The organism is Xanthobacter autotrophicus ATCC 700552, from assembly GCF_043194565.1.
GTDB lineage: Bacteria > Pseudomonadota > Alphaproteobacteria > Rhizobiales > Xanthobacteraceae > Xanthobacter > Xanthobacter autotrophicus_F.
The window spans coordinates 1-55,423 of sequence record NZ_JBAFVS010000019.1; the positions used below are offsets into that span (position 1 = coordinate 1).

Genomic DNA, 55,423 nt, shown 5'->3' on the forward strand with positions numbered 1-55,423 from the left:
AGGGCGCGATTTTCTAATGCAGGACAGGTAGTTAAGGCCTGTTTGGGTTCCTGATAGCACGAGGCGCCGGTTCCCGATGGCACGATAGTCCGGGTTCCCAATAGCACGGGGCTATCCACAGGCTGTCCACAGGGCGCGGCTGGCTCGAAGGCGAGCAGCAGCCGGCCGCTGACCTCCACCTCAACGAACAGCGTGTAGCCGGGAAGAGGCTGGCGCCGGATCAGATCCCTGAGCTCAAAGGCGAAGCGCTTGAACGGCGACAGGCTGCCCGACTTCTGGTGCAGGTGCCGGAAATCAAACCGCCACCCATCCTGTTGCCGCCCTCCGTGCTTGCGCACCAGCCGGTAGAGCCAGCGCTCCAGCCCGCCCGTCAGCCCGAAATAGGCCCGGTCGATGGTGAGCACGAGCGCATCGTCGAGCACGGCGCGGTAGAACCAGTCCGGCAGGATGAGGTCGACGCCATCGGGCCGGCCGTTGCGATCGGTGCGCTCCTGCCATTCATTGATCCAGGAGAAGCGGTGCCGGCGTCCCTCCGCCGGCTGGCGGATGGTGGTCGAGACCGTCGTGGACTGGAGGCGGTCGAGCGCGGCTTTCAAGCGCTGATAATCACGCAGGGAGGTGCCGCGCCCGACAAAGGTGAGGATCTCATAGGGCGTCGCCGCCATCAGGCGCGAGGTGCGAAGCCCTGCATCGCGCGCCTCGACGATCTGGCTGGCGGCCCAGATGAGAATGTCGGCGTCCCAGATGGTCGCCATGCCGTGGTCGGGCACGGCCTCGACCCGGATGGCGATGCTGCCGGTTCGGAAGTCGATCGGCGCGACGCGCGGTGTTTTGGAGAGGGAGAAGAAGGGATAGGCCATGAGATCCTGCGCATCTCGTGGCGCGAAGTCGCCTGGCAGGGCGCGGAACAGATCGAGCTGTCCGCGCTCCGAGAGGCTGTGATGCCGCGCCGCCATGGGGGGCGTTCAGCGCACGGCGCGGCCGGCGAACGAACCGGCGGCAAGTGCATGGCGCTTGGCCGGCAGGACGGTGCCGCGCGGATCGGAGGTCGAGGTGACCGCGCCGCGCTCGGTCCAGGCCTGCAGGTCGTCGATGGAATAGACGACGCGCCCGCCCAGCTTGCGATAGGCGGGACCGGTGCCATAGGTGCGGTGCTTCTCAAGTGTGCGGGCCGACAGGCTGAGAAACTCGGCGGCTTCCTTGGTGCGCAGGTAGCGCGGCGGGAGGGTGGCGAGATCGGGTCGCATGGAGCGGGCCTCCGTGGGCGTGGCGGGAGCCGCCGGAGTGCGGCGGCGGACGGTGACCACGGTGGCGGAGGAGAAATGTCGGGAGGGATGGGGAAGATTGGGGGGCTAAAATCCGCACCCCGTCACGGGCGGCGACGGTGGCGGAACAGTCGCAGATAGCCGCCGGCGATCAGGCCGGTGCCGCCTTCCACCAGGCCGATGACGCGGTCGCGCAACGGCGATGTTTTCCAGGGATCGGCCGCGACCCGCTCTGTGCCGAAGATGGCCTCGGCGATGTCACGGTAGCTCGCGCCCCGGTTTCGTCCGTCACAGGCTTGAAGCATCAGCCGCAGGCGTCCGCGCTGCTGGCGGGTCATGCGGGTGTCGGGTGGCACGCGCCTCCCACGGTGCGCATGCCAGAGGCGTTTCAGCGCCTCGATGCGGCCGGGGAGGTCGTCGTCAAAGGGGATCAGGGCGGCGATCGGCGCGGCGGGGTCCACGCCGGAAAGCAGAAGATGCGGCGGCGCCGCATGATCAGGTGTTTCGGCAGGTGCAGCGTGACGTGCCGTGCCGGTGCTCAGCAGATGGTCGGGAAGCTCGGTGAGGACGGTGACGGCCGGGTTGATCCGCGGGGACCAGTGGACCGGCTGCCGTGTCGCGGGGAGCGAGGGCTTCGCTGCGACATCGTAACCCCCAGACATGCTCTGCCTCGGCTGGGAGAGGTGCAGCCGCTCTCTCGGCGTCCACAAGGTCCCGATAGGCCTGCTGGTAGGATGCATCCCGCCTGAGGCACTCCCAGGCCAATCCCTCCACAGAGAGATCATCGAAATAGTCGTAGGTCCGACTGTCTCGCCAGCGCGATGTATCGGGCTTCATGAGCGACTCCCAGACGGTGCATGCCGTTGGGATCAGCAATTAAGGATTGCATCGCGAGGCAGAACTCACCTCACAGGCAACAGGTGATGCGGCGCGCGCATCACCTGGACAGGCGGCGCTAGTTGACGCGATGCGGGAGCAGATCGCGATAGCCTGTCTGGGCGAGCCAGCGGGCGCGCTCCAGATGGCTGTCATGCACCGCGCGGGCGCGGGCAGGATCCTGCGCCGGATCGATGCCGAACAGGACGATCACCACTTCCTGCCAGTCAGCTCCCTCGGCGGTCGCGTCGAGGAGGCGCATGTAGAGCTTGATATGGGTGCGGTCATAGGCGGTCAGTTCCTGACCGGACGGCGCCTTATCATCAAACGCCTTGGCCACGTCCATCCCCCGCAGGCTGCCGCTTCTTCTGTCACAAACCAAGCCGTCGGCGACGGCGTGGGGCTGCAATTTAGGATCATTCTATCATGCGCACTCACAAAGCCGAACGCTGCGTCGCCGATCCGCAGACCTGATCCACCATCTCTTCGGCGCTGACAATGCTAGGCGTCACGCGACCGCCGCACGAGCTTGGATCGCGAGTATGTAGAGAATACTCCGTGGTGAAATACTCATCAAGCGACTGCTCTCTCGGCCATGGAGATCCGAGAGGTGTTCGCGCGCAATCTGAAGGCATTGCGGCTGGCCAAGGGGCTGTCGCAGGAGGAGCTTGCGCACCTCGCGGACATTGATCGCACCTATATCAGCTCGCTCGAGCGGTGCGTTTACAACGCCAGCATCGATGTGGTGGAGCGGCTCGCCTCGGTTCTCGGCGTCGAGGCCTCCGACCTGCTTCTGCGTCGGCCGACAGGCCCGACCGAGATCGATCCTGAGGACGACAAGTAGGGCTCTATTGGCGTCATCGCGTTTTCTCGCTTTTCGATGGAGAGCACCCCCGGCCTTGTCGGCCGGGGGCGCAGCCCGCACGTCAGTCGCTGCGGCGCCCGTTGGGGCGGGACCAGATGAGGGAGAAGTTCTCGCCGTCCTCGTCGTCGAAGAGGTTGGCGTAGATGGCAGCGTTGAAGCTCGGATCGTCGAGCTTGAGGCCCAGATAGTCGCGGCCCTCGGTGGAGCGCTTGGACCAGGCGGCCCCGATCTCGGCGCGGCCGACCAGCACCCGGTGGCTGGGGGCGTTCTCGCCGGTGGCGCGGCTGTCGGGGATGATGCGCACGCCCCGGGCCTGCACGCCGAGGGTGACGATGTCGCCGGTGAATTCGTTGGTGCCGGTCTTCTTGAAGGTGCCGATGGTGGCCATGTTCCGTCTCCGTCCTGTCTTCTGAGCCCGCACCATTGCGGCCTCGATGGCGATCGGGAGGCCGGAGGCGAGCGACGCCACATCGCCTCGGGGTCCCCGTCGCGCTGGCGCGATGGGGTGAGGATTGCGACCGCAGCACAGCGGAGGACGGCGCAGGCGCGACTTTGTTGCTGCGCGAGGAATGACGGCGATCCGGGGTCCCCGCGCAGCGCGCGGGGTGGGCGCCGACAGGGGAAGAAAGTCGGGTCCAGCCGTTGTGGCATAGGCGCTCGAGGCGCAGCCGTCCTTCGGCCAGATCTTGCCATTGAAGAGGCCGCCTGGAGCGGGCACGGGCGGATGGATGACGGAGAGGTACGGCCCCGCACCGGATACGCAGACCCGACCGAACCACACCGCCAGACGATGCCCTGAGCCGGGCCAATCTGCCGATTCCCCGTCCCGCCAACGTCGCGAATGCTCTGCCCCAAGGGGGCTTTCGGCTGCGACGCGGCCGCCGTCCTCCACGCGCACCAATCTTGCCGCATTAGAGGGCGAAGCCGGCGCGCCGGATCTCCGCTCCCTCCCGGCCCAGCCGGTTGACGCGGACGATATGCGTTCGCTGTCTGGTGCGCCGAACGGCTATCGCGGCGTCAGGGAGGGGAGCTGTGCCCGTCAGAAGGGCGGAACGCCTTCCTTCCGGTGATCCGCACGAAGGCGACAATGCCAACCACGCCGGCTCCGATGATAGAAAACACCATCTGCCACGGCTGGGAGGGCACGGTGTGCTTCAGGATGCCATGGGTGGCGTGGAAGCCTGCCGCCACGGCCGGGACGACGAACATGGCAGCGATGAGCAGACGCGCCCAGATCGGGCGGACGATCGCGAACAGGAACTGGCCGAGGGCATAAGTCAGGCCAGCGGCGGCAAGGCCGACAACAACGCCGAGCCATCCGGCGCCGGTGTCATAGGCCCATGTGCCCGCCGTGATGCCCGCAAACAGCGGCAACGCGAATACCGCCAGCGTGAAGAGCAGCCAGCAGAGGAATGCGATCGTCGCCATGCTGAGAAGAATGCCGATGAAGATCATGGGGGCGGCTCCATAAAATCAGACCGATGCGCCTCCACCACCACGATGCACCGGCGGGATTGGCGTTGGCGTCAGAGCACGAGCGCACGCCGCCTCCGCCGATTATGGCCGCCTGTTCGCCTCTCAAGAGGCGAAGGGGTCGATTTCGCGGACGATGGCGGCTTCGTCGCCGTCATATTCGGTAGCCGGGGTGACGGAGAGCGTGCCGTCGCCGGCGCGGAAGATGACGACGGTGGCCATCAGGGTGGTGGCGAGGCTGAAGGCGAAGGCGTGAGCGATCTGGGCGGACATCGACCTGGCTCCTGCGCGAGCGGAGGTCCATCCCCCGCTGACAGGCGCCCGAAAGGGCCGGCCGCTGGCCGCAATCACCGCGTGAGGCTCAGCCGGAGCGGCGGCACGCGCAGCGTAGTCCGACCCTTCATGGGTTGATGGCGTCAGGCCATCGGCTGGACCCAAGGATCAGCGTCGTGAAGCGGGGATGGTCGTCCGATCAGGAGACCTTGATGGCGGGTTGCTGCACAGGTCGCTTCCGCCGGGCTGCGAGGTGCAACACGTGCTGCCTGTGGGAAGCCGTCAGCGTTGCATGTTCCACGGATTGATGACCGCCACACCGGCGGCGTCGAACGCGCTGGTATCGCGCGTGGCCACAGTGAAGCCCCGGGCGGCTGCGATTGCGGCGATATAGCCGTCGGGCGTCGGAAAGCCCTTGCCAGCCGTGCGCGCCTTCACGGCGAGGTCGGCATAGTGTCGTGCGGCAGCGATATCGAACGGCAAGACGCGGTCGGCGAACAGCTCCATCACCCCGTCCATGGCATCCGTGAGCCGGTCCTTCCGCTTGCCAGCGGGTAGTGCACCGATGCCGTACAACAGTTCGGCGATGGTGACGCTGGAGAGATAGAGCGTCTCGGCCGCCTGCTCGTCGAGCCACGCCCGCACGGTGTCGTCGGGCGTGGGCTTCATCGCCTCCGAGATGACATTGGTGTCGAGAAGGATCATTCGAAGCTCATGGGCTCGGCAGGTGTCCTGTCACGCGCGGGGCTGAGGGCGTCGATGTCTTCATTGGTCAGGCCGAGACGGCGGCTGCGCTCCGCGAGCGCCGTGCCGAGCCGAAGGCGCGTGTCAGGGCGAACAGCGGTCTCAAGGATGTCGCGCATCTCGGCTTCGGTGCTGCGGCCATGCTGTGCCGCGCGCACCTTCAAGGCGCGGTGCGTTGCCTCGGAGAGATTCCGGATCGTCACTGCGGGCATGATGGCGCCTCCAGTAAGGCCGATTGCGTTGATAGCAAAATAGGGAATTTGCCATCATATTCAAGATGGCGGGTCTGGCGGCGCTTATGCGCCACCAGACCCGAACCGATAGACCGGAATGCCCATCTTGCGGGCCTTGTCGGCCAGATTGTCCTGAATGCCGGTGCCGGGGAAGATCACGACGCCGATCGGCACCACGTTCAGCATCTGGTCGTTGCGCTTGAACGGCGCCGCCTTGGCGTGCTTCGTCCAGTCGGGCTTGAAGGCCACCTGCGGCACCTTGCGGCTGTCGGCCCAGAGAGACGCGATCTTCTCGGCGCCCTTTGGCGAGCCGCCATGCAGCAGCACCATGTCCGGGTGCTTGGCGTGGATCTGATCGAGCTTGACCCAGATCTGCCTATGATCGGCGGTGTCGCCGCCCGAGAAGGCGATTTTCGGCCCGGCGGGCACGAGCACCTCGTTATCCGCGCGCCGCCTGGCGGCGAGGAAATCCCGGCTATCGATCAGTGACGAGGTGAGATGGCGATGGTTGACCCGTGATCCGGCGCGTGGCGTCCAGGGCGAGCCGGTGGCGATGCGGTAGCGGTCGGCAGCGGCCTCACGGAAGGATTCCATGCCGTCGCGCCGGCCGATCAGGTTCATGCCGATGTCGATCAGACGCTCCAGATCGAGAGACTTCACCTCCGAGCCGTCCTGTTCGCGCTGAAGCTGCTTCTGGGCCTGCTCATTGTCGTCGAGCTTCTGTTCGATCCGGTCCACGGCGCGGTGGAACATGTTGACGGTCGACCAGAGGAGATCGGGAAGCTCGGCATCGAGGCTGGTGTCGGTGATCGTTGCGACCAGGGCGTCGAAGATGTCGGCAACGGCGCCTTCGATGAGGCGGTCCGCCGGTGGCGGGCGCTGGTCGCGCTCGTCCTCGGAAGGACGATGGCCGTGGAGCTGCAATTCCTGGATCAGGTGGTCGGTCGGGGATGAGACGTGGTGCGGCTCGTGGTCGTCATGCGCGCTCATGGGATGCTCCGTCGGTGTGGACCGCTTGCCGTTGCGGCCTTCATGGCGACGAAGCCGTCGGGCGGGACGGACCTGCACCCGGAGCGCGGGCATGGTCCCCGAAAGTGGGAACCGGTTTCGGGACAAGACCATGCCGGAAAGCGCACAGGGCCGAAGCGCAGCGGAGGATGGCGACAAGCCGGCGATTTTGCCTCGCGATGGAAAGCGGCCTGAAGGCCGCGCCGGAAAATCGTCGGCGGCAGCCATTGCCGATCCGGCCCGGCTGGCGGCCGATCGCCCTCTCGAAGGCGCAAGGCGCGGTCCATTTCCGAGGGCTGACGCACCCAAGCGGGCATGGCCCCAAGCACACGGCCGTTCAGCCCGTTCCGGCTATGGGGCCAGGCTCAGGAAGCGCGCGACGTCCTCCGGGGCGAGTTGCACCCGAACACACGCCTGGAGGGCATCCATACCGAGCCGCTGGAGATCCTCGTTGAAGTCCCCGAGCGCTGGCGACAATGGAATAGCCTCGATACCCTCGGCGTTCGCCCGTTCGATCAGCGTGTCCCGCGCGGCGTCGCCTGCCGGATCCTTGTCGCTGACGATGTAGAGCCGCCTCAGGGCAGGCGGGAACAGGATGGCGGCCAGATGTGCTGCCGAGAGCGCCGGTGCTATCGCCATGTCGGGCAGGACCTGCCGGAGGGAAAGCATGGTCTCGATGCCTTCGCCCGCTGCCATCACGCTGTCGGGCACACCGATGCGAACGGTAGACCCAAGCAGATCACCCATCGCCTTGCGCGGCGTGTCGACTGGAGCCTTGTCCGTACCGTCGGGGGCGAGCCAGGTGCGGTGTACGCCGGTGATCCTGCCGGAGAGATCGGTGACGGCGGCGATCATCGCGGGCCAGGTCTCTGCCGGGCCGTCGTCAGGCTTGTAGTAGCAGCGCGGATGGAAGCGCAGGTTTCCGGTTCCGTGCAAAAGCGTAATGCCGCGTCGGCGCAAATACGTCTCTGCAAGGGTCCCAGCGAGGGGCTGCGACATGGCGAACAGACGCCTTGCCGCTTCGGTCGATCCTGACGGGGCCGGCGCGATACCGCGACGTTGTGCTACGGGCTCCGGTTCGGGATGCGGCAGGTTGAGAAAGGCGCGCGCTTCCTCGGCTACGTCAGCGAAGTCGGTGAGGCCCAAGGAGCCACGTATCATGTCGAGAAGATCGCCATGTTCGCCGGTGGCGGCATCGGTCCATTTGCCCGCCGGGCTCTTCGCGGATGCGTGGAGCCGGACGAAGAGCGAGCGGCCCGGTGTGTTGCGGACATCGCCGACCAGCCAGTAGCGGCCCTCCCGGCGCCCATTGGAAAGATAGTGGCGGCAGACGGCTTCGGCCCGATCGGCGAGCCGGCGCGACAGATCGTGAGCAATCCCGGACATGGCGAGCTTTTCAAAAACAAAGGCCCGCCGACAGAGCCGGCGGGCCGAGGTTCAGGATCGTGTTGAGGGTTACTCCGCCGCCACGGCAGGGGGGATGTCCGTGGTGTCTTCAGTATCCTCAAGACTCTCGTCTTCGCCCATGGCGGTTGTGCCGTCCTGCGCCGCCGTTTCATCGCCAACTGCGGGTTCAGAGCCGCGCAGCGGTTCCGGCAGCCAGCCGGTGTCGGCCAGCAGCGTTTCGGCCTCGCGGGCCATGTCGCCCTTCTTCAGGTGCGCGATGCGCTCTGCCGCACGTGGCCCCTTGGCCTCGCTCACCGCCTGTAGAATGCGGGCCTTGGTCACGCGCCCGAGGAAATTATCCAAGGTCGGCTTCCACCCGACGGCTGCCATGTCGAGGTCGACGGCACGAGCGAGTTGATCGGCATGGTTGAGCGCGCGGGGGCGCCGGTTCCAGGCCTCGTGAACGGCGTTTACCGACAGGCTCACCACATGGGCGAACAGGCCGGAGCGGCTGTCGCTGTCCCAGTCCCGCAGAGCCTCCCAGAGATCGGCCGAGTCCTTCGGCAGCACCTTGGCCCAGCCCTCATGCCGGGCGTGGATCGCCGCGGCCGAGGCACTGTCATTCAGCCCCGGCGCCTGCGCGCTGAACGCCACGCTCTTCAGGTCGAGTTCGAGGCAGCTATCCGAGCCATAGCGATAGAAGCTCTTCAGCGTCAGGGCATGCAGGGCCGCGAGGAAGGCGACATCGGGCCGATCGCCCAGCGCCTGGCGCAGGCCGAGCGTGCGGTGCGAGGTCAGCTCGGTCATCAGCCGGTCCGAGAGCGCAGATAGCCCTTCATCCTCCTCGGGCTCGGGCATCGGCGCATCTGCCATGACGGCCTCGCCGGTACGCATGGCCGCAACCGCGCCAACGTGCGGGCCGGCGTTTTCGACGGTGGCTTCGGGCTCCACCGGCAGTTCGTCCTCGGGCCGCACATAGCCGCGCTCAATACGCGGCGTGCCATCATGGGTGATGCTGACAAAGGCGCCGGCGCGCGCCACATCCAGCGGATCGAAGGTGATCGGACGCGCCTCGAAGGCTTCGATCGCCGTCTCGATCTCGCCGAGCCGCGCGTCGACCTCCTCCGGCAGATCATCAGCCTCGGCGTATTCCGCGGACAGGCGATCATATTCCGCCTGCAGGGCATCGCGGCTCGCTTCCTCTTGGGCGGTGAGCGGGATGGTCTCGCCGCGCAGCTGGCGCAGGCCGTAGGTGTGGCCATAGGCGAAGTCAGGGGCCATCTCGACCCACTTCCACCCCTCAGTGGTGACAGCGTCGGCCTCAGCCTTGAGCTTCTCGGCCACCAGCCGGTCGACAAGCGCGACATCCTGCAGCCAGCCGCCATCATCGCCCTGGAATAGGTCGCGCAGGATGGTGCCGCCGGCCTCGACATAGGCCTCGAGGCCAATGAACTGGGCGCGCTTGTCACAGGCGCGGACAGCACCTTCGGTCAGCATGCGGCGGATGGCATAGGGCTGCTTGTCATAGGAGGTCTTCAGCCGCTCGAAGACCTGTTCCTGGCGCGCATGGTCGCCGGAGACGGTAAAGGCCATGAGCTGGTCGAGCGTCATGCCGTCCTCGGCATAGACCTCCAGCAGCACCGGCGAGACCGAGGCGAGCTTGAGGCGCTGCTTGACCACGCCGACGGAGACGAAGAAGGCGGCCGCAATCTCTTCCTCGGACTGACCCTTCTCGCGCAGCGCCAGGAAGGCGCGGAACTGGTCGAGCGGGTGCAGCGGCGCTCGCTGGACGTTCTCGGCGAGCGAATCCTCCTCGGCGATGCCGCCCTCCCGGATGACGCAGGGCACCGGCGCGGTCCTGGCGAGCCGCTTCTGCTTCACCAGCAATTCCAGCGCCCGATAGCGCCGTCCGCCGGCCGGGATCTCGAACATGCCAGTCTCGACGCCGGTGTCGTCAACCACAGGCCGGACGCTCAGGCCCTGCAGCAGGCCACGGCGGGCGATGTCCTCGGCCAGTTCCTCGATCGAGACCCCGGCCTTGATGCGCCGGACGTTCGACTGGCTGAGCAGGAGCTTGTTGAAGGGGATGTCACGCGAGGGCGAGAGCGTGATCTTCTGAACATTGGTCGCCATGGAAGGCACCTCCGCGACGGGCGGCCAAGAGCCTCTCTCTCGGCCTCCAACCCGTCACGAAGCGCAGCGCCGCCCTCTCACTCTGGAGGGCGACGCCGCAGAACCCCAGATCTGCAAAAGCGCAAAGCAGGAGACACGGATCTCCGCATCTCCGGCTTTCCGGAAGTCAGGCGGCCCGATCGAGCAGCTTCTTGGCCCGCCCCTCGAGGTCGAGCCGCGCATCCTGGTGCGGCTTGTCGCGTGCGAGCGCGGTGATGCCCTGCACGAAGTCGAAGATGCTCTCGGGCTTGCGCCCTTCCTCGGCCAGCACCGTGTCGATGATCTTGGCTGTCTCCACCTTGGAGAAGCCCCGGTTGCGCAGGAAGTCGCTGCGGTCCTCGTCAGTGCGCGCGACGATCTTCTCCCGTGCGGCCTTGATGCCGTTGACGAAGGGCATGGGCGAGGAATTGGCGAAGCGGGTCAGGGCCGGGGCCGCCTCATGCGCAAAGCGCGAGGCCGCGTATTTGGAGTGGCGGATGGTGATTTCCCGGAAGTCCTCGACGCCCCAGAGATTGCGGTTCTGGCACACGGCACGCAGATAGAAGCTGGCGATGCCGAGCGTCTTGGCGCCCACCTCCGAATTCCAGCAGTAGAAGCCCCGGAAATAGAGGTCCGGCGAGCCGTCGGGCAAACGCCCGGCTTCGATGGGGTTGAGATCGTCCACCAGGAACAGGAAGACGTCGCGGTCGGAGGCGTAGAGCGTCGTCGTATCCTTGGTGATGTCGACACGCGGATTGTAGATGCCCGTGGACCAGTCGAGCACGCCCGGCACCTTCCAGCGCGTATCGCCGGTGCCGTTGCCGGCAATCCGCTGCACCGCCTCGACCAGTTCGTGATCATAGATGCGGCCGTAGTCCGGGCCGGTCACCGCGCGCAACTCGACGCGGCCATTGGCGGTCTCAAACGTCTTGATCTGCTCGGCGCGGTGCGCGGTCAGGCCATATTGCAGATTGATGCCGGCCAGCGCGGCGGGAAGCTGGCGCAGATAGGCAGCCGGTGCCCCGATCTGGGCCGCGAGCTGGCCGAAGGACCAATGGTTCGGTTCGACGGGTGCATCCGCCCCGGGCAGCACCAGCGCCAGCCGTTCGGCATTGGAGCGGCTCGCCTCCACATGGATGCGGGACGTCTCCACGAGGCGCGACCGGCTGTGATCGGCCCGGCCCCGCACCATCGCGGCCAGCTCGCCGAGGGACAGGAACCGTTCGTCATCCGGTCGGGAAAACCACTCCGACGACACGCGGCCGACCCGTTCGCCGCGCGTGACATCCACCTTGTAGCCGCCACTGACGTTGCGACCGGCATCCAGAACCTGCATGTTCATGGGGATCAACCTCCATCACGGGCGCCGGAAGCCTCTCTCCCAGCCCTCAACCCGTCACGGAAATCCGGTCCGCACTCTCACTCTCCGGACGAAGTCATCCGCCGTCCAGAAGATGAGGACGGCGGACGATCCTTCCGAAGATAGTTAGATCTTGATGAACTGGTGGGCCGACAACGAGCCGAAGGGCAGCTGTGCCAGCGGTCCACCGATGTCGAGCGGGCCGAGATCAACGGGGAAAAATCCGATGGCCTCGATGATCGCGCGAACCTCGGTCTTTGCGGCAGCGTCATCGCCCGAATAAAACAGCACGCGCTTGCCACCCGACGCCTCGGGCTCACTCAAGACGTTGACGTCGAGGTGATTGAACGCCTTGACCACCCTCGCGCCCGGAACGTACTGGCGGAATATCTCGCTCGAGTGCTTTCCACCGAGATCGACCGCCTTGATGCCATAGGCTGCGAGGGGATTGCTGGGGTCTGTCGCATCGGGTGAATTCGGATCGATGAATTCCACCGGGTTGGTGCCGTCGATCACGATCCGTCCGTTCCAGGCCGGCAATGCGCCGAGCACCTTGCTGGCATCGACCCAACGGACCGCCGCCAGGACAATGTCGGCGCTGGCCGCCTCTTCCACGGTGCCTGCCTTGATGGAGGGCCCGAGTTCCTGCACCAGGGCGGCTAGAGACTGGGGTCCGCGGCTGTTCGAGATCGTGGCCGAGATTCCCTTGCTGGCAAGGGCCCGAGCGAAGTTAGAGCCGAGGGCGCCTGCGCCGACGATACCAATGGTCATGATGGTCTCCTGATGCGTGGGGGACTTGGGCGGATGGGAACCGTCAGTGCCCCCGGAAGGCTGGACGGTCTCTCACTGTTGCTTTCAGGCCTCAGCGGAACTTAAATGATTATGTGTCATCGCTTCTATGACATTTAAGGGCAAAACGATTACCAGACGAGCGGAATAGAGAACTTACCGAGCCGGGCGACCTCGGAAGCAATATCGGCTATTGTGGTTTTGCCGAGTTCATCTTCGAGCGCTTTCCGTGCCCGCGACAAGGTTGGGCGTATGGCCTCAAGTATGTTGCCGCCCACAGCGCAGCTTTCGCAGGGCGGTGTCCTGTGCATTGAAAATAGCTCGGTGTCCTCGACGGCTTCATAGACATCGAGCAACCGTATCTTCTCGGCCGGCTTCGCCAATAGCGCGCCGCCGCCGGCGCCGAGCTGCGAACGTGTCAGCCCGGCATCATTCAGGCGGGACAGCAATCCGCGGACGACCACCGCTCCGGTATTTGCCGAATAGGCGAGATCCTCGGAACGCAGCGGCTTGCCGTCGCTGACGGCGAGTGCCGTAAGGACATGCACGGCGACGGCAAAGCGCGTACTGGTCGGCATCACGAGCTTCCCTTATATGTCGATATGACTACGACACACTTATGGTCCTGTCAACGAGCCACCCGACTGGCTTTCGTTCGGGCACTGTTTCAGGCGCTCGATCATCCACCGGCCAGCGGGGCCGGGCGGCGCCGCGTTCCGGTAGACGGCGGACATGGGCAGCTTCAATCCGCCAGGCGGCACGTCTTCGATCGGGAGCTCCGCCAGCCGTCCATCGGTGATGTCCTTTGCCACGGCATGAAGCGGCATCCCGCCCCAGCCCAAGCCACTGAGAAGAAACGCGTGCTTGGCAAAGAGGTCGGCCAGCCGCCAGGTTGATGGCGACATGACACCGAACTCCCGACCCGCCGAGAGATCGGATCGGTCCGTCAGTACGAGCTGGACGTGCCGCGCCAGCTCGTCGCGCGGGATGAGACCGGCATGGGCCGCCAGCGGATGGTCGACGCTCGCGACCATGACGAAGTCGATGCTGGTGACGCGCTCGGCCACGAGCCCGGCGGGAAGCGTCGGTAGGGAAATGACGAGGCCGAAACTGGCACGCCCATCGATCACGGGTTGCACGACGCCGCCGAGCGCCTCGACATAAAGCCGCAACGGCGTGGCCGGAAACTGGTCGCGGAAGTCGCGGGCAACTTCGGCGATCACGCTGATGGGGAAGAAGACGTCAATGACCGCGGCGAGTTCCGCCTCCAACCCGCCGGAAATCCCCTTGGCGCGAGCCTTCATGCCGTCTACGCCCGCGACAATGCCTCGCGCATCGGCGAGCAGGATTGAGCCCTCGCGCGTGAGCCGCGGATAGCGTGCGCTACGGTCGAAAAGCGCAACGGCGAGTTGGGCTTCAAGGTTGGCGATGGATTCGCTGACGGCCGACTGCGTCCGCCGAAGGCGACGCGCGGCGGCGGAGAAGCTGCCTTCGTCGGCGGCGGCAAGAAAGGTCCGCAATTGGTCAAGCGATACACCGTCGAGCATGTCGGCTTCCTCGTATCTACGGGCCGGACGATAGCCATCCTGCCGAGCTTGTACCATCGGCAAAATAGATGGATTGGATCGGTTTATACCGGCTTCCCCGTCAGGTCAGAGCGTGGCACCCATTCCTCCATGTTCGATGCCATCAAGAAACTGTTTTCCCGCTCTGCTTTAGCCCCCGTCATCGGGCGGCCGGAGGATCATCCTATGACCACCATCCTGCATATCGACTCCAGCATCCTCGGTGGCTATTCGGCCACCCGTTCCTTGACCGCCGATATCGTGGCCAGGCAGCTCGCGCTGCATCCGGGTGCGCAGGTCATCCGGCGGGATCTCGTCGTCGATGCGGCGATGCATCTGTCCGGCGCGCACATGGCGGTCTTTCAAGGTGGCCAGGTCACGGATCCTCTGCTCGGCCAGGATCTTGCCACCGGCGGTGCCTATATCGACGACCTCTTCGCTGCCGACATCATCGTCATCGGGGCGCCGATGTATAATTTCTCGATCCCGACACAGCTGAAGGGTTGGATCGACCGGGTCGCCGTGGCGGGCCGCACGTTCAAGTATGGCGCGAATGGTCCCGAGGGACTGCTGACCGGCAAGAAGGTCTACCTGGCGTCCGCGCGCGGTGGTGTGTACAGCGGCGCGAGCCCGATGGCGGCTCTCGATCATCAGGAATCTTACCTGCTCGCCGCGCTCGGTTTCATCGGCTTGACCGATGTCACGGTCATCCGGGCCGAGGGTCTGGCCCTTGGCGAGGAAGCAAAGGCGGCGGCGCTGGCCGGCGCCAAGGCGCAGATCGCCGCGCTGGCGGCCTGATCGCGCACGCATCCGACATCCCGCTTCCAGACGCCAAGGCCGACGACCATGTCCCAGACCAATCTTCTTGCGGCCGTCGGCCGTCTGTTGATCGCACTCATCTTCATCGCCAGCGGGCTCGGCAAGATTGCCGCGCCCGGTGCGACGCAAGGCTACATCGCGGCGGTAGGCCTGCCGCTGCCGATGGTCTCCTACCTGATCGCCGTCCTTGTCGAGCTGGCTGGAGGCATCTTGATTTTGATCGGTTATCAGGTCCGGATCACAGGCCTTGTACTCGCCGCCTTCACCCTGGCGACCGCCGTGATCTTCCACACCAACTTCGCCGATCAGAATCAGATGATCCATTTCCTGAAGAACGTCGCCATTGCGGGCGGCCTCCTGCAGGTGGCGGCATTCGGCGCAGGTGCCCTCAGCCTCGACGGACGGCGTCTCCGCTCTCGCTGAATACGGAATGGCCGACGGCGAAGAGAGGTTATGGACATGGAAATCGGCATCGATAGCTTTGCGGCCACCATCCCCAATCCGGCGACCGGCCAGGCCCTGCCGGCGGCGGACCGGATGGAGGCCTTGCTGGCGGAGGTGGAAACCGCCGACCGCGTCGGCCTCGACGTGTTCGGCATCGGCGAACACCACCGCAAGGAGTTCCTCGATTCCGCGCCGGCGGTCATCCTGGCGGCGGCAGCGGCCCGCACCAAGCGCATCCGCCTGACCAGCGCGGTAACCGTGCTGAGCGCCGCGGATCCGGTGCGGGTCTTCCAGGACTTCGCCACCATCGATCTCATCGCCAAAGGCCGTGCGGAGATCGTCGTGGGGCGTGGCTCCTTTGGCGAGGCCTATCCGCTGTTCGGCTTCGCGGCGGAAGACTACGACGCCCTGTTCGCCGAAAAGCTCGATCTGCTCCTCAAGCTGCGCGAGGCGACCACCATCTCCTGGCGCGGCCGGTTTCGGCCGGCGCTCACCGGCCAGGGGGTCTTTCCCCGGCCGCATCAGGACAGGATCCCGATCTGGCTCGGCGTCGGTGGCACACCGCAATCCTTCGTCCGCGCGGGAGTGCTTGGCCTTCCGTTGATGGTCGCGATCATCGGCGGGAGCTTTGCTCGCTTCCGTCCGCTGGTGGACCTCTATCGCGAGGCGGGCCGGCGAGCAGGATACGCGCCGGAGACGCTGAAGGTCGGCATCCATGCCATGGGGTTCGTCGGCGACACCGATCGGAGCGCCGCGGACGCATTCTTTCCCGGCTGGGCCCATATGTTCACCGAGATCGGCCGTGAACGCGGCTGGTCGACGGCGACACGGGCGCAGTTTGATGCGATGTGCGGTCCGCAGGGCGCTTTTCTGATCGGAAACCCGCAGACAGTGCGCGACAAGGTCCTCGCGGCCAACGACGCACTTGGCGGGATCTCGCGCCTGACCTTCCAGATGAGTTCAGCCATGCTGGAGACCGAGGCCATGCAGCGCTCGATCACGTTGCTCGGAACCGAGGTTGCTCCGGCGGTGAAAGCCGCGCTGGGCCAAGTGCCTCAAAATGGGTGAGCTGATTGACGGCAATTGGCGACGCGGTGGCGTCGAGAGCGTACTGACCGATGGCCAATTACGCCGTCCTCCCTCGGTCTTTCGCGATTGGGTCACTCCCGATGGCGATGGGCCATTCAAGCCTGCTCCGGGCCGCTATCACCTCTACGTCTCGCTCGCCTGTCCCTGGGCGCACCGCACCCTCATCATGCGCAACCTGAAAGGGCTCGGCGATCTGGTCGGCGTTTCCGTCGTTCATTGGCATATGGGCGACGATGGCTGGACCTTCGATGAAGGCGCCGGGGTAATCCCCGACGGGATCAATGGTGCGAAGTTCCTGCACGAAATTTACACGCTGTCGGATCCGACCTGCACGTCACGCGTGACCGTGCCGGTGCTGTGGGACAAGGCGACCCGCAGGATCGTCTCGAACGAGTCCGCGGACATCCTGCGCATGTTCAATACCGCCTTTGACGGCTGCGGCGCGGCTGCCGGCGACTATTACCCAGCTGCTCATCGCGAAGAGATCGACGCCATCAATGCGCGTGTCTACGCGACCCTGAACAACGGTGTGTATCGCTCCGGCTTCGCGACGACGCAGGTCGCCTATGAAGCGGCTGTCGAAGAGGTCTTTCAGACGCTCGACTGGCTGGAGCCGCGCCTGGCGCACCAACGCTACCTTGTCGGCGATCGATTGACCGAGGCGGACATTCGGCTGTTCACGACCCTGGTGCGATTTGACGTGGTCTATCATGGCCACTTCAAGTGCAACCGCCGGGCGCTGACCGACTATCCGGCCCTCTGGGCCTATACGCGAGACCTGTATCAACATCCGGCCATCCGACCGACGGTCGATTTCCATCACATCAAGGCGCACTATTACGGTAGCCACCCTTGGCTCAATCCAAGCGCCATCATACCCATCGGCCCTGATCGCGATTTCGAACGGACCTCGGACCGTTCAAACCTTGCCGAAGGGCAATGACCGCATCTGACCCATGCGGCAAACGGGGTTCCCCGACCGAACTCGGGAGCGAAGGCTCGGCCGGGGTTTGAGGCATCAGGCGGTCATGCGCTCGGCGCAAGGGCCTGCCGGACCACGGCGCTATCGACATATTGCGTCATGGTGGCGATCTTGCCGTTCTTCACCTCATAGAGATGTGCGAAGGCGGCGCGCATCGACTTTCCGGTGGCATTGTAGGTGCCGGAATAGACGCCGAAGGCGGCGACGCGGTCGCCGTCTTCCAGGAAGGTGTGGACCTCGGCGCGATAGCCGGTCCATTCGGTGCCGAGGCGTCGGAAGACGCCCGCGATGATCGCGTCCGGCCCGACATAGGTTCCCGCATACGGGAACCCTTCTGCTTCCGTCCATGAAGCATCCGGCGCAAGAGCGGCCAGCAGGTTTCGGCCGTTCTCTTCCGACGTCCCCTTATAGGTTGCGCGGATCAGTTCGAGATTGGCGCCCATCTCAGCCCCACTTCATCTCGCCGGTGGCGACCTTCGAGCCGATATCGAGAGCGACGCCCATGCCGAGGCCCGGGAAGCGGGCGAGCATCGCGGCCTTGAGTGCAGCCGAGTCCTTGGCCTTGGCCAGTTCTTCCTCGAAGGCGAGGAGATAGGCCTTCGTATAGGCAACGCCTGAGAGATCGGTGGCGGCGCCCGGCACCATGTGACCGGGCACGACGATGGCCGGCGTGCGGGCCGCGATCCTGTCGAGATTAGCGATCCAGGCGGCGCGCTGTTCCTTGGTCGGGGTGTCGGCGGTCCAGACATACACGCCGGAGAACACCATCACCCCGCCAAACACCGCGTTCAGCGACGGCACGAAGAGAGAGCGGCGGTTGGCAAGCCCCTCAGCCGGCACGATCTCGACGGTCTCGCCGTCGACGGTGAGCGAGGGGCCGTCGAACACCTCGGGGATGATGATGTCGGCCAGCGTCTGCGGGCCGTTCTCCTTGAGCTGCGGCCCCCACACCGCGAGCTTCTTCTCCACGCTCGCCTTGATCGCAGCGACGGTCTCGGAGGCTGCGATCACTTTGGCGCCGGGGAAGGCTTCCTTGATCGGCTTGAGACTGAAGTAATAATCGGGATCGGACTGGCTGACATAGATGGTGGTCAGCGTCTTGCCGCTGGCCTTGATCGCCTCGGCCACCGCCCGCCCGTCGGCGTAGGTGAAGCCACCGTCGATCAGCAGTGCTTCGGAGGCGCCGGTGATGAGCACGGGGGCGCGATAGAAGCCCTTTTCCCCGGCGGGGAAGAGCTTCCAGGACAGCCCGCCGGCGGCATGGCCGAGACCTGCGGGAGCAAAGGCAGCGGCGGCGCCGGCCGCGAGGGTGGTTTTCATGAGGGATCTCCGGGTGAGCATGGATGTCTCCTGATGGGGCGATGGAATGGAAAAATGCGGGGCAGATGGGAGCCCTGCCGCTGGCGCAGGCTCAGGCCGCGTTCAGTTCGGCGACCAGCATGGTCCTACTGCCGAACAGGGCGCTGGCCCGCACGAGCCGGGGGCTGTCTCCCGCACCGACACTGAGGGCCGGGACGCCCTCGGCACCGAGCCGGCGCATCTCAGTGCGTGCGGAATCGAGGCGCGAGCGATACGCCGCCATCAACGCCTCGTCAGGCGTTTCGAGGCGATCGGCGATCTCCGGCATGTCCAGGGTCCGCAGCACCTGTGTGAGGACAGTGATGTCGGTTATGTCGCGGCCCTCCACATAGCGGGCGTGCTGGATGGCCTTCAGCGCTTCGAACGCCCGCTTGGGGGCGGTGATGGCAACCGCTATGACCGCCAGCGTCGCCGGGCCGGAATCGAACAGGCGTGTGCGGTCTGCCAGAACCTTGTGACGATAGGCGTCGCTGAAGGGCTGGCCGGTGAGGCGGGCGATGCGCTGGTCATTGCTCCAGGCGTAATCCGCGAAGCCCGCATCCATCGGGCGGGCGCCGGTCCCGGCGAAGAGGCCCGTTGGCGCCAGCTCAACATCCATATCCGGCTCGCGGATCAGATTTTCCAGCGTTGCGGATGCGCCGTAGCACCAGCCACAGAGCGGATCGAACAGATAGGTGATGCGGATTTTCTTGGTCATGGCCATCTCCTCCGCCAAGGAAATGGCACGGGCGGACTGACCATAAAAGACCGACAAAAATGACACTCTGTATGCTAATAACAAACAGTCATGCCATCCGACCGCGCGCGCACTCATGAACCTCAATCGCCTGGCCTATTTTACCGCTGTCGTTGACACCGGCTCGTTCACCCGCGCCGCCGAGCGGCTCGGCATCACCAAGGCGGTGGTGAGCCAGCAGGTCGCGCAGTTGGAAAGGGATCTGGGGACCAGCCTGCTGGTGCGAACGACACGGCAGGTCCGGCCCACCGAGGCCGGCCGGCTGTTTCATGCGCGCTGCGTGATGATCCTGCGCGACGCGGAAGACGCGTTCGATGAGATGGCGCAGGCCGCGGCGGCGCCGACGGGCACGCTGCGCATCACCGCCCCGAACGATTACGGCACGGCCCTTGTCGCCCCGCTCGCCTCCGCCTTCACGGCCCGCTTTCCGGCCTGCCGGGTGGAACTGACGCTGAGCGACGACACGGTTGATCTCGTTTCCGGCCGGATCGATCTGGCCATCCGTGTCGGCTGGCTGGTGGATTCCAGTCTTCAGGCGCGCAAGATCGGTTCCTTCGACCAGTTGCTGGTCGCGAGCCCCGTCTTCGCAGATCGCATCGCTACGCTGCGCGCGCCTGAAGATCTGGGTTCCTTGCCCTTCATCGCCAATCTCGCCCTGCGCGAACCCTTGCTTTGGTCCTTCACGCGTGGTGACCTCGACCGGCAGACCGCACGCCTGCAGGCGACCATTGCCATCGACACCACACCCGGCGTGCTCGCGGCGGTGAAGGCCGGCGGGGGGCTTTCCATCCTGCCGGATTTTCTCGTGGCGGAGGACCTGGCAGCCGGGCGACTGATCCATGTGCTGCATGCGTGGCAACTGCCGTCCGGCGGCATCCACACGGTCTATCCCACAGCCCGCTTCCGCCCGCCCAAGGTGACGGCCTTCGTGGACATGCTCGTGGCTGTACAGAAGACCAGGTCCATTCCCACAGCGCCCGCGGCGTAGTGGTGCCCCAAGCCGCGAAACAAGCCCATCCCAAGCGGTTGCGCTCAGCGTGACCTGCTTACCTTCCCGCGCGAATATCTTCCGGAGTCAGCGGCTGGACGGGTGTCGGGCACAGTGGATCGAATGCACACATGGCCGCCTTGTCGATCAGCCCAGTCTTTTGAAGCCCGGCGGTCGTCATATGGACGCAGCCCAGAAGCCTGCTCTTATCCCTTTTCTGTTCGCCATCGCCTTGACCTGGACTAACGCCAACATCGGCGTTGATCTGTCGTGGCGCGGCATACCCCTTCACCTTCCGTAGCTTACGCGCTGGAGAAGCACCATCCGACACCTCGAGCCGTATCGGGGGCATAGCTATGAGCCTCGATCGGCGCCGACGGGCTCGGCCGGATGCCCCGAACGTGACGGGCGGCCAGCCCGTTCGGGTTGATCCAGGATAGAGTCAATCTCGTCGGCAACCCTGTCGGCTGCGAGCCTGAGCGCTTCGTCTATATGGATATAGCGCTGCGTCACGCCCCGAGCTGCATGGCCCAGTAGCGCGGCAATGGTCAGTTCGGAAAAGCCCAGGTCGGCCGCGACGCTGGCAAATGTGTGCCTCAATGTATGCGGGGTTACGTCGTCCAGCTTCGCGCTGGCACACAGCCGATCGAGCACCCGAACGACGCCGATAAAGTGGCCCTCGCCCCAATCCGCCGGGAAGAAGTACGGTGATGCTGTGTTGGGCTGCCCCAATAAAAGGTCCATAGCTGCGCGGCCTATGACCCGTGTCTGGGCTCCGCTTTTGGTATCTGGAAAACGGACCGAGCCTTCATCCGTGTTGAGCCAAAGCCGCTTCACCCCAAGGCCCTCCATTCGCCGAAAACCCGTGAGGAGAAGGAAGCGGATGGCAGCCAGCCCCGTCGGATGCTCTCCAGCCTCTGCAGCGAAACGCATGGCCCTCCCAAAGCGGGCGATTTCGCTGCGGCTGAGGCGGCGTTCGCGTGCCTTTCCGGCCAGCCGGCGAACGCCGCGCGCGGGATTGGCGTCGATCTTTCCGAGGCGGACGGCGTGTTCAAAGATGGCATGCAGCGTCGACATGGTTCGGGCAGCCACCCCTTCCCCGCCCGTGGTCGCTCCACCTCGACTGCCCGCGCGAGGTTTGGATGTTTTGCCGGCGGCGATGTCAGCCTGCGCTCCTTCGATATCCCCGAGCTTTAGCGTGGCAATCAGTCGTCGGCCCAGCAATGGCTTGATGTGAACCTCGATCCGGCTCTTATCCATGGCCAGGGTCGATGCCTTGATGGGGCGACGGCTGCGGCCGAGTATGCGGCCGGCCTCGGCCTCGGCCAGATACCAGTCGCATACCTCGGCAACCGTGATGCCCTTCACTTTGCTGTCCGGGCTATCCAACGGGTCGAGACCCTTGGAGACGGCCACCAGCTTCTCGTGGGCGATCCGGCGTGCCTCCTCGACCGTCATCAGCCCGTAGCGTCCAATCACGGTGCGACGAGGCCGTCCTTCGGGCGAGCGATACTGGATCACGAAGCTCTTCAGCCCCGAGGGCATGACCTGGACGCCGAAGCCTCGAAGCTCCCGATCCCACGCAAAACTCTCCCGAACCTTGACCCCAACCTTGGAAGGTTTCGGAACTTCCAGCGCGTCGATAAAACGCTTCGTCAGCTTTTCCATAGTGAGTTCAAAGCCCTATCGAAAATCTGCTTAGATTTTACGAGGCTAGCCGGATTCCAATCAAATTCCAAGCTCTCAGAAGCGCAAAATAGCGTATGAAGCGCAGCCTTTAGCGTGCCAATCGTCAAAAATAGCTGTTAATTTATAGTAGCTTATCGCATTTTAGCAAACTCGCGGATATTGCAGCGAATGGCTCTCGGGCACCTTGCCAAGGTTGGGGTCGTGGGTTCGAATCCCATCGCCCGCTCCAAATTTACCAAATAAAATCTGATAGTTAGTAAGCGCCCTCCGGGGCGTTTGCTGCTTACAAAGTTCATACGGTGACTCCTTGTAAGCATTTTGTAGGCAAGGTTGAAACGGGCTGGCCGCAGGAGCCGCTACCGTCTCGGGAAGCAAGGGGTCGAGCCGGTAGTCCGGTAGATCAAGCAGGCGAGAGGCTTGCGGCAGTTGCTGCTGCGCGGCCTCGATCAGGCCCGGGCTGAATGGGCGATGATCTGCACCGCCCACAACCTCCTGAAGTTCGCAAAAGCGTCAAGATGAGGACCACGCGCCGCAATCTCGCGTCCAGCCTTCCGCTCACAACTGCCGCAAAACACGTTACTCGGACAGGCTCCTAGAGCATTTCCCCATTTCACTGAATCGTGGAAATGCTCTAGGTCATTGAGTTTACGTGTTTTCTTTACGCGAACCGGTATCCACTTCGCTCGAAAACGCTCTAGACGATGTAGGGCAGCGGCGCCGGCTTGTGGGTGGCGCGGAAGGCGGAGAGGCGCTGGGCCGCCTTGTCGCTCGAGGCCTTGAGGTGGGCGACGAGGGCGCTGCGCGCCGTCTTGCGCTGCCCCTTGCGCACCGCGCGCACGATGTCGAGGTGCTCGCCCATGAACGGGTCCACGAGGCCGTGGGGCTTCAGCTCCATCTGGATGTGCTTGCCCGAGACGAGGATGCACCGGGTGCGCTTGAGCGCCTCGATGATCTCCGGGTTGCGCCCATAGCCGATGCAGTCGACGTGCAGGTCGTTCTCCAGCACGTCGAGGTCGGCGCTCTCCACCTTGGGATAGCTTTCGATGGCTGCCTTCAGGCGGGCCTCGACGGCGTCGAGGCGGTCGTCGGGAATGAGGCCGATGGCGGTGTCGAGGGCCGCCGGCTCCAGCATGATGCGCAATTCGTAGAGGTCGCGAAACCGCGCCTCGTCGAGGGGCACCGTCCACCAGTGGGATTTCTCGCCCTTGGAGACGATGCCCACCTCCCGCGCATGGATCAGGAGATCGCGCGCGACGGTGCGGCCCACGTCCAGATGGCGGGCGATGGCCAGTTCGTTCACCCGGAAGCGGCCGAAGACCGAGGAGAGGATGATGTCGCGCTCGAAATCATAATAGAGCGACTGCCAGGCGAAGCTCTTCTTGGCTTCCACCGGCTCCTCGCCGGCCTTCAGCATCTCCGCCGTCACCGGCAGGCGGCGCGGGGCGGCGCCGCGTCCCACGATCAGGCCGCGGCCGTCGAAGCGGGAGACGACGCCTTCCTCTTCCAGCTCCGCCAGCGCCTGCTTCACCGGCGAGCGGCTGGAGCCGAACAGGGCCGCGAGCGGCCCCTCCAGCAGCACCATGCCTTCCGGCAGCGTGCCCGCCGCGATGGACCAGCGCAGCCGGCCGGCGATGACCGCATAGGCCGGCGTGCGATCGACCACGGGCGCGGCGGTCCGCGCCGCGCTCAGGTGACGGCGCCGATCTGCCATGGCACGAACTCGCTGTCGCCGAAGCCGTAATCCTCGCTCGCCGTATGCGCGCCCGAGGCCACCGCGAGAATCTTCTCGAAGATGCGCTCCCCCGCCGCGGCGATGGTGTCCTCGCCGGTGACGATGCCGCCGCAGTTGATGTCCATATCCTCGTGCATGTGCAGGTACATCTGGGTGTTGGTCGCGACCTTGATGCAGGGCGCCGGCTTGAACCCGGAAACCGAGCCCCGGCCGGTGGTGAAGACGACGACGTTGCAGCCCCCCGCCACCTGGCCGGTCACCGCCACCGGATCGTAGCCGGGCGTGTCCATGAACACAAAGCCCGTGCGATCGATGATCTCGGCATATTCATAGACCGCCTCCAGCGGCATGGAGCCGCCCTTGGCCACCGCGCCCAGCGACTTCTCGAGGATGGTGGTGAGCCCGCCTGCCTTGTTGCCGTGGGAGGGATTGTTGTTCAGCTCCGCGCCGTTGCGCTCGGTGTAGCTGCGCCACCAGTCGATGCGGTCCATCAGCTTCTGCGCCACCTCAGGGCTCACCGCGCGGCGGGTGAGCAGGTGCTCGGCGCCGTAGATCTCCGGCGTCTCGCTGAGCACCGCCGTGCCGCCGTGCCTCACCACCAGGTCGGCGGCATGGCCGAGCGCGGGATTGGCCGAGATGCCCGAATAGCCGTCCGAGCCGCCGCATTGCAGCGCCACCTTCAGGCCGGTCAGGGGCACCGTGGTGCGCTTGGCGGCATCGGCGATGGGCAGCATCTCGCGGACGATGGCGCTCGCGGTCTCGATGGTCTTGCGGGTGCCGCCGAGGCCCTGGATGGTCATGGTGCGCAGCAGATGGCCCTCCACCAGCCCCTCGCGGGAGACGATGGGCTCGATCTGGTTGGTCTCGCAGCCGAGGCCGATCATCAGGATGCCGGCGAAGTTGGGGTTCTTGGCATAGCCGCCGAGCACGCGGGTGAGATAGGCGTACCCTTCCGTTTTGGTGTTGATGGCGCAGCCGGTGCCGTGGGTGAGGGCGACCACGCCGTCCACGTTGGCAAAGCCCTCAAGCCCGCCGCCACGGTTGAAATGATCGGCGACGGCACGGGCAACCGTTGCCGAGCAGTTCACCGAGGTGACGATGCCGATGTAGTTGCGGGTGCCCACCTGGCCATCGGGCCGCACATACCCCTCGAAGGTGCGCCGCTCGGCCTCGGGCAGAAGCTCCGTGGCGCGCCCGTCCTCGGCGAAATGGTGGGCGACATCGCTCTCCTGCATGGCGAGATTGTGCAGATGGACATGGGCGCCGGGCGCGATGTCGGTGGTGGCGACGCCGATGGTCTGGCCGTATTTCAGCACCCGCGATCCCGCAGGGATGGGGGCGACGGCCATCTTGTGGCCGCTGGGAATCTCGGCCAGCGCGGTCACGCCCACTCCATCGAAGATGACGGCCGTTCCGGTCGGAATGCGAGCACGCGCCACCCCGACATTGTCCGACGCATGCAGGTGGATGAGGGGTGATGCGGCGGACGTCGTCAGCATGGCGTTTCCCTAAAAATGATCATTGCGTGCATCAATCAATCATGTTAGATATGGTCTAGTCAAACGAAAAATATAACAAATATCAGGGCTATGGGGACAAAAATGGCCAAACATCCATGATCAAAAAAACGATTCGTGTGCATCTGTGCCGCGCATCAAAGCATTAATGCTGCTCATGAACGCAGTTATATTGTCATTGGCGAAACGGGCCTGATGCCGTGGGCTATGAATTCGATTTTTCATTTCTGAATGAGTATTGGCCAGACCTCCTCAATGGCGTCTGGCTGACGCTAGGCATGACCGTGGCATCGGTGTTGCCTGGCTTCGTGGTCGGCACCCTGTGTGCCGTGGGGCGCCTCTACGGGCCGCCCTCCGTGCAGCGCGCCGTCACCTTCTATGTGGAGGCGATCCGCAATACGCCGCTCATCATCCAGGTATTCTGGCTGTTCTTCGGCCTTGCCGTGCTGGGGGCGAAGATCGGGCCATTTCCGGCGGCGGTGATCGCGCTGGTGGTGAATGTGGGGGCCTACACGGCCGAGATCATGCGGGCGGGCCTGCGCTCCATCCCCAAGGGCCAGATCGAGGCGGCTCATTGCCTGGCCCTCACGCCCACGCAAGCCTTATGGTCGGTGCAGTTGCCCCAGGCGGTGGAGCGGGTCTATCCCGCCCTCGTCAGCCAGTTCGTGCTGATGATGCTCGCCACCGCCATCATGTCGCAGATCTCGGCGGAAGAACTCACCGGCGTCGCCTACATGATCCAATCCTTCACCTTCCGCGGCTTCGAGGTCTACCTCGTCATCGCCGTCATCTACCTCGCCATGGCCTCGCTGCTGCGCCTCAGCCTGATGGGCGTGGCGCACGTCTCCTTCCCCCGCCTTCGCCGTCTCGGCACGCCGCTGTGAGGATGCCATGCTGGGCCTGACCATCGAGCAGATCGCCTATCTCTTCCGCGGCGCCGGCTGGACCATCGTCCTGTCGCTGCTCGGCTTCGTCGGCGGCACGGCGCTGGGCCTGCCGGTGGCGCTCGCCCGTGCCTCCAAGAGCCGGGTCCTGCGCATCGCCTCCGGCCTGCTGGTGCAGCTGGTGCAGGGCATTCCGCTGCCGGTCATCATGTTCGTGGTCTATTTCGGCATCTCCATCGCCGGCTTCGACGTGCCGGCGCTGGTGGCCGCCGGCGTCGCCATGACGCTTTATTCCGGCGCCTATCTCGGCGAGATCTGGAAGGGCTGCATCCTCGCCGTGCCGCGCACCCAGTGGGAGGCGGGCGAGTGCCTGGCGCTGACCAAGACCCAGCGCTTCGTCTTCGTCATCCTTCCGCAGGCGCTGCGCATCGCGGTGCCGCCCACGGTCGGATTCCTGGTGCAGATCGTGAAGAACACCTCCTATTCGGTGGTGATCAACTTCTTCGACCTCACCTATTCGGCAAAGGTGATCAACAATGCCACCTACAAGCCGTTCACCGTCTTCACCATCGCGGCGCTGATCTATTTCGCCATCTGCTTTCCCATGTCGCTGCTGGCGGGCCGGTTCGACCGCCGGCTGCACCGGAGCTGAGGACGCGCCATGGCCCTGCTCTCCCCCTCCGCCGAACCTGATGCCGCCATTCCCGCTGTCGACCTTTCCGCCGCCTTGCACGAGGGCCCTTGCATGACCAGTCCCGCCGCCCCCCTGGTGCGCTTCAAGAATGTCGAGAAGAGCTTCGGCGCGCTCCAGGTGCTCAAGGGCATCACCCTCGATGTGGCGCCGGGCCAGGTGGTGGCGCTCATCGGCCGCTCCGGCTCAGGCAAGAGCACGGCGCTGCGCTGCGTGAACGGCCTCGAAATGATCAACGGCGGCGAGCTGGAGGTGTGCGGCCGCAAGCTCCACGCCGGCAAGGTGGACCTGCTGGACCTGCGCAAGGACGTGGGCATCGTCTTCCAGAGCTACAATCTCTTCCCCCATCTGACGGTGGAGGAGAACATCACCCTCGCCCCGCGCAAGGTGCGGCGCATCGGCAAGGCCGAGGCTCGCGACATCGCAGCCGAGGTGCTGGAGGAGGTCGGCCTTTCCGAGAAGGCGCAGGCCTATCCCGAGCAGCTCTCCGGCGGCCAGCAGCAGCGCGTCGCCATCGCCCGCTCGCTGGCCATGCGGCCGAAGCTGATCCTGTTCGACGAGGTCACCTCGGCCCTCGATCCGGAACTCACCGGCGAAGTGCTCAAGGTGATCGAGCGCCTTGCCCGCGAGGGCATGACCATGATGCTGGTGACCCACGAAATGGCGTTCGCCCGCTCGGTGGCCAACACCGTGGTGTTCATGCACCAGGGCCGCGTCTGGGAAACCGGACCCGGCGCCATGCTCGCCAATCCCGTCACCGACGAATTGCGCCAGTTCGTCGGCAGCGGCCTGTAATACCCATCAAAAACACTGACCGGAGGAACCCCAGCATGCTCAGGACCCCCATCATCGGCGCCATGGCGCTGGCACTCGGCCTCGCCGCCGCCCTTGCGCCCGCCGCCGCAGAGACACCCGCCGGCATCAAGCAGCGCGGCAAGCTCATCGTCGCCATCGACGTGTCCCACCCGCCCTACGGCATGCTGGACGACAAGGCCAAGGAGACCGGCTCCGACGTGGAGACCGCGAAGCTGCTCGCCAAGGACCTCGGCGTCGCGCTGGAGGTGGTTCCGGTCTCGGGCGCCAACCGGGTGCCCTCGCTGCTCGCCAACAAGGTGGACGTGGTCATCGCGTCCTTCTCCATCACGCCCGAGCGCAAGAAGGTGGTGGATTATTCAGTCCCCTACGGCGTGATCCCGGTGGTGGTCTCCGCGCCCAAGGCCACCGCCATCAAGAGCCCGGCGGACCTTGCCGGCAAATCCATCGCGGTTGCCCGCGGCACCACCGCCGACATCGAGCTGAGCCGCACCATCAAGGAGGCCAAGGTGGCGGCCACCATCGTGCGCTACGAGGACGAGGCCACTGCCGTCACCGCGCTCGCCACCGGCCAGCAGGACCTCATCGCCGCCGCCCTCTCCACCGCCAACACCGTCGCCGAGCAGAACCCGGGCAAGACCCTCGAGGTGAAGCTGGAGATGGCCGCCTATCCCATGGCCGTCGGCCTGCGCAAGACCGATCCCGAGCTGAAGGCCTATGTGGATGCGTGGGTGAAGGCCAACCTCGCCAACGGCGAGCTCAACACCATCTACAAGAAGTATTTCGGCCAGTCGCTGCCGGAGCATATTCCCGCCGAGTGACCCTGAGCCTCAGCCTGCGCGGTGGGCCGCCCGGCCCACCGCGCAGGCGAAAGCGGAGGTCCGCGGCGAAGGGCGGGGGTTCGACGCAAAGTTCAACGCGCGTCGGCCTGCGCCCTTCGCCCCGGCCCTTCCCATCCTCCGCCGCGGCGCGCGTCACGGATGCCGCCGGCCGCGCGGGTGCTTTCAAGGAGTTGTCATGCCGTCCCCTGCGCCCCCCTACCGCGGGCTGTTCCCGGTTGCTCCCACCCCGTTCAAGGTCAACGGCGACCTGGACCTCGAAGGCCAGCGCCGCGTCTTCGACCTGATGATCGATCAGGGCGTGGACGGCATCTGCATCCTCGCCAATTATTCCGAGCAGTTCCTGCTCAGCGATGAGGAACGCCGCCTGCTGACCGAGCTGGCGCTCGACCACATCGCCGGACGCGTTCCGGTCATGGTCACCTGCTCGCATTTCTCCTCGCGCGTCGCCGCGGCGCGCGCCGCCCACGCCCGCGACTGCGGCGCTAAGCTCATCATGGTGATGCCGCCCTACCACGGCGCCGGCATCAAGCTCGACGAGGGTGCGATCTTCGATCACTTCGCCCAGATCGCCGAAGCCGCCGACATCCCGATCATGGTGCAGGACGCCCCGCTCAGCGGCATCACCCTGTCGGTCTCGTTCATGGTACGCCTCGCCCGCGAGCTGCCGCTGGTGCGCTACTTCAAGGTCGAGGTGCCGGGGACCGCGGCGAAGCTGCGCACGCTCATCGCCGCGGGCGGCGCCGACATCGAGGGGCCCTTCGACGGCGAGGAAGCCATCACCCTCATGGCCGACCTCGACGCCGGCGCCACCGGCGTCATGTCCAGCGCCATGGCCGCCGACCTCCTGGTGCCGATCCTTCAGCATCACGCCGCTGGCCGCCGCGCCGAGGCGGCCGAGGTCTACGTCCGCGTGCTGCCGCTCATCAACTACGAGAATCGCCAGTGCGGCCTGCGCGCGGCCAAGATCGTGATGATGGAAGGTGGCGTCATCGCCTCCGATGCCGTTCGGCACCCGCTGGAGCCGGTGCATCCGGCGACCCGCGCCGGCCTCATCGAGATCGCCCGCACCGTCAACCCGCTCGCCTTGAGCTGGGGGAAGTGACAACAGGAGTGCCAGACATGACCGACACTCGCACTCTCGCAGCGCCGGCTCCTGCCGGAATCTTCCCGGCGTCGCCCGCCAACCTCCTCATCGGCGCCACCGCCAAGGCCGGCACCAGCGGCGTCGTGCGCGGCATCGAGGCCGCGACCGGGGCCGAGCTGGAGCCGGCGTTCGGCGGCGCCACGGCGGCGGATCTCGATGCGGCCTGCGCCCTTGCCGCCGCCGCTGTCGACCCCTACCGAGCACTGCCGCTGGAGGCGCGCGCGGCCTTCCTCGAGAAGATTGCTGCGAACATCCTGGAGATCGGCGACAATCTGATCGTGCGCGCCATGGCGGAAACCGGCCTGCCGCGCCCACGCCTCGAAGGCGAGCGCGGCCGCACCGTGGGCCAGCTGTGCCTGTTCGCCGGCGTGGTCCGGGACGGGGGCTTCCTCGACCTGCGCATTGACCGCTCTCTGCCGGAACGCACGCCCCTGCCGCGGTCGGACCTGCGGCTGCGCAACGTGCCGGTGGGGCCGGTGGCGGTGTTCGGCGCCTCCAACTTCCCGCTCGCCTTCTCGGTGGCGGGCGGCGACACCACCTCGGCGCTCGCGGCGGGTTGCCCGGTGGTGGTGAAGGCCCATTCCGCCCATCCCGGCACCTCGCTGCTGGTGGGGGAGGCGGTGCGCAAGGCGGTGGCCGACTGCGGGATGCCGGAAGGTGTGTTCAGCCTGCTCTACGATTCCGGCCGCAGCATCGGTCAGGGGCTGGTGGCCGACCCGCGCATCGCCGCGGTGGGCTTCACCGGCTCGCGCGGCGGCGGCACCGCGCTGATGAAGATCGCGGCGGCGCGGGAGGTGCCGATCCCGGTCTATGCGGAGATGAGTTCCATCAATCCGGTGGTCCTTTTCCCGGCGGCGCTGGCCGCCCGGGGCGCGGATATCGCTCGCGCCTTTGTCGGTTCGCTGGTCCTGGGCGCCGGCCAGTTCTGCACCAATCCGGGCCTGGTGATCGCGGTGGAGGGCGAGGGCCTCGATGGCTTCATCGCGGCCGCGGCAACCGCGCTGGGCGTCCAGGACGCCGCCACCATGCTCACCCCCGGCATCCTCGCCGCTTATGACTCCGGCGTCGCGAAGCTCGCCGTCAACGCCGCGGTGGGCATCGTGGCGCGCGGCGCGGCCGGGGAGGGGCCGAAGGGGCAGGCCGCCTTGTTCACCACGACGGCCGACGCCTTCCTTGCCGATCGGGCGTTGCATGAGGAAGTGTTCGGCGCGGCCTCCCTGGTGGTGCGCTGCGCCGGGCCGGCCGACGTCGAGGCGGTGCTCGGCGCGCTGGAAGGCCAGCTCACCGCCGCCCTTTTCATGGACGCGGGCGACCACGATGCGGTGCGTCCGTTGCTGCCGCTGCTGGAGCGGAAGGTGGGACGCATCCTGGTCAACGGCTTCGGCACCGGGGTGGAGGTCTGCCATGCCATGGTCCATGGCGGGCCGTTCCCCTCGACGGCGGACGGGCGCTCCACCTCGGTGGGATCTCTCGCCATCGCCCGCTTTCTGCGTCCGGTCTGCTACCAGGACCTGCCCGATGCCCTGCTTCCGCCCGAACTGAAGGGCGAGGGCGCGCCGAACATGCCGGTCCGGCGCGATGGAAAGCTTGTGCGGGGGAGCGTCGAATGAATGCCCAGCTGTCGTTCGAGATCACTGGCCACACGCGGGTGCTCGGCATTCTCGCCGACCCCATCGCCCATGTGAAGGCGCCGGCCGGCATCAACGCCATCGCCCGCCGCCGCGGCCGCGATGCGGTGATGGTGCCGTTCCAAGTGGCGCCGGACCGGCTGTCGGCCTGGGTGGCGAGCTTGCGCGACCTGAAGAGCTTCGACGGCGCGGTGGTGACGGTGCCGCACAAGGTGGCCATCGTCGGGCTCTGCGATCGCGTGAGCGACCGCGCCCGGGCCATCGGAGCGGCCAACGTCATCCGCCGCGCCGCTGACGGCAGTCTGGAGGCGGACATGCTGGACGGTGCCGGCTTCGTCGCGGGGCTCAGGGGAGCGGGCATCGAGCCGCGGGACAAGGCGGCCTATCTCGTGGGCGCAGGCGGGGCAGCCAATGCCATCGCCTTCGCCCTCGCCGAGGCCGGCGTGGCGCGCCTGACCCTCGCCAACCGGACCCTGGACAAGGCGGAAGATCTGGCGGCGCGGGTCCGCGCCGCCTTTCCCGGCGTCCTGGTGAAGGTGGGCACCGCCGATCCGTCCGGTCACGACCTCGTCGTGAACGGGACGAGCCTCGGCATGCGCAGCGGCGATTCGTTCCCTCTCGATGCGGCGTGGCTGGCGCCGCAGATGGTGGTGGCCGAGGTGATCATGGAGCCGGCGGAAACCGCCCTTCTCGCCGCGGCGCGCGCCGTCGGCTGCCGCGTTCATCCGGGGCGGCCCATGCTGGACCATCAGCTGGAGCTGATGGCGGACTATTTCGGCCTTTGACGTAAAAGGAGGGGCGGGGGGCGACGGGGCGTGCAGCCTGCCGGCCCCTTTGCCCCGCCGATCGCCGCTGCGGCTCTACATCTCCACCCGCTGCCGTAGCAGGTTGTGATAGATGCGATGATCGCCAGCACCGCAGGATCGTGGTCCGGAAGACGGCTGCGGATGGCGATGACCGCGAGGTCGAGATCGTAGAGCAAAGCGCGGCGCTCATCTTCCTTGATCATCGACTGGGTCCAGAAGAACGCGCCCCAGCCGCTGCCGCGGGTGATCTCCTTGACGCTGTGCAGGCTGCTGGACGGATAGACCACGGTGGAGCCGGCGGGCAGCTTCACCTCGTGCACGCCGAAGGTGTCCTCGATCAGCAGCTCGCCGCCGTTATAGTCGGCGGGATCGGTCAGGAAGACGGTGTTGGACACGTCGCAGAGCATCCGCCGGCCGGCGCCGGGGATGGCGCGGATGGCGCCATCCACATGGGAGCCGAACTGTAGAGTCGAGGACGGGCGCGGTGGCATTGCCCCGTTTCCCGTCCCCGCTCATCAAACCGGACGTGCGGATTTCCCGGATCCGGCTTTCCGACTGGCTTCACCGCAAGGCCCACGGCGACGACCGACTGCGCTCGCGTCGAAGGCATCGCACGGCCAATTCCCCGTAAACATGTTCGCGGGAAAACTGATCCGTTCCGCGCCCCTGCACTTTGTGTCGTTGACGGAGGAAGTGCCGCGTCCGGTCATAGACATGCCGATCGACGGCCTTGTATGCCGACGCAAGGGCGCCGTAGGAGAAGTAGGCCGACCAATCGCGCAGAACGCGGTGACGCCGCCGCCTTGCCGACGGTCGGTGTCACAGCCTCGTGCGGGCTGATCGACTACGCCGATATTCGCCCCCGCCAATCCGTCTTCATCAACGGCGCCATGGGCGGCGTCGGCCAGGCTGCGGCGCAGATCGCCGGCGCGAAAGGAGCCTTGGTGATCGCCGGCCGCGTCGGGCCGGCCGACATCGACGCCGCCGAGGCGGCGGAATAGATTCGGCGGTTAGAGCATTTTCAAGCGAAGTGGATACCGGTTCGCATGAAGAAAATGCGTAAACTCAATGATCTAGAGCGGTTTCCATGAGCCGAAGCGAACGGAAAACGCTCTAGGGGCCACGGCGGCAGGCTTGCCGTACCGCTTCCTCCACTCGTAGAGCGAGTATTTGCTGATCCCCAGCCGCGCAGCCACCTCCGCAACCGGATAGCCCCGCTCAGTGATCTGAAGGACGGCGTCGCGCTTGAAGTCCTCGGTGAAGTTCGCTTTGCCCATCGGGGCCTACTTGCCTCAAAATTTAGGGAAGAAGGCGTCCAGGACTCTAGGGGCGGTTCAATCAGCGCCCGGAGGCGCGACGCAAAAATCCCATTCGACCACCTGTTGGCCGATCCGGGCATGGAGCTGATCGATCTCGCCCTCGCGGGTGCATGACGGGTCTCTTCCCTGTGGGTTCAGGCCACCTTCACCACCGCCATCATGCCGGTGGCCATGTGGTAGAGGTGGTGGCAGTGCAGGAACCATTCGCCCTTCGGGCCGGCGTCGAAGGCGATGGTGACGGGCATGTGCGGCGGCACCATCACCGTGTCGCGCACCGCGCCTGCGATCCGCCGCCCGCCGATGCCCACCACCTGGAAATGGTGGCCGTGCAGATGCATGGGATGGCTCATGGTGGTGGGGTTCATGAAGGTCATCTCCACCCGCTCGCCAGGACTGACGGCGAAGGGCTGGGACTCCCCATACGTCCGGCCGTTGATGGTCCAGCGATAGCCCGCCTCCTCGCCGAGCATGATGGGGAAGACCTTGTCCGCCTTGCGCGGCGCGAGCGGTTTTCCGGCGGACAGGCGCCCTTCGAACGTGAGGTCGAGAAGGCCCTGCGGACGGTCGGCGGTCTCGGTGATCCGCGCGACGGACGCTCCGGCGGTGGCCAGGATGAGGCCGGTGCGCCGGGCCGAGGCTTCCACCTGCGCCAGCACCGGGAAGGCACCGCCGCTCGCCGGAATATCCACGAGAAGGTCGATGCGCTGGCCCTGGGCCAACGGAAAAGCATCCGCCTCCAGCGGCACGCAGGGTGAGCCATCCACCGCGATGCAGCGCGGCTTGAGGCCGGGCACGCTGACGAAGAAAGCGGTGGCGGTGCCGCCGTTGATGATGCGCAGCCGCACCTTTCCGCCCTTCTCCACCTTCACCACCTCGGGATCGGCAAGGGTGCGGCGGTTGGCGAGGAAGGCGTCGTAGGCGACATCGTTGGCGTGCGCCATCATGCCGCCACCCATACCCGCCCCCATGCCGTGGGCCATTTGGCCGGCGTTCTGTCCACCCGGAGCGGCCCCCATCATTCCGCCGCCCATGGTTCCCATGCCGCCCATTCCACCCGTTCCGCCCATGCCGTGGCCGGAGTGGTCCATTCCCGGCATGGCCATGCCCTGCGTGGGCTGGCTCGCTCCGTGGCCGCCATGGGCGTTCGCGCCACCGAGGCCGGCGAGGATCTCCTCCGGGCTGCGGAAGGAGAAATCGTGCAGCATCACCACCACGTCCTGCGCATCGCCCGCATCCGCCTCACGGGTGACGAGGGGGGCGGCGAGCAATTGCTGCTCGCTCAGCGTATGGGAATGCATCCAGTGGGTGCCGGGCGTGAGCAGAAAGTCCACCTGCTCCGTCCCGCCGGGCGCGAGTTCGCCGCCGTCGGGGCGGGCGCGATCCTGGTCTGCCGGGGCGAAGATCTGGCCGTGCCAGTGCATCACCGCCGGCGCCTGCGCACCATTGAGCACCGCGCCGGTGAGGCGATCGCCCTCCTTGGCGAAGATGCCTTCGCCAGTCGGGCCCTTGACGGCGAAGACCTTGGCCGCCTTGCCGTTCACGTCGAGCGTCAGGCTCTCCACGGTGATGAGCGGGGCGGCAAAGGCGCGACTCCACCCGCCGGAGAGGGCGAGCGCGCCGGCGGTAGCGCCGCCCGCGAGGAAGGTGCGGCGGGACAGGGATGGAGCAAGCATCGATCGGGTCATGGTCGGCTTCCTGGGTGCGTCGCTGGGCAGACGAGGCGAGGCAGGGATCGAATGGAGTTCAGTATTTCGCCTGGGCCGTGGCGCCATCCGGCGCGGTGAGCTGGACGGCGCCCTTCACGCCCTTGGGCACGGCGACCGGGGCGGTCCCGGCAAGCCGGCTGCCGCCGGCGGGCGTCAGGGGGAAGCGCTGGGCCTTGCCGTCCACCACCAGGATGGCATTGGCCTTGAAGCCGTCCGCCGGAACCGGCTTGTCGGAGCCGTCGCTGAGATAGAGCGAGACGGCAGTCGTCCCATCGGCCACCAGTTCCGCGTGATAATGCCCGGCATCCACGCGCACGCCGCCTTGGGCGCCGGTGCCGGGCTCGTGCGCGAGGAGCGGCGCCGCCAGCAGCGGGAGGACGAGAAGGGCCGGCGCAAGGGGGCGGAAGATCATGGCAGGCTCCATTCAGAAAGCATCCGCGCGGGCGGCGGCAGTGGAGAGGGTCGCCTCCCGCGCCGCTGTCACCAGCCGCTCCAGCGGGCGGCGGCCATAGGCGAGGACGAGGACAGGGGTGAGGACGGCATCGAGCAGCGTGGCGCTGACGAGGCCGCCGAATATGGTGACGGCCACCGGGTGCAGGATCTCCTTGCCCGGCACCTCGGCCCCGCTCATGAGCGGCAGCAGGGCGATGCCGGCGGAGGCGGCCGTCATCAGCACGGGGGTGAGCCGCTCGAGGCTCCCGCGCGCCACGAGGGCCGGGCCGAACGGCAGGCCCTCGGCGATGGCGAGGTTGATGATGTGGCTGATCTTCAGGATGCCGTTGCGCGCGGCGATACCGGTGAGCGTGACGAAGCCGATCATGCTCGCCACCGAAAGCGGCTGCCCGGCCAGCCACAGGGCCACCACGGCGCCGATGAGGGCCAGCGGCACGCTGCCCATGATGACCAGCGCGAACAGCGCGGAGCGGTAGCGGCTGTAGAGGAGCGCGAAGACCAGGAGCAGCGACACCGCCGCGAGCGCGCCGATGGTGCGCATGGAGTCCTCCTGCGCCGCGAAGGTGCCTTCGAGGCTCGTGGACATGCCGGGCGGCAGGGCCAATGCGGCGATCACGCGGCGCATGTCGGCGATGATGGCCGCCGTATCACGCCCACCGGAGGTGTTGGCGAGCACGACGATGCGCCGGCGCCCGCCCTCGCGCAGGATCTGGTTCGGGCCGTCCGTCTCCTTCACGTCCGCCACGTCGGAAAGGGGCACCCAGCCGGATGGCGTCTCGATGAGGAGGCGGGCCAGCCCCTCGGCACTGCGCGTTGCATCGGGCAGGCGGACGACCAGGTCGAAGCGCCGGTTGCCGTCCACGAGGGTCGAGACCACGCGCCCGTTGGAGAGCCGCGCCAGCGCGTCCGTTACCTGGGCGGGCTGGAGGCCGTGGAGGGCGGCGCGGCCGTAATCCACGCGTACCGTCACCTCCGGCACCCGCACCTGCCGCTCCACCTGCAGGTCGACGAGGCCGGGAATGGCGGCGAGGCGCTGGCGCAGGTTTTCCGCCGTGGCGCGCAGGGTGTCGAGGTCGTCGCCGAACAGCTTCAGGGCGATTTCGGCCCGCACGCCGGAGAGCATGTGGTCCAGCCGGTGGGAGATGGGCTGGCCGATATTGAATGCCGCCGGCAGGACGGAGAGGCGGTCGCGGATGTCGGCGGTGATCTCGGCCCGGCTGCGGGCGGAGGAGGAAAGGTCCACCTCGATCTCGGAGGCGTGCACGCCTTCGGCATGCTCGTCCAGCTCCGCCCGCCCGGTGCGCCGGCCCACCGCCTTCACCTCCGGCACGTCCAGGATCAGCGTCTCGGCGACAAGACCCATGCGGTGGCTCTCGGCCAGCGAGAGGCCGGGTCGAAACGACATGGAGATGGTGAGCGAGCCCTCGTTGAACGGCGGCAGGAAGGCGCGCGGCAGGCCGGTGGCGGCGGCGAGCGCGGCGACGAACAGGAGGGCGGTTCCCGCCATCACCAGGCGCGGGTGGCGGAAGGAGGTGGAGAGCAACGCCGCGTAGCCGCCCTTCAGCATCCGCACCAGCGCGCCGTCCCTTTCCGCATGGCGGCTGAGGGCCGGCAGCAGGTAGAAGGCGAGCACCGGCGTGAGCGTGATGGAGGTGATGAGGCTCGCGAGGATGGAGACGATATAGGCCTGCCCCAGCGGCGCGAACAGCCGCCCCTCGATGCCGGGCAGGGCGAACAGGGGCACGAACACCAGCACGATGATGAGGGTGGCATAGACGATGCCGGAGCGGACCTCCCGGCTCGCCGCCACCACCACGTCGAACACGGGACGGGGCACGGCTGCGGCGGCATTCTCGCGCAGCCGCCGGAAGATGTTCTCCACGTCCACCACCGCATCGTCCACCAGCTCGCCGATGGCGATGGCGAGGCCGCCCAGGGTCATGGTGTTGATGGAGAGGCCGAAGGCGTGGAACACGATGGCGGTGGCGAGGATCGACACCGGGATGGCGGTGAGCGAGATGAGCGTGGTGCGCCAGTTGAGCAGGAACAGGAACAGCACCACGGCCACCACCGCCATGGCCTCCAGCAGCACCTTCTCCACATTGCCGATGGAGGCGGCGATGAAGTCCGCCTGCCGGAATATCGGCGGGGAGATGCGGATGCCGTCGGGCAGGCTGAGGTTGAGGTCGGCCACCGCCTCTTCCACAGCGCGGGTGAGGGCGAGGGTGTCTGCCTCCGGCTGCTTCTCCACGGAGAGGATCACGGCAGGCCGGCCCATATAGCCGGCGTCGCCGCGCTTCAGCCGCGCCGCGAAGTCCACCCGCGCGATCTGGTGGAGGAAGACGCTGCCGCCGGCGGGGCGCGGCAGGACGAGGCCCTTCAGGTCGTCGAGGCTGAGGGTGCGCGCGATGTTGCGGATCAGGAACTCCCGCCCGCTTTGGTCGGCGAAGCCGCCGCCGGAATTGGTGCCGAACTGGGAGAGCGCCTTTTCCAGCACATCGAGCGTGATGCCGTAGGCCCGCATGGCGGAAACGTCCGGCGCGACGCGGAACTGCCGCACCTCGCCGCCCATGGGGATCACCTGCGCGATGCCGGAGATGGCGAGCAGGCGCGGGCGGATGACGAAGTCCGCCGCCTCCCGCACCGCCATGGGCGTGGCGGTGTCGCTCGTCACCGCGAACATCAGGACCTGCCCCATGATGGAGCTGATGGGCCCCATCTGCGGGGCGACGTTCGCCGGCAGCCGGTCCCGCACCAGAGCGAGGCGCTCGGCGATCTGCTGGCGGTTGCGGAAAATGTCGGTGCCGAAGTCGAATTCCACATAGACGACCGAGAGCCCCACCCCCGAGACCGAGCGCAGGCGGACGAGGCCGGGCAGGCCGTTCATGGCCGTTTCCAGCGGGAAGGTGACGAGTTGTTCCACCTCCGCTGGGGCGAGGCCTTCCGCCTCTGTCATGATGGTGACGGTGGGCCGGTTGAGGTCCGGCAGCACGTCCACCGGCAGCCGCGTGACCGCATAGGCGCCATAGACCACCAGCACCAAAGCCAGCGCCAGCACCAGCAGGCGGTTGCGCAGCGATTGGGTGACGAGGACCGTGAACATCGCCGGCCTCAGCGGATCTGGTCGATGAGTTCGGCGCCCTCGGTCACGATACGGCGCCCGGGCGCGAGGCCCGCCAGCACCAGCACGCGGGACGCGTCGAGGGGCGCCGTTCTCACCTCGATCGGCATGAAGCGCTCGGCGCTGACGTGCTCATAGACGGTGGGCTGGCCGTTCGCCCCGCGCACCACCGCCGAGCGGGGGATGGCGATGCCCGTGCGCGGGGCGCCGGCCTCCGCGAAGACCGTGAGGAACTGGCCGGGGCGCAGCCCCTCCACACCCTCGGAGACGGAAAACTGGAGCGGAACGGCCTGGTTGCGGTCAGCCATCCCCGCGCCGAGGAAGGCGAGCGTGACGGAGCGGCCATCGGGCAGTCGCCCGGAAGCGCCGGACCGGCCGGCATCCGGCGAGAAGCTCAGCGCCTCCACCCACAGCCGGCCGGGATCGACGATGCGGAACACCACCGTGTTCGGGTCCGCCATCTGCCCCGCGACGGCATCGGCGGTGGCGATGACGCCGGACACCGGCGCGCGCAGGGCCTCCGGCTCGCGCTGCACCCGTTCCAGCCTGGCGCGGCGGGTCTGGAGCCCCTTCAGCTCGATCTCCGCTTCCTCCACCTCGCGGCGGGTGACGGCGTTGGGAATGGCGGAAAGTCGCTCGTAGCGGCGCTTCACGATGGCGATCTGCTGATCGAGTTCGTAGCCCTGCTGCTCCAGGTCCTTGAGGTCCGAGGCGCCGATGGGCGGATGCACATAGGCGAGGATATCGCCGGCCACGACCTTGGTGCCGAGCGGCATGAAGCCACCCTCCGGCGGCGCGAGGCGTCCGCCCACCGCGGTCTGGACGAGGCCGCTGGCATTGGCGTCCGGCACCACGCGGCCGGGCAGCTCCACCGTGCCGGCAAAGGTGCCCGCGGCGGTGACGAGGGTGCGCACACCGAGGATGCGCTGGGTCGGCTTGGGCACGATCACCGAACCGTCGGTGAGGCGCTGGGCGGCATCCCTGGCGGGGGGCTGCGTGTCCGCCGCCCATGCACCCTGGGGGGCGCCGGCCAGAGCGACGCCGAGCGACCCGAGGACGAGGAGCGCGCCCGCCCGCCGCCGGGAGATGACCAGTACACCGGCCAGGAAGCCGATGAGGAGGCCCGCCAGAACGCCCGCAAGGAGATCGGTTCGCAGCCCGCCGAGCTGCGCCAGCACGACCGGCGCCGTCGTTTGCGGGCCGGATGATGTCGGAGCGGCGGGTATGGTCAAGGTGGCGGCAAGAACGTCCACCGTGTCGCCGGCCGTAACGGTGAAGGCAAGGTCGTGCGCGCCCGGACTGGCGGCGAAGGGAACCGGCAGCACATAGGTGCCCGGTTCGGCGGGCTTCGCGGTCTGCGATCCTTCGGGCGTGTCCACCTCGATGGTGGCCCCTTTCACCGGCGCGTTGTCGGCGAAGCGGTCGAGGTGGATGGCGAGCGTGCCGTCGCGCAGCACCGCCACCAGCTCGAAATCAGCGGAGGCGGCCTCGGCGCGGGGAGCGAGCGTCGTCACCGAAGGCGGCGGGGGCGCGCCGTGGTCGTGGCCTTCGTGGGCCGCAGCGGGGCCGGACAGCGCCGCGCCGGCGAGCAGCCCGCACAGGCCGAAGACGGCTTTCCGCAAGAAATGGCGCCCCATGCCTCAACCCGTCCGATCGTGAATCCGGTACGGGAGAGCGATAGCGCACGGGCTGTCACGCCGCGTATCGCTTCTGTATCAGTTTGTTTCAGCCCGGACGCTTAGCTCGGCCCCTTGGGCAGGCGCACCGTGGCGACGAGGCCGCCGCCGGTGGCGTTGGCGAGGGTCAGCGCGCCGCCGTGGGCTTCGGCCACCGCGTGGGCGATGGTGAGGCCGAGACCCACGCCTCCGGTGGCGCGGCTGCGCGAGGCCTCAAGCCGCACGAAGGGCTCAAGCACGGTGGCGAGCTGGCCCTCCGGGATGCCGGGGCCGTGGTCCCGCACGGCCAGCACGGCATGCGTCTCCTCGTCCGCGATGGACACATGCGCGGAGCCGCCATAGGCAAGCGCGTTTTCCACCAGATTGCCCACCATCCGCTTCAGGCTGACGAGCCGCCCCGCGATGACGAGGCGCGGCGGCGCCGAAAGATCGGCCTGCAGGCCCCGGTCCCGCGCGTCGTCCACGATGGTCTCCACCAGCGCCACGAGATCGAGCGGCCGCACCGGCTCCTCGCTCGCCTCGCCGCGCAGGTAGGAGAGCGTGGCCTCGACCATCTGCTCCATCTCCGCGACATCCCCGGCGATGGCATCGCGCAGCGCCGGGTCGCTCACATCCTCGAGGCGGAAGCGCAGGCGCGTCATGGGCGTGCGCAGGTCGTGGGAGACCGCGGCGAGGGCCTGGGTGCGCCGCTCGACCAGCCCGGCGATGCGCGCCTGCATCCCGTTGAAGGCATGGGCCAGTTCCCGCACCTCCTTCGGCCCCGTCTCGGGCAGGTGAACGCGCGCCGCGTCCGGCGGCAGGGCCGCGACGGTGCGCGCCATGGCCCGCAAAGGCCGCGTGAGCCACGCGGCAATGGCGAGGGACAGGAGCAGCACCCCCGCCGCCATCAGCGTGGTGGACAACAGGGAGCCGTGCCCCCCGGCGGTCGGCGGCACCGAGGCGAACAGGCGCACATTCAGCCAGCTCCCATCGGGCAGGCGCACGGCCACGAGGCTGAGGTGCGGATCGGGCCCGGCGCCCACCAGAATGTCCGCTGTGGCAAGGTCCGGTGCGAGGGCGCGCACCTCGGCAGCGAGGCGCTGGGCGGACGCGTCGGCGCGGGACCCCGCCGCCGCCATGGCCGCGCGGCCCCAATGGGCATCGATGGCGCCGCCGGAAAGCGCATGGGCCACGTCCTCGCGCTGGTCCGGCGGCGTCGCGGCCAGCGACCGGCGCAGCGCCACGACCTGGTCGGCGAGGCGGACGGCGTGGGCGGCATGGCGCTCGCGCTCCATGGCATGCTCGTAGGTCCACAGGCTGAGCACATGGACCACGACGATCCCGAGCACGGCCACGACCGCGGTCCGCAGGGCGAGGCTGTCGAGGGCGCGGATCATGAGCGCGCCACCTCCGGGACGAAGAAATAGCCGGCCCCGCGCACGGTCTTCACCATCTCCGGCCCGCCGCTGGAATCAAGCTTTCTGCGCAGCCGGCTCACCTGGATATCGATGGCCCGGTCGAAGCCGGTGGCGATGCGGTTCTTTGCGGCATCCATCAGTTGGTCGCGCGTCAGCACGCGCTGGGGATGCTCCAGGAAGGTCAGCAGCAGGTCGTATTCGCCGGTGGAGAGATCGACGATGGCGCCTTCCGGATTGGTCAGCTCCCGCCGCCGGGTGTCGAGCACCCAGCCGGAAAACGTCAGGCAGGTGCCGCTGCTGGCAGCGGCGGGGTCGGACAGCCGCGTCCGCCGCAGCACGGCGTGGATGCGGGCGAGCAACTCGCGCGGGTTGAAGGGCTTCGCCAGATAATCGTCGGCGCCCAGCTCCAGCCCGACGATCCGGTCCACGTCGCTGCCGCGCGCGGTGAGCATGATGATGGGCACGTTCGAGGTGCGGCGGATGTCCCGGCACAGGTCCAACCCGTTCGCACCCGGCAGCATGATGTCGAGAATGATGAGATCCACCGCGCCGGTCCCCATCGCCTCCCGCATCTCGCGGGCGTCCTGCGCGGCCGTGACCTTGTGCCCGTGCTCGCGCAGGAACTTGCCGGCGAGGCGCCGGATCTCGGCGTCGTCATCGACGATCAGGATGTGGCCTTCGGGGGACACCGTGTCACGCACTCCTCTGCACCACTCCGCAATGCGGCGTCCGGCGCAGTTCCTTCTAACCTAGGCTCAGGGGCAGCGCGATATCAGCGGTGCTGAAGCGTCGAGGGGACATGATGCCCGGCCGTTTCATCTTCGGGTTCGGGCGGATAAGAATACCAACCGGGGAGACACTGCCATGAACACCGCAATCGGCTTCGGCCTGTTGTCCGCCGGCTTGTTCGGCGCGAGCACGCGGCTCGCCAAGCAGATCCTCGGGGCTGTCGATCCCTGGATGATGGCCGGCCTCCTCGACCTTGGAGCGGGTGTGGACCTCGCCGCCATCCATCTGTTCCGGGCGGCACTCCGGCTTCCGGCGGTGGAAGCGCCGCTGCGGCGGACGGACATGCCGTGGCTCGCTCTGGTGATCCTCTTTGAAGACATTCGCCGCCGTATCGAAGCATCGGGGACGCCGGCCGCGCCGGCGTCCCCGATGGGTCCTCTTTGCGCTATCCGATGATTACTTTCAGGGCCTTCGTCTGCGCGGCCTTCTCGAAGGTCTCGTAGGCTTCGAGGATGTCGGCGAGGGCGAAGCGATGGGTGATCAGCTTGCGCGGATCGAGCTTTTTCGCCTGCACCGTCTTCAGCAGCATCGGCGTCGTCACCGTGTCCACCAGCCGCGTGGTGAGGGTGATGTTGTGAGCCCACAAGCGTTCGAGATGGAGGTCGGCTTTCGTGCCGTGGACCCCCACATTTGCGATGGTGCCGCCGGGGGCGACGATGTCCTGGCACAGCACGAAGGTGGCAGGAATGCCGACCGCCTCGATCGCGGTGTCCACGCCGATGCCGCCGGTCAGGGCCATGACCTGTTCGACTGCGTTGTCGCGGCCGCTGTTGACCGTCTGCGTCGCGCCGAAGGTCAGGGCGACCTCCAGGCGGTTGTCATCCAGGTCGATCATGATGATCTCGGCGGGGGAGTAGAATTGCGCGGTCAGGAGCGCCGCGAGGCCCACCGGCCCGGCCCCGACGATGGCCACCGTGCTGCCGGGCTGCACCTTGCCGTTCAGCACGCCGCACTCGAAGCCGGTAGGCAGGATGTCGCTGAGCATGACGAGGGCTTCCTCGTCCATGCCGTCGGGGATGCGATGCAGGGAGGTGTCGGCAAAGGGGATGCGGACATATTCGGCCTGGGTCCCGTGGATGGTGTTGCCGAGCATCCAGCCGGCGACGGAGCAGTGCGAATACATGCCGCGCTTGCAGTAGTCGCACCGCCCGCAGGACGAAATGCAGGAGATGAGGACATGGTCCCCCTTCCTGAAGGCCGAGACCGCCGGGCCAACCTCCTCGATGACGCCGACGCCCTCGTGGCCGAGCACGGTGCCGGGCTTCACGGTGGGCACGTCGCCCTTCAGGATGTGCAGATCGCTGCCGCAGATGGTTGTCCGCAGGATCTTCACCACGGCGTCGGTGGGCTGCTCGATCCGTGGATCCGGGACCTCTTCCAGCGCCTTCTTGCCAGGGCCGCGATAGACCAGACCCTTCATGAGGGACCTCCCTTTTCAGTGTCGTTGAATTGGCGGCGCGCCGGACTCCGGCCGCGTTCCGCGCCGCCTCCCCGGCAAGAGTGATGCCACGGCTGAAGGCCGCGTATTCGCGTGCTCTTCCCGCGCGGCGGGGCTGCCAGGCTGTCCGCAATTGCTACTCCTGCGGACGGATTTCGGTCGCCCGGAGCGCTTCGGCCGGGGCGGCCGCGCCTCCGCCGCCAAGGGCCGGCAAGGGTCCGCCAAGGGTAGGCAAGGGGCCGCCAGGGGCCGCGCGGTGGCACGCCCGGTGCAAGAGCGCCGAGCAAGAGCGCCGGCGCAATGACGACGCGGAGCGGCAGGGAGCATCATGAAACGCGGCAACGCAGTATCCATCGTCGGCTGGGGCCATTCGCCCTTCGGCCGGCTGGCCCACATGGACATGGAGGCGCTCATCGCCGGTGTCTGCCACGAAGCGCTGGCTCATTCCGGCTTTCCGGCGGAGCGGATGGACGGCGTCTGGCTCGGCAACCTCAACGGCGGCTTCGTGCCGGAGATCTTCTGCTCGTCCCTGCCCATGAACGGCGAGCCGGGCCTGCGCTGGAAGCCGGCGACGCGGGTCGAGAACGCATGCGCTTCCGGCGCCGGCGCCATCTTCGCCGCCTGTGACGCCATCCAGTCCGGCCGCGCGCGCCTCGCCCTCGTGGTGGGCGCGGAGAAGATGACCGCGGTCTCCGGCGAGGAGGTGACGCGCATCCTCGGCTCGGCCTCCTATGTCAGGGAGGAGGCGAACTGCGGCAAGACCTTCCCGTCCATCTTTGGGGAGATCGCCGGCGCCTATTTCGAGCGCTATGGCGACCATGCCCAGGCCCTGGCGAAGATCGCGGTGAAGAACCACGCCAACGGTGTTGCCAACCCCTTCGCGCAGATGCGCAAGGCACTCGATTTCGAATTCTGCAATACGGTCTCGGAGAAGAACCCGGTCATTGCCGGGCCGCTGCGCAAGACCGACTGCTCGCTCGTTTCGGACGGTGCCGCCGCCGTGGTGCTGGCCGCGGACGACCTCATCGGCGAGGCCCAGAGGGCGGTGCGCATCCGTGGGCGGGCGCAGGTGAACGACTTCCTGCCCCTGTCGCGCCGCGACCCCGTGCGCTTCGAGGGGCCGCGCCGCGCCTTCGAGGCGGCCTTCGCCGAGGCCGGGATCACGGTCGGCGACCTCTCCTTCGCCGAGGTGCACGACTGCTTCACCATCGCGGAGCTTTTGGCCTACGAGGCCATGGGGCTTGCTCCGGAAGGGCAGGGGGCGCGGGTGCTGGAGGACGGCACGGTGGCGCGGGACGGCCGCCTCCCGGTGAATGTCTCCGGCGGCCTGAAGGCGAAGGGTCACCCCATCGGCGCCACGGGGGTGTCCATGCACGTCCTGTCCGCCATGCAGCTCACCGGCACCGCCGGCGACATGCAGGTGCCCGGCGCCGGCCTCGGCGCGGTCTTCAACATGGGCGGCTCGGCGGTGGCCAACTATGTGAGCGTCCTCGAACCGGTGAAGTGAGGCGAGGGCGCGCGGCAGCCAGGTTGCCGCGCGCCCTCACGACGAGGCGGCGGCGCGCCGGCCCCCGCCCAGCCTCAGGGAATTGACGTGCCAGGCGTCGGTCTCGAAGCTGCTGCGACCCTGCGCCGGCATGCGGGCGCTGAGCCAGCAGCGCGTCGGCAACAGGGGGGCGGTTGCCGCGGTCCGCAGGGCGGCCGCGTCGCCGGGAAGGTCGGCGAGGCGTTGGCGGATGTCGTCCATGGCCGCCTCCGGCAGGTCGCGGACGATGAACACCAGCCGCCCGCGCATGTCGAAGCGCGTTCCATCCTTCGGCCAGCGCGGCAGGCGCACCAGGGGATAGGCGACGTGCTCCACGCACTGAACCACCACCGGCGTGCCGAGGCCGGCCACGTTCATCAGCCCCTTCACCCGCAGGAGGTGCGATCCGTACTTGGCGAGTATCTCTCCCATGGCCACGGCGAAGCCGCGCCATGATACCTGATGGTTGAAGAAGCAGGTGAAGCTCACCGGCAGCGCCTGCGCCCCATGGGCGGAGGGCGGCGCCGCGCCGGCGCGGGCGGCGGCGTCCGTCTCGTCCACCCAGCGCTCCACCTCCGCCGGCAGGCTGCCCGGCGCATAAAGTCCGGCGCCCAGGATGCGCCGGGGCTCGATCTCGCCATGGGTCACGGCGAGGCGCGGAGCCGACGGATTGAGCACGTCGAGCCGGGCGTCGAGCCGCTCGCGGGCGCTGCGGTCGGCGAGGTCCGCCTTGGTGAGGAGGATGCGATCGGCCATGCCCACCTGGCGGCGCGCCTCCTCGTGCCGGTCCAGTTGCGCGGCGCCAAGGCCGGTGTCCACCAGCGTGACCACCCCGTCGCAGCGGAAGCGGGCGGCGACGTAGCGTTGCTCCATCAGGGTCCAGACCACCGGTATGGGATCGGCGAGGCCGGTGGTCTCGATCACCACGCGGCGCACGTCCGGGATCTGCCGCCGCGCGAGCTTGTCATGGAGCGTTTCGAGCGCCGCCAAGAGATCGCCGCGCACGGTGCAGCACACGCATCCGGACTCGAGCAGCACCATGGTCTCGCCGATCCGCTCCACCAGATGGTGGTCGATGCCCACGGCGCCGAATTCGTTGATGAGCAGCGCGGTACCGGCCATGTCCGGATGGGTGACGAGGCGATTGAGCAGCGTCGTCTTGCCGGCGCCGAGGAAGCCGGTGAGCACGGTGACGGGAATGCGCGGGTCGATGGGATCGTATTCGGCCATGGGCGGTCTCGAAGGAGGAGCGGCAGCGCGGGGTGTCGCAGGAGCGCAGCAACGCCCGTGCCACTGGGGCAAAGCCTGCCCATGGCGTCCGGACCGGGCCGAAAGCGTTCGATTTCCGGCCGCCGTCGCATTCGAAAATCGAACGCCGCAGCGTGCCTTCCGCAAGGTCGTGGAGGGGAGGAAAGGCGGGGAGTCTCGATATCTGAAGGGCGTGCGGCATGGCATGATCAATGCTAGGCTCACTCCCAGGCATGATGACCTTGCAGCGGCGAGGCGCAGGCCGTTTTCGCTCTACGCCGTTTTCGCTTCACGCTGTTTTCGCTTCAAATGGAGTAGGCCGGAGCGGGTCCGCACCGCGGCTGCCACAAGATCCAAGACCTGAAGACCCAGGACCAGAAGACCCAAGATAAAAGTCCGCCCACGAAAACGCAGACAGCAGATCTGCCCTGGTGGCGGCACACCGACCGGCTCATCGAGCCCGCCGGGGGGGAGGATACAAAATGCCTTTCGGAAGGCCCGGACAAAAGTTCTCGGTGCCCGAGAACGACGAAAAAGTGATGACGTCGTGGGAGCAATTCCTCGGCGGTGACGAATTCGGCACCGACGCACTGCGCCGGCTCGTCGATGATTCCTGGCGTCGCTGCCTCAGCAACAGCGTGGACCCGCAACGCGACCAGGCCCCGCCGCCCATGCGCGAGGACTCGCTGCATTCCCTGCGCGACGACTGCCGCGAGCTACTGGAGGCGAGCCAGCCGGTGATGGCCTCGGCGCGGGAGTTCCTCGCCGAGACCGGCACCGTGATGGTTCTCACCGATGGCGCGGGCATCATCCTCAACCTGGAGGGGGACACGCGGCTGCGGGACGCGGCGGCGAACATCCACCTGCTCTCGGGTGCCAGCTGGAGCGAGCAGGCGTGCGGCACCAATGCCATCGGCACGGCCATCGAGGTCGGCCAGCCGGTGCAGATCCATTCGGCCGAGCACTATTGCTCCGGCATCAAGCGCTGGTCGTGCTCCGCCAACGTCATCCGCGACCCGTATGACGGCACCATTCTCGGCGTGGTCGATGTCTCCGGGCTTTCGGATACCTTCAATCGCCACAGCCTCGCCCTCGTGGTGGCGACGGCCGGGCGCATCGAGAATCGCCTTGCCCAGCAGGAGATGGACCTCCGCCTGCGCCTTCTCGACCACTGCATGGATCGCCTTTCGGGATCGAGCTCCGACGGGGTGATCGTGTTCGACCGGCGCGGCCGCGCGGTGAAGGCCAACGGTGCCGCCGCCGACGCGCTTCTCGACCTGCAGCGACAGCGCGGCGAGGCGACGGGCGCCGACCTCTCGCGGCTTCGCCTCAACTGGCGCAAGCAGGCCACACTACCCGACGAGCTGCCGCCGTGGATGCGGCGTGAATGGCTCGAGCCGGTGGTGACCGATGGCGAGCGGCTTGGCATCGTGCTGCGCCTGCCTGGACGCCGGGCCGCGCCGTCCCGGACCGCGGGCCTCGACGCCGCCGCGAAGCCGGAGGCGGGGGACGACGCCTTCTCGCGGATCGTCGGCGAGGCGCCCAGCCTGCGGCACGCCATCGGCCGGGCGCGCCAGCTGGCGAAGAGCCGGGCGCCGGTCCTGCTGCTGGGCGAGACCGGCGTGGGCAAGGACGTGTTCGCCCAATGCCTCCACGCCGGCAGCGCCGGGCGAGACGGCGCATTCGTGGCGCTCAATTGCGGCGGCTTCTCCCGCGAACTCCTCACCAGCGAGCTGTTCGGCTATGCGGAGGGCGCCTTCACCGGCGCGCGCCGCGGCGGCATGACCGGCAAGATCGAGGCTGCGGACGGCGGCACGCTGTTCCTCGACGAGATCGGCGAAATGCCGAAGGACCTGCAGCCCCACTTCCTGCGGGTGCTGGAATCGGGAGAGGTCTACCGCATCGGCGAAACCCGCCCGCGCAAGGTGAACCTGCGCCTCGTGGCCGCCACCAACCGCGATCTGCGGCGCGAGGTGGAGGCGGGACGGTTCCGCATGGACCTGTTCTATCGCGTCGCGGTCACCAGCATCTCGATTCCCGCCCTGCGGGAGCGCGCGGAGGACATTCCGCTCCTGGCCGAGCATCTGATGCAGGACCTCGCCAGGCGGCAGGGACCGGCGCGGCGCCGGCTCTCGCCGCGGGCCATCGAGGTGCTGCAAGCCTACGCGTGGCCGGGAAACGTGCGCGAGCTGCGCAACGTCATCGAGGGCATGCTTCTCATCGCCGAGGGGGAGGAACTGACCGAAGCCGATATCCCGGACGAGATCTGGACGGCGCCGGCGAGTGATATCGCGCCCTCGGTCGCGCAGGCCGGCGAGGCAGAGCCTTTGCGCGGCCTCACCGGCATGGAGAATGCCGAGCGGCTCGCCCTGTTGCGTGCCATGCAGGCGCACAAGGGCAACATGACCGCGGTGGCCCGCGATCTGGGGATCGCCAAGAGCACGGTCTACGCCAAGCTCCGCCGCTTCGGCCTCGAAGGCGCGGTGGGCGAGACGCGGCGGTTCCAGATCTAGGATCCCTGCTTTCCACCTGTCCGGCACGCCGATTGCTTGAGAGCGTCGGCTTTCGCATCCCTCCCGAAAGCTTCCTCCCCACCGCCGGTCTCGATCGGCGGTGTTTTTTTGTCTGCGCGGGCATGGTGCGGCGCACGCCCTGGGCACATCGCGTCGCACAATAAAGACCGATTTTCGAACAGGCATTCGCAAAGACGTCGATGGTCACAGAACCAGATAAAACCCGAGCGCCGAAATTCAGTGCAAATAAAGAAGAGTCGAGACGCCGCCCGAATTCCTCCCCTTGGCACGCCCCTTGCGATCCGGTTCGGGAGCCTCGCGGACCGTGTGTCGACCTGGCCGCGAGCGCTGCCGCGCCGCGCCCCAGGCTTGCCAATGCATGAAGCCGCAGCCGGAGAAGAAGTGGGAGGAGAAAGAGCGTATGTCCCTGCAGATCAACATCGACAACGGCGGCACGCTGACGGACGTCTGTATTCTGTCAGACGATCAGGTGAGAAAGACCAAAGTCCTCACCACGCCGTACGATCTCAGCAAGTGCTTCTTCGAAGGCCTGACCAAGGCGTCCGGCGTGCTCTACGGCGCGCCGGATGTGAAGCGGCTGCTGGAGGAGGTGGACCTCATCCGCTATTCCACCACCCAGGGCACCAATGCGATCTGCGAGCGCAAGGGGCCGCGGCTCGGCCTCATCCTCGACGCCTCCGCGCACGACCTGCCGAGCCGCCTTGCGGCCCACGACCCGGATGTGTTCGAGGCCCTGGTGGGCGACCGCATCGCCTTCCTCGATGCCGCCACCATCAGCGGCGCCGAGGCGGACGTGGAGGTGGCGAAGGCCATCAACACCCTCACCGCCGCCGGCGCCAACCGCCTGGTGGTGAGCTTCGGCGGCGCCGATTTCCAGGCGCTGGAGAACGTCTTCCGCCTTGTCGCCCTGCGCAAGTATCCGCGCCACCTGCTCGGCGCCGTGCCGATCCTCTACGGCTCCGACCTCACGCCCGACACGGACGGCGAGCGGCGCACCTGGACGGCGCTTATCAACTCGTTCCTCCACCCCTCCATGGAGGCGTTCCTCTACAATGCGGAGAACCGGCTGCGGGCCTATCGCACCAAGAATCCGCTGCTGATCTTCCGCAATGACGGCGACGCCTCGCGCGTGGCCAAGACCATCGCCATCAAGACCTATTCGTCCGGTCCCCGCGGCGGCATGGAGGGCGTGAAGTCTTTTTCGCGCCGCTACGGCTTCACCGACACCGTCTCCATCGACGTGGGCGGCACCACCACGGATATCGGCCAGTATATCGACGGCACGGTGGCCGAGGTGCGGCGCGGCCATGTGGAGGGCATCTCCGTCTCCTTCCCCCTGTGCGAAATCCTGAGCGCGGGGGCGGGCGGCTCCTCCATCTTCAAGGTGGTGGACGGGCGCATCGTCATCGGGCCGGAGAGCGTCGGCGCGGTGCCGGGGCCGGCCTGCTTCGGACGCGGCGGGCGTGAGGCCACCATCACCGACGCCAGCCTGCTCATCGGCCTGTTCGATCCCACCTCCTATTTCGGCGGCGGCATGGGCCTCGACGCGGACCGTGCGGCGGCGGCGGTGACCGCCAGTGTCGCCACCCGGCTGGGGCTCGGCCTCGACGATGCGCTGCTGCGCATGGAGTTCGCCTATGAGGAGAAGATCGCGGCGGAGCTTCACCGCTTCACCAGGATCTCCGACGAGACGGTGATGCTCGCCTTCGGCGGCGCGGGCCCCCTCAATGCCTGCGGCGTCGCGGAGAAGGCGGGCATCCGCCGGGTCGCCATCCCGCAGATGGCGGCGGTGTTCTCGGCCTACGGCATCGGCTCCTGCGATGTCTCCCAGCGCTATGCGGTGACGCTCTCCGATCCCTCGGAGCTGGCCGCCACCATCGCGTCGCTGAAGGTGAAGGCCGCGCGCGACATGTTCGCGGAAGGCTGCGCCGAAGGCACCTACACCGTGGAGGCACGCCTGGTCGCCGACTTCGGTGACGGGCGCACGCAGGTCCACGTGCTGGGTGACCAGCTGGAGGTCCCCGCAGCCTTCGCCGGCGCTCGCTCGGTGGAGGTGGAACTGAAGGCGCTCCGGAGCCTGCGCGAAGGCGCCGAGCGGTCGGCCCGCTTCGATCCCCGCGCGTCGGCCGCGGCCCATGGCAAGCGCAACGTGCTGATCCGCGATCGCGGGCGCATCGACGTGCCGGTCTACCGCCTCGCCGACCTCGCGGATGGCGATTTCGCGTCCGGCCCCGCCATTCTCGAGGAAGACTATTTCACCTGCCGCGTCCCCGAAAACTGGCAGTTCGTCATCAGCGATGCAGGCGACATCCTGCTGAGCCGGGAGGGTTGAACAAAATGAAAGTCGCCATGACCGAATATCTCCGCATCGACCTGAAGTCGGAGAAGTGGGAATGCCGCGTGTGCGATCACGAGATCGCGCCCGCCCGCGGCAACTACAAGGAAGGTCTTCTGGTCCACGATCGCGACCCGCGCGAGATCCATCCGCCGATCATCGATCCGGACAAGTATCGCTTCACCTTCAGCCCCGACCCGGAATGGGTGCGCATCCTCGAATATTGCTGCCCCAACTGCGGCACGCAGGTCGAGACCGAATATGCCGTGCCCGGCCACCCGCCGCTCCACGACATGGAAGTCGATCTGGAGGCGCTCAAGGCCCAATGGGCTGCCCGTGGCGAGGCGGCGGCACCCTATGCCGGCCCGGCGGTGGTGCGCGACGACAGTCACGGACACTGAATCCTCGACGGGTGCCGCCCATCCCCGCGCGGAACGCGGCGGCACCCCACAGCATAACGAATGCGGCGCAACGCGCCTGCCAGCATCCTCAGGGAGGAGACATGAAACGCGTTTCCGTGGACATCGGTGGCACCTTCACCGACTGCTTCGTGGTCTGGGACCAGCAATATATCGAGGCCAAGGCCCTCACCACCCACCACAACCTCGCCATGGGTTTCAACGAGGCCCTCGGCAAGGCCTGCAACGTGCTGGGGCTCCAGCTTGAGGAGATCCTGAGCGCCGTGGACAGCGTGCGCTATGCCACCACCCTCGGCACCAATGCCCTCATCGAGCACAAGGGCCCGAGGATCGGCATGCTGGTGACCGCCGGCTACGAGGCCACCGTGCCGCTCAGCCGTGCCCGCGGCTATGGCGAGGGGCTCGACAATCTCGGCCAGCAGGACATGCCCAACGCCCAGCGCCCCGATCCGCTGGTGGAGGCGCACATGATCCGTGGCGTGCGCGAGCGGCTCGATTTCCAGGGCAAGCTCGTCATGCCCCTCGACGAGGAGGACGTGCGCACCCAGATCCGCGAGCTGGTGAACCGCGGCGCCCAGATCATCGTGGTGGCGCTGGTGAATGCCGTGGTGAACCCCGCGCACGAGCAGCGCATCGAGGAGATCATCCTCGATGAATATCCCTCCCACCTGCTCGGCGCCATCCCGGTCATCCTGTCCCACCAGGTGGCGGGGCGCAAAGGCGAGTATGTCCGCGCCACCTCGGCCATCGTGGACGGCTATCTGCACTCCACCATGTACCACGCGCTCTCGGCGCTGGAGCAGAACCTGCGGGCCCATCGCTACGACAAGCCCATGCTGGTGATCCACAATTCCGGCGGCATGGCGCAGCTCAACTCCACCGATGCGCTGCAGACCATCCATTCCGGCCCGGTCTCCGGCATCGGCGCCTCCGAGCATCTCGCCATGCTCACCGGGCTCGGCAATGTGGTGGCCACCGACATGGGCGGCACCAGCTACGACATCGGCATCGTGGTGGACGGCGGCGTGAAGCACTACGACTTCAACCCCGTCATCGATCGCTGGCTGGTCTCGGTGCCCATGGTGCACCTGGTGACGCTGGGCGCCGGCGGCGGCTCCATCGCCTCCTATGACCGCATGTACAAGACCGTGAAGTGCGGCCCCGAGAGCGCCGGGTCCGATCCCGGCCCCGCCTGCTACGACCGGGGCGGCATGCGGCCCACCGTGACCGACGCCGACCTTTTGCTCGGCTATCTCGATCCCTCGAACTATGCGGGCGGCTCCATTCCGCTCAACCCGCGCCGGGCCAGGTCGGCCATCGAGGATACCCTGTGCGATGAGCTTGACTGCTCGGTGGTCGAGGCGGCGCTGCTGATCCGCGAGAAGGTGGACGACAACATGGCCAACGGCCTGTTCACCGAGCTGCGCGCCCGGGGCTACGACCCCAAGGACTTCACCATGCTTGCCTACGGCGGCAACGGCCCGCTGCACTGCTGCGGCATCGCCCAGAATCTCAACATCGACCGCATCCTGGCGCCGCCGCTCTCCTCGGTGTTCTCGGCGGTGGGCGCGGGCAACATGCACCAGCTCCATATCCACGAGCAGTCGCTCTACATGGTGCTCTACGACAGCAACACCCGTGCCCTGTTCGACGATTATGACCGCTTCAACGCCATCGTCGCCGACCTCAAGGAGCGCGGCACCCAGGACCTGCTGCGCCAGGGCGTCCCGCCCGCCGATATCCGCCACAACCTCGAATTGGACATGCGCTACGGCAACCAGCTGGTGCAGACCACGGCGGTGATCGAGAAGCATGGGGTGGACGGCCCGGCGGACGTGCTGGCCATCATCTCCCAGTTCTCTTCCGACTACGGCAAGCGCTTCGGCGAGGGCTCGCAGGCGCCGGAGGCGGGCATCCGCATCAACACCATCCGCATCGCCGCCTATGTCCAGCACGAGACCGTCCAGTTCGAGGACATCAAGCCGGTGCCGGAGCGTGAGCGCAAGGCGCCGCCGCCGCCCGCCGCCACCCGCGTGTGCCACTTCGTGGGCCAGGACGGCCCGCTGGAGACGCCGGTGTGGAGCCGCGCCGACATCGCCCCCGGTGTGCAGATCGAGGGGCCGGCCATCATCGCCTCGGAGGTGACCACCTTCCTGGTCAATCCGGGCTGGAGCTTCGTGGCGGCGAAGCAGGGCGCCTCCTGGTTCCTGCGCGCCAAGATCCCCGCCACCACGTACTGACGCCATTTTCTCTCCCCGCCCCGAGCGGGGAGAGCGCGCCTCATGGCGCTGCGATCACTTCAGATAGTCCGGGAGGATAAATCCATGAACGACATGAGCATCGCCGGCCGCGGCAAGCTGCCCAGCGCCGAAGAGGCCGCCCTCGTCAAGAAGTTCCTGAACGACACCACCTTGTTCCTCGGACCCGACCCCGAGATCATGCAGAACCACGACCTCATGCCGCGCACGGCGGACGAGGACGAGGCCATCGCCAAGGTGGCCGACAGCCACATCATCGCCAAGATCCGCGACCGCATCCAGGCCGGCTGCGACGAAGGCTATGAGATGGTGGAGCAGATGGGCGCCGCCCCCGGCGCCAAGTGGGGCGACGTCATCACCGGCGTGTATTCGGCCTCCGGTGATCTGGCCATCGCGTCCGCTGGCGGCGTGCTGATCTTCTCGGCGCTGGTGCACCACCCCATCAAGTTCATCATCAAGAACTGGATCAACGACCCCACCGTCGGCGTGCGCGAGGGCGACGGCTTCATCCACAACGACAGCCGCTACGGCAACGTCCACAACACCGACCAGTCCATGATCGTGCCCATCTTCCACGAGGGCAAGCTCGTGTGCTGGGTGGCCTCCACCGTGCACGAGGGCGAGAACGGCGCCATCGAGCCGGGCGGCATGCCCTCCATGGCGGAAAGCCCCTCGGATGAAGGGCTCAAGATGTCGCCCTTCAAGGTGGTGGAAAACTACCAGATCAAGCGGGATATCCTCACCTTCCTGCAGAATTCCGTGCGCGAGCCGAAGCTGCAATATGAAGACATGAAGGTGAAGCTGTTCGCCTGCCTGCGCATCAAGCAGCGCATCGAGGAGACGCTGAACACCGACGGCCCTGAGGCCCTCGTCTCCACCCTGCGCCTGACCATGGAGAATGTGCGCGCCGAGGTGAAGCGCCGCATTTCCGAGTGGCCGGACATGACGGTGCGCACCTATATCATCCAGGACTCGACCCTGCGCGAGAATTGCGTGGTGAAGATCAACTGCAAGCTCACCAAGACCGGCGACCGGCTGATCTTCGATTTCCGGG

General features: G+C 67.1%; 54 protein-coding genes and 2 pseudogenes (1 of these 56 cut by a window edge). 22 read left to right on the forward strand and 34 right to left on the reverse strand.

The genetic code is table 11. From position 1 onward, the window contains the following. The 5 genes from V5F48_RS17945 to V5F48_RS17965 all read right to left on the reverse strand — a co-directional run. On the reverse strand, nt 1–956 hold a 956-nt coding region (locus tag V5F48_RS17945; RefSeq protein WP_394259803.1), incomplete at its 3' end, for a replication initiator protein A. Between the two features lie 9 nt (nt 957–965). After that, the gene (locus V5F48_RS17950) at nt 966–1,247 is read right to left on the reverse strand and encodes a helix-turn-helix transcriptional regulator (protein WP_394259804.1); all 282 of its coding nucleotides are present in this window, start codon (nt 1,245–1,247) and stop codon (nt 966–968) included. Between the two features lie 122 nt (nt 1,248–1,369). Then, nucleotides 1,370–1,852 carry a DUF2285 domain-containing protein gene (locus V5F48_RS17955; RefSeq protein WP_394259878.1) on the reverse strand — a complete coding sequence of 161 codons (483 nt, stop codon included), beginning with the start codon at nt 1,850–1,852 and terminating at the stop codon, nt 1,370–1,372. After that, the gene (locus V5F48_RS17960; RefSeq protein WP_394259805.1) at nt 1,761–2,102 is read right to left on the reverse strand and encodes a transcriptional regulator domain-containing protein; all 342 of its coding nucleotides are present in this window, start codon (nt 2,100–2,102) and stop codon (nt 1,761–1,763) included. The genes V5F48_RS17955 and V5F48_RS17960 overlap by 92 nt, the downstream gene beginning before the upstream one ends. Nucleotides 2,103–2,220: 118 nt before the next feature. Then, nucleotides 2,221–2,487 carry a DNA -binding domain-containing protein gene (locus V5F48_RS17965; protein ID WP_394259806.1) on the reverse strand — a complete coding sequence of 89 codons (267 nt, stop codon included), beginning with the start codon at nt 2,485–2,487 and terminating at the stop codon, nt 2,221–2,223. A 249-nt stretch (nt 2,488–2,736) separates the two neighbouring features. Between V5F48_RS17965 and V5F48_RS17970 the strand changes: the two genes are divergently transcribed. Beyond that, the gene (locus V5F48_RS17970) at nt 2,737–2,985 is read left to right on the forward strand and encodes a helix-turn-helix domain-containing protein (RefSeq protein WP_394259807.1); all 249 of its coding nucleotides are present in this window, start codon (nt 2,737–2,739) and stop codon (nt 2,983–2,985) included. Between the two features lie 82 nt (nt 2,986–3,067). On the opposite strand, the gene V5F48_RS17975 is transcribed toward V5F48_RS17970, so the two are convergent. The 12 genes from V5F48_RS17975 to V5F48_RS18030 form a co-directional block, all read right to left on the reverse strand. Beyond that, the gene (locus V5F48_RS17975) at nt 3,068–3,394 is read right to left on the reverse strand and encodes a DUF736 domain-containing protein (RefSeq protein WP_394259808.1); all 327 of its coding nucleotides are present in this window, start codon (nt 3,392–3,394) and stop codon (nt 3,068–3,070) included. Between the two features lie 629 nt (nt 3,395–4,023). Next, nucleotides 4,024–4,461: a hypothetical protein gene (locus V5F48_RS17980; RefSeq protein WP_394259809.1), complete on the reverse strand. Its 438-nt coding sequence runs from the start codon at nt 4,459–4,461 to the stop codon at nt 4,024–4,026. Between the two features lie 123 nt (nt 4,462–4,584). Further along, on the reverse strand, nt 4,585–4,752 hold the full coding sequence (locus tag V5F48_RS17985) for a hypothetical protein (RefSeq protein ID WP_394259810.1): 168 nt from the start codon (nt 4,750–4,752) through the stop codon (nt 4,585–4,587). A 282-nt stretch (nt 4,753–5,034) separates the two neighbouring features. After that, complete coding sequence (locus V5F48_RS17990) at nt 5,035–5,457, reverse strand: type II toxin-antitoxin system VapC family toxin (protein ID WP_394259811.1); 423 nt, start codon at nt 5,455–5,457, stop codon at nt 5,035–5,037. Beyond that, nucleotides 5,454–5,708, reverse strand: coding sequence for a FitA-like ribbon-helix-helix domain-containing protein (locus V5F48_RS17995; RefSeq protein WP_132036189.1), 255 nt, complete (start codon nt 5,706–5,708; stop codon nt 5,454–5,456). The genes V5F48_RS17990 and V5F48_RS17995 overlap by 4 nt, the downstream gene beginning before the upstream one ends. 84 nt (nt 5,709–5,792) lie before the next feature. Next, nucleotides 5,793–6,719, reverse strand: a complete 927-nt coding sequence (locus V5F48_RS18000; protein ID WP_394259812.1) for a DUF2493 domain-containing protein — start codon at nt 6,717–6,719, stop codon at nt 5,793–5,795. A 369-nt stretch (nt 6,720–7,088) separates the two neighbouring features. After that, nucleotides 7,089–8,123, reverse strand: coding sequence for a DUF7146 domain-containing protein (locus V5F48_RS18005; protein ID WP_394259813.1), 1,035 nt, complete (start codon nt 8,121–8,123; stop codon nt 7,089–7,091). Between the two features lie 69 nt (nt 8,124–8,192). Next, nucleotides 8,193–10,256 (reverse strand): ParB/RepB/Spo0J family partition protein, encoded by a 2,064-nt coding sequence (locus tag V5F48_RS18010; protein WP_394259814.1) that lies wholly within the window; start codon nt 10,254–10,256, stop codon nt 8,193–8,195. Nucleotides 10,257–10,422: 166 nt separating this feature from the next. Then, a complete protein-coding gene (locus tag V5F48_RS18015) occupies nt 10,423–11,616 on the reverse strand; it encodes a DUF932 domain-containing protein (protein ID WP_394259815.1) in 1,194 nt (397 codons plus the stop codon). 144 nt (nt 11,617–11,760) lie between these two features. After that, the gene (locus tag V5F48_RS18020; RefSeq protein WP_394259816.1) at nt 11,761–12,405 is read right to left on the reverse strand and encodes an NADPH-dependent F420 reductase; all 645 of its coding nucleotides are present in this window, start codon (nt 12,403–12,405) and stop codon (nt 11,761–11,763) included. Between the two features lie 149 nt (nt 12,406–12,554). Next, nucleotides 12,555–13,001 (reverse strand): Rrf2 family transcriptional regulator, encoded by a 447-nt coding sequence (locus tag V5F48_RS18025; protein WP_394259817.1) that lies wholly within the window; start codon nt 12,999–13,001, stop codon nt 12,555–12,557. Nucleotides 13,002–13,040: 39 nt separating this feature from the next. Continuing rightward, complete coding sequence (locus tag V5F48_RS18030; protein WP_394259818.1) at nt 13,041–13,970, reverse strand: LysR family transcriptional regulator; 930 nt, start codon at nt 13,968–13,970, stop codon at nt 13,041–13,043. Nucleotides 13,971–14,174: 204 nt separating this feature from the next. Here V5F48_RS18030 and V5F48_RS18035 point away from each other — a divergent pair, with 204 nt between their 5' ends. From V5F48_RS18035 to V5F48_RS18050, 4 genes are read left to right on the forward strand one after another with little or no spacing between them, the layout of a single operon-like run. Beyond that, nucleotides 14,175–14,786 (forward strand): FMN-dependent NADH-azoreductase, encoded by a 612-nt coding sequence (locus V5F48_RS18035; protein ID WP_394259819.1) that lies wholly within the window; start codon nt 14,175–14,177, stop codon nt 14,784–14,786. A 48-nt stretch (nt 14,787–14,834) separates the two neighbouring features. Then, nucleotides 14,835–15,230, forward strand: a complete 396-nt coding sequence (locus tag V5F48_RS18040; protein WP_394259820.1) for a DoxX family protein — start codon at nt 14,835–14,837, stop codon at nt 15,228–15,230. A 36-nt stretch (nt 15,231–15,266) separates the two neighbouring features. Further along, nucleotides 15,267–16,319, forward strand: coding sequence for an LLM class flavin-dependent oxidoreductase (locus V5F48_RS18045; protein WP_394259879.1), 1,053 nt, complete (start codon nt 15,267–15,269; stop codon nt 16,317–16,319). Further along, the gene (locus tag V5F48_RS18050) at nt 16,312–17,283 is read left to right on the forward strand and encodes a glutathione S-transferase family protein (RefSeq protein WP_394259821.1); all 972 of its coding nucleotides are present in this window, start codon (nt 16,312–16,314) and stop codon (nt 17,281–17,283) included. Before V5F48_RS18045 ends, V5F48_RS18050 begins: the two co-directional genes overlap by 8 nt. Before the next feature lie 83 nt (nt 17,284–17,366). Here the strand turns inward: V5F48_RS18050 and V5F48_RS18055 are convergent, their stop codons facing one another. The 3 genes from V5F48_RS18055 to V5F48_RS18065 form a co-directional block, all read right to left on the reverse strand. Then, nucleotides 17,367–17,765 carry a nuclear transport factor 2 family protein gene (locus tag V5F48_RS18055; protein ID WP_394259822.1) on the reverse strand — a complete coding sequence of 133 codons (399 nt, stop codon included), beginning with the start codon at nt 17,763–17,765 and terminating at the stop codon, nt 17,367–17,369. 1 nt (nt 17,766) lies between these two features. Further along, a complete protein-coding gene (locus V5F48_RS18060) occupies nt 17,767–18,663 on the reverse strand; it encodes an MBL fold metallo-hydrolase (RefSeq protein WP_394259823.1) in 897 nt (298 codons plus the stop codon). Between the two features lie 70 nt (nt 18,664–18,733). Then, on the reverse strand, nt 18,734–19,378 hold the full coding sequence (locus V5F48_RS18065; RefSeq protein ID WP_394259824.1) for a DsbA family protein: 645 nt from the start codon (nt 19,376–19,378) through the stop codon (nt 18,734–18,736). A gap of 115 nt (nt 19,379–19,493) precedes the next feature. On the opposite strand from V5F48_RS18065, the gene V5F48_RS18070 reads away from it, so the two are divergent. After that, on the forward strand, nt 19,494–20,405 hold the full coding sequence (locus V5F48_RS18070; RefSeq protein WP_394259825.1) for a LysR family transcriptional regulator: 912 nt from the start codon (nt 19,494–19,496) through the stop codon (nt 20,403–20,405). 354 nt (nt 20,406–20,759) lie between these two features. Here V5F48_RS18070 and V5F48_RS18075 read toward each other — a convergent pair whose 3' ends face one another. Then, on the reverse strand, nt 20,760–22,073 hold the full coding sequence (locus tag V5F48_RS18075) for an integrase arm-type DNA-binding domain-containing protein (RefSeq protein ID WP_394259826.1): 1,314 nt from the start codon (nt 22,071–22,073) through the stop codon (nt 20,760–20,762). A 348-nt stretch (nt 22,074–22,421) separates the two neighbouring features. Between V5F48_RS18075 and V5F48_RS18080 the strand changes: the two are divergent. Continuing rightward, a pseudogene (locus tag V5F48_RS18080) lies at nt 22,422–22,613 on the forward strand (transposase); the annotation flags it as partial. Between the two features lie 175 nt (nt 22,614–22,788). Here V5F48_RS18080 and V5F48_RS18085 read toward each other — a convergent pair. Both V5F48_RS18085 and V5F48_RS18090 read right to left on the reverse strand, forming a co-directional pair. Continuing rightward, nucleotides 22,789–23,805 carry a GntR family transcriptional regulator gene (locus tag V5F48_RS18085; RefSeq protein WP_394259827.1) on the reverse strand — a complete coding sequence of 339 codons (1,017 nt, stop codon included), beginning with the start codon at nt 23,803–23,805 and terminating at the stop codon, nt 22,789–22,791. Continuing rightward, entirely contained in the window at nt 23,781–25,325 is a 1,545-nt protein-coding gene (locus V5F48_RS18090) for a UxaA family hydrolase (protein ID WP_394259828.1), read from the reverse strand. Before V5F48_RS18090 ends, V5F48_RS18085 begins: the two co-directional genes overlap by 25 nt. A 218-nt stretch (nt 25,326–25,543) precedes the next feature. On the opposite strand from V5F48_RS18090, the gene V5F48_RS18095 reads away from it, so the two are divergent. The 7 genes from V5F48_RS18095 to V5F48_RS18125 all read left to right on the forward strand — a co-directional run bounded on the left by V5F48_RS18095 (nt 25,544) and on the right by V5F48_RS18125 (nt 32,130). Next, the gene (locus V5F48_RS18095) at nt 25,544–26,227 is read left to right on the forward strand and encodes an amino acid ABC transporter permease (RefSeq protein ID WP_394110898.1); all 684 of its coding nucleotides are present in this window, start codon (nt 25,544–25,546) and stop codon (nt 26,225–26,227) included. Between the two features lie 7 nt (nt 26,228–26,234). After that, nucleotides 26,235–26,879 carry an amino acid ABC transporter permease gene (locus V5F48_RS18100; RefSeq protein ID WP_394110897.1) on the forward strand — a complete coding sequence of 215 codons (645 nt, stop codon included), beginning with the start codon at nt 26,235–26,237 and terminating at the stop codon, nt 26,877–26,879. A 93-nt stretch (nt 26,880–26,972) separates the two neighbouring features. Continuing rightward, the gene (locus V5F48_RS18105; RefSeq protein ID WP_394110896.1) at nt 26,973–27,713 is read left to right on the forward strand and encodes an amino acid ABC transporter ATP-binding protein; all 741 of its coding nucleotides are present in this window, start codon (nt 26,973–26,975) and stop codon (nt 27,711–27,713) included. A 35-nt stretch (nt 27,714–27,748) separates the two neighbouring features. Next, a complete protein-coding gene (locus V5F48_RS18110; RefSeq protein ID WP_394259829.1) occupies nt 27,749–28,552 on the forward strand; it encodes a transporter substrate-binding domain-containing protein in 804 nt (267 codons plus the stop codon). A gap of 196 nt (nt 28,553–28,748) precedes the next feature. Beyond that, on the forward strand, nt 28,749–29,675 hold the full coding sequence (locus V5F48_RS18115) for a dihydrodipicolinate synthase family protein (protein ID WP_394259830.1): 927 nt from the start codon (nt 28,749–28,751) through the stop codon (nt 29,673–29,675). Between the two features lie 17 nt (nt 29,676–29,692). Next, on the forward strand, nt 29,693–31,327 hold the full coding sequence (locus V5F48_RS18120) for an aldehyde dehydrogenase (NADP(+)) (RefSeq protein ID WP_394259831.1): 1,635 nt from the start codon (nt 29,693–29,695) through the stop codon (nt 31,325–31,327). Further along, complete coding sequence (locus tag V5F48_RS18125) at nt 31,324–32,130, forward strand: shikimate dehydrogenase family protein (protein WP_394259832.1); 807 nt, start codon at nt 31,324–31,326, stop codon at nt 32,128–32,130. Before V5F48_RS18120 ends, V5F48_RS18125 begins: the two co-directional genes overlap by 4 nt. Here V5F48_RS18125 and V5F48_RS18130 read toward each other — a convergent pair. Further along, a complete protein-coding gene (locus V5F48_RS18130) occupies nt 32,115–32,642 on the reverse strand; it encodes a 2OG-Fe(II) oxygenase (protein WP_394259833.1) in 528 nt (175 codons plus the stop codon). The two genes, V5F48_RS18125 and V5F48_RS18130, sit on opposite strands and share 16 nt — an antisense overlap. Before the next feature lie 70 nt (nt 32,643–32,712). Then, complete coding sequence (locus V5F48_RS18135; protein ID WP_394259880.1) at nt 32,713–32,934, reverse strand: group II intron maturase-specific domain-containing protein; 222 nt, start codon at nt 32,932–32,934, stop codon at nt 32,713–32,715. 20 nt (nt 32,935–32,954) lie between these two features. On the opposite strand from V5F48_RS18135, the gene V5F48_RS18140 reads away from it, so the two are divergent. Continuing rightward, on the forward strand, nt 32,955–33,152 hold the full coding sequence (locus V5F48_RS18140) for a hypothetical protein (RefSeq protein ID WP_394259834.1): 198 nt from the start codon (nt 32,955–32,957) through the stop codon (nt 33,150–33,152). A 117-nt stretch (nt 33,153–33,269) separates the two neighbouring features. On the opposite strand, the pseudogene V5F48_RS18145 reads toward V5F48_RS18140, so the two are convergent. The 7 genes and pseudogenes from V5F48_RS18145 to V5F48_RS18175 all read right to left on the reverse strand — a co-directional run. Next, nucleotides 33,270–33,428, reverse strand: a pseudogene (locus tag V5F48_RS18145) (transposase); the annotation flags it as partial. Nucleotides 33,429–33,604: 176 nt separating this feature from the next. After that, nucleotides 33,605–35,155 carry a multicopper oxidase family protein gene (locus V5F48_RS18150; protein ID WP_394259835.1) on the reverse strand — a complete coding sequence of 517 codons (1,551 nt, stop codon included), beginning with the start codon at nt 35,153–35,155 and terminating at the stop codon, nt 33,605–33,607. A gap of 58 nt (nt 35,156–35,213) precedes the next feature. After that, entirely contained in the window at nt 35,214–35,588 is a 375-nt protein-coding gene (locus V5F48_RS18155; protein ID WP_394259836.1) for a hypothetical protein, read from the reverse strand. A gap of 12 nt (nt 35,589–35,600) precedes the next feature. Further along, a complete protein-coding gene (locus tag V5F48_RS18160; RefSeq protein ID WP_394259837.1) occupies nt 35,601–38,732 on the reverse strand; it encodes an efflux RND transporter permease subunit in 3,132 nt (1,043 codons plus the stop codon). Nucleotides 38,733–38,740: 8 nt separating this feature from the next. Further along, complete coding sequence (locus V5F48_RS18165; protein ID WP_394259838.1) at nt 38,741–40,387, reverse strand: efflux RND transporter periplasmic adaptor subunit; 1,647 nt, start codon at nt 40,385–40,387, stop codon at nt 38,741–38,743. A 101-nt stretch (nt 40,388–40,488) separates the two neighbouring features. After that, nucleotides 40,489–41,802 (reverse strand): ATP-binding protein, encoded by a 1,314-nt coding sequence (locus V5F48_RS18170; RefSeq protein ID WP_394259839.1) that lies wholly within the window; start codon nt 41,800–41,802, stop codon nt 40,489–40,491. Next, nucleotides 41,799–42,524, reverse strand: coding sequence for a response regulator (locus V5F48_RS18175; RefSeq protein WP_394259840.1), 726 nt, complete (start codon nt 42,522–42,524; stop codon nt 41,799–41,801). Before V5F48_RS18175 ends, V5F48_RS18170 begins: the two co-directional genes overlap by 4 nt. 163 nt (nt 42,525–42,687) lie before the next feature. Between V5F48_RS18175 and V5F48_RS18180 the strand changes: the two genes are divergently transcribed. Next, complete coding sequence (locus tag V5F48_RS18180) at nt 42,688–43,008, forward strand: hypothetical protein (protein ID WP_394259841.1); 321 nt, start codon at nt 42,688–42,690, stop codon at nt 43,006–43,008. Here the strand turns inward: V5F48_RS18180 and V5F48_RS18185 are convergent. Next, nucleotides 42,998–44,032, reverse strand: coding sequence for a zinc-dependent alcohol dehydrogenase family protein (locus V5F48_RS18185; protein ID WP_394259842.1), 1,035 nt, complete (start codon nt 44,030–44,032; stop codon nt 42,998–43,000). The genes V5F48_RS18180 and V5F48_RS18185 overlap by 11 nt on opposite strands. Nucleotides 44,033–44,378: 346 nt before the next feature. On the opposite strand from V5F48_RS18185, the gene V5F48_RS18190 reads away from it, so the two are divergent. Then, nucleotides 44,379–45,557: an acetyl-CoA acetyltransferase gene (locus tag V5F48_RS18190; RefSeq protein ID WP_394259843.1), complete on the forward strand. Its 1,179-nt coding sequence runs from the start codon at nt 44,379–44,381 to the stop codon at nt 45,555–45,557. 36 nt (nt 45,558–45,593) lie between these two features. On the opposite strand, the gene V5F48_RS18195 is transcribed toward V5F48_RS18190, so the two are convergent. Continuing rightward, complete coding sequence (locus tag V5F48_RS18195) at nt 45,594–46,805, reverse strand: CobW family GTP-binding protein (RefSeq protein WP_394259844.1); 1,212 nt, start codon at nt 46,803–46,805, stop codon at nt 45,594–45,596. A 557-nt stretch (nt 46,806–47,362) separates the two neighbouring features. Between V5F48_RS18195 and V5F48_RS18200 the strand changes: the two genes are divergently transcribed. The 5 genes from V5F48_RS18200 to V5F48_RS18220 all read left to right on the forward strand — a co-directional run. Next, entirely contained in the window at nt 47,363–49,336 is a 1,974-nt protein-coding gene (locus V5F48_RS18200) for a sigma-54-dependent Fis family transcriptional regulator (protein ID WP_394259845.1), read from the forward strand. Nucleotides 49,337–49,757: 421 nt separating this feature from the next. After that, nucleotides 49,758–51,689: a hydantoinase/oxoprolinase family protein gene (locus tag V5F48_RS18205; protein WP_394259846.1), complete on the forward strand. Its 1,932-nt coding sequence runs from the start codon at nt 49,758–49,760 to the stop codon at nt 51,687–51,689. A 17-nt stretch (nt 51,690–51,706) separates the two neighbouring features. Then, nucleotides 51,707–52,093 (forward strand): acetone carboxylase subunit gamma, encoded by a 387-nt coding sequence (locus V5F48_RS18210; RefSeq protein WP_394259847.1) that lies wholly within the window; start codon nt 51,707–51,709, stop codon nt 52,091–52,093. 101 nt (nt 52,094–52,194) lie between these two features. Then, nucleotides 52,195–54,351 (forward strand): hydantoinase/oxoprolinase family protein, encoded by a 2,157-nt coding sequence (locus V5F48_RS18215; RefSeq protein ID WP_394259848.1) that lies wholly within the window; start codon nt 52,195–52,197, stop codon nt 54,349–54,351. Between the two features lie 84 nt (nt 54,352–54,435). Beyond that, a protein-coding gene (locus tag V5F48_RS18220; protein ID WP_394259849.1) for a hydantoinase B/oxoprolinase family protein crosses the window boundary here: on the forward strand, nt 54,436–55,423 show its 5' portion. 1,289 nt of this gene lie beyond the right edge of the window; 988 of the gene's 2,277 nt are visible here — the first part of the coding sequence; the start codon lies at nt 54,436–54,438; its stop codon lies off the right edge, out of view.

Excerpts from the sequence above, each read along its gene's own strand:
- V5F48_RS18155 (WP_394259836.1), bottom strand. The coding sequence starts at position 35,588 with ATGATCTTCCGCCCCCTTGCGCCGGCCCTTCTCGTCCTCCCGCTGCTG.
- V5F48_RS18205 (WP_394259846.1), top strand. The coding sequence starts at position 49,758 with ATGTCCCTGCAGATCAACATCGACAACGGCGGCACGCTGACGGACGTC.
- V5F48_RS18015 (WP_394259815.1), bottom strand. The coding sequence starts at position 11,616 with ATGAACATGCAGGTTCTGGATGCCGGTCGCAACGTCAGTGGCGGCTAC.
- V5F48_RS17980 (WP_394259809.1), bottom strand. The coding sequence starts at position 4,461 with ATGATCTTCATCGGCATTCTTCTCAGCATGGCGACGATCGCATTCCTC.
- V5F48_RS18000 (WP_394259812.1), bottom strand. The coding sequence starts at position 6,719 with ATGAGCGCGCATGACGACCACGAGCCGCACCACGTCTCATCCCCGACC.
- V5F48_RS17970 (WP_394259807.1), top strand. The coding sequence starts at position 2,737 with ATGGAGATCCGAGAGGTGTTCGCGCGCAATCTGAAGGCATTGCGGCTG.
- V5F48_RS17950 (WP_394259804.1), bottom strand. The coding sequence starts at position 1,247 with ATGCGACCCGATCTCGCCACCCTCCCGCCGCGCTACCTGCGCACCAAG.
- V5F48_RS18025 (WP_394259817.1), bottom strand. The coding sequence starts at position 13,001 with ATGCCGACCAGTACGCGCTTTGCCGTCGCCGTGCATGTCCTTACGGCA.
- V5F48_RS17975 (WP_394259808.1), bottom strand. The coding sequence starts at position 3,394 with ATGGCCACCATCGGCACCTTCAAGAAGACCGGCACCAACGAATTCACC.
- V5F48_RS18115 (WP_394259830.1), top strand. The coding sequence starts at position 28,749 with ATGCCGTCCCCTGCGCCCCCCTACCGCGGGCTGTTCCCGGTTGCTCCC.
- V5F48_RS18200 (WP_394259845.1), top strand. The coding sequence starts at position 47,363 with ATGACGTCGTGGGAGCAATTCCTCGGCGGTGACGAATTCGGCACCGAC.
- V5F48_RS18050 (WP_394259821.1), top strand. The coding sequence starts at position 16,312 with ATGGGTGAGCTGATTGACGGCAATTGGCGACGCGGTGGCGTCGAGAGC.
- V5F48_RS18075 (WP_394259826.1), bottom strand. The coding sequence starts at position 22,073 with ATGGAAAAGCTGACGAAGCGTTTTATCGACGCGCTGGAAGTTCCGAAA.
- V5F48_RS18185 (WP_394259842.1), bottom strand. The coding sequence starts at position 44,032 with ATGAAGGGTCTGGTCTATCGCGGCCCTGGCAAGAAGGCGCTGGAAGAG.
- V5F48_RS18105 (WP_394110896.1), top strand. The coding sequence starts at position 26,973 with ATGACCAGTCCCGCCGCCCCCCTGGTGCGCTTCAAGAATGTCGAGAAG.
- V5F48_RS18110 (WP_394259829.1), top strand. The coding sequence starts at position 27,749 with ATGCTCAGGACCCCCATCATCGGCGCCATGGCGCTGGCACTCGGCCTC.
- V5F48_RS17985 (WP_394259810.1), bottom strand. The coding sequence starts at position 4,752 with ATGTCCGCCCAGATCGCTCACGCCTTCGCCTTCAGCCTCGCCACCACC.
- V5F48_RS18160 (WP_394259837.1), bottom strand. The coding sequence starts at position 38,732 with ATGTTCACGGTCCTCGTCACCCAATCGCTGCGCAACCGCCTGCTGGTG.
- V5F48_RS18090 (WP_394259828.1), bottom strand. The coding sequence starts at position 25,325 with ATGCTGACGACGTCCGCCGCATCACCCCTCATCCACCTGCATGCGTCG.
- V5F48_RS18190 (WP_394259843.1), top strand. The coding sequence starts at position 44,379 with ATGAAACGCGGCAACGCAGTATCCATCGTCGGCTGGGGCCATTCGCCC.
- V5F48_RS18195 (WP_394259844.1), bottom strand. The coding sequence starts at position 46,805 with ATGGCCGAATACGATCCCATCGACCCGCGCATTCCCGTCACCGTGCTC.
- V5F48_RS17965 (WP_394259806.1), bottom strand. The coding sequence starts at position 2,487 with ATGGACGTGGCCAAGGCGTTTGATGATAAGGCGCCGTCCGGTCAGGAA.
- V5F48_RS18100 (WP_394110897.1), top strand. The coding sequence starts at position 26,235 with ATGCTGGGCCTGACCATCGAGCAGATCGCCTATCTCTTCCGCGGCGCC.
- V5F48_RS18010 (WP_394259814.1), bottom strand. The coding sequence starts at position 10,256 with ATGGCGACCAATGTTCAGAAGATCACGCTCTCGCCCTCGCGTGACATC.
- V5F48_RS18210 (WP_394259847.1), top strand. The coding sequence starts at position 51,707 with ATGACCGAATATCTCCGCATCGACCTGAAGTCGGAGAAGTGGGAATGC.
- V5F48_RS18055 (WP_394259822.1), bottom strand. The coding sequence starts at position 17,765 with ATGGGCGCCAATCTCGAACTGATCCGCGCAACCTATAAGGGGACGTCG.
- V5F48_RS18030 (WP_394259818.1), bottom strand. The coding sequence starts at position 13,970 with ATGCTCGACGGTGTATCGCTTGACCAATTGCGGACCTTTCTTGCCGCC.
- V5F48_RS18070 (WP_394259825.1), top strand. The coding sequence starts at position 19,494 with ATGAACCTCAATCGCCTGGCCTATTTTACCGCTGTCGTTGACACCGGC.
- V5F48_RS17960 (WP_394259805.1), bottom strand. The coding sequence starts at position 2,102 with ATGAAGCCCGATACATCGCGCTGGCGAGACAGTCGGACCTACGACTAT.
- V5F48_RS17995 (WP_132036189.1), bottom strand. The coding sequence starts at position 5,708 with ATGCCCGCAGTGACGATCCGGAATCTCTCCGAGGCAACGCACCGCGCC.
- V5F48_RS18065 (WP_394259824.1), bottom strand. The coding sequence starts at position 19,378 with ATGACCAAGAAAATCCGCATCACCTATCTGTTCGATCCGCTCTGTGGC.
- V5F48_RS18180 (WP_394259841.1), top strand. The coding sequence starts at position 42,688 with ATGAACACCGCAATCGGCTTCGGCCTGTTGTCCGCCGGCTTGTTCGGC.
- V5F48_RS18130 (WP_394259833.1), bottom strand. The coding sequence starts at position 32,642 with ATGCCACCGCGCCCGTCCTCGACTCTACAGTTCGGCTCCCATGTGGAT.
- V5F48_RS18040 (WP_394259820.1), top strand. The coding sequence starts at position 14,835 with ATGTCCCAGACCAATCTTCTTGCGGCCGTCGGCCGTCTGTTGATCGCA.
- V5F48_RS17990 (WP_394259811.1), bottom strand. The coding sequence starts at position 5,457 with ATGATCCTTCTCGACACCAATGTCATCTCGGAGGCGATGAAGCCCACG.
- V5F48_RS18020 (WP_394259816.1), bottom strand. The coding sequence starts at position 12,405 with ATGACCATTGGTATCGTCGGCGCAGGCGCCCTCGGCTCTAACTTCGCT.
- V5F48_RS18045 (WP_394259879.1), top strand. The coding sequence starts at position 15,267 with ATGGAAATCGGCATCGATAGCTTTGCGGCCACCATCCCCAATCCGGCG.
- V5F48_RS18150 (WP_394259835.1), bottom strand. The coding sequence starts at position 35,155 with ATGACCCGATCGATGCTTGCTCCATCCCTGTCCCGCCGCACCTTCCTC.
- V5F48_RS18060 (WP_394259823.1), bottom strand. The coding sequence starts at position 18,663 with ATGCTCACCCGGAGATCCCTCATGAAAACCACCCTCGCGGCCGGCGCC.
- V5F48_RS18125 (WP_394259832.1), top strand. The coding sequence starts at position 31,324 with ATGAATGCCCAGCTGTCGTTCGAGATCACTGGCCACACGCGGGTGCTC.
- V5F48_RS18120 (WP_394259831.1), top strand. The coding sequence starts at position 29,693 with ATGACCGACACTCGCACTCTCGCAGCGCCGGCTCCTGCCGGAATCTTC.
- V5F48_RS18085 (WP_394259827.1), bottom strand. The coding sequence starts at position 23,805 with ATGGCAGATCGGCGCCGTCACCTGAGCGCGGCGCGGACCGCCGCGCCC.
- V5F48_RS18165 (WP_394259838.1), bottom strand. The coding sequence starts at position 40,387 with ATGGGGCGCCATTTCTTGCGGAAAGCCGTCTTCGGCCTGTGCGGGCTG.
- V5F48_RS18035 (WP_394259819.1), top strand. The coding sequence starts at position 14,175 with ATGACCACCATCCTGCATATCGACTCCAGCATCCTCGGTGGCTATTCG.
- V5F48_RS18170 (WP_394259839.1), bottom strand. The coding sequence starts at position 41,802 with ATGATCCGCGCCCTCGACAGCCTCGCCCTGCGGACCGCGGTCGTGGCC.
- V5F48_RS18215 (WP_394259848.1), top strand. The coding sequence starts at position 52,195 with ATGAAACGCGTTTCCGTGGACATCGGTGGCACCTTCACCGACTGCTTC.
- V5F48_RS18005 (WP_394259813.1), bottom strand. The coding sequence starts at position 8,123 with ATGTCCGGGATTGCTCACGATCTGTCGCGCCGGCTCGCCGATCGGGCC.